Annotated in this window: 58 protein-coding genes, 3 pseudogenes and 3 riboswitches (1 of these 64 running past the window's edge); of the genes and pseudogenes, 22 read left to right on the forward strand and 39 right to left on the reverse strand. The window is 39.6% G+C overall.

The genetic code is table 11. The features are described 5' to 3' along the window. Nucleotides 1-250: 250 nt before the first annotated feature. From ACIFPW_RS19520 to ACIFPW_RS19540, 5 genes are all read right to left on the reverse strand, one after another. Nucleotides 251-1,570: a TrkH family potassium uptake protein gene (locus ACIFPW_RS19520; protein ID WP_430246665.1), complete on the reverse strand. Its 1,320-nt coding sequence runs from the start codon at nt 1,568-1,570 to the stop codon at nt 251-253. A 271-nt stretch (nt 1,571-1,841) separates the two neighbouring features. Next, complete coding sequence (locus ACIFPW_RS19525; protein ID WP_430246667.1) at nt 1,842-2,183, reverse strand: CHY zinc finger protein; 342 nt, start codon at nt 2,181-2,183, stop codon at nt 1,842-1,844. A gap of 73 nt (nt 2,184-2,256) precedes the next feature. Beyond that, nucleotides 2,257-2,562 carry a hypothetical protein gene (locus tag ACIFPW_RS19530; protein WP_194219967.1) on the reverse strand — a complete coding sequence of 102 codons (306 nt, stop codon included), beginning with the start codon at nt 2,560-2,562 and terminating at the stop codon, nt 2,257-2,259. 275 nt (nt 2,563-2,837) lie between these two features. Continuing rightward, nucleotides 2,838-3,341 (reverse strand): DoxX family protein, encoded by a 504-nt coding sequence (locus tag ACIFPW_RS19535; RefSeq protein WP_430246670.1) that lies wholly within the window; start codon nt 3,339-3,341, stop codon nt 2,838-2,840. A 161-nt stretch (nt 3,342-3,502) separates the two neighbouring features. Further along, a complete protein-coding gene (locus tag ACIFPW_RS19540; protein WP_430246672.1) occupies nt 3,503-4,675 on the reverse strand; it encodes an MFS transporter in 1,173 nt (390 codons plus the stop codon). A gap of 262 nt (nt 4,676-4,937) precedes the next feature. Here ACIFPW_RS19540 and ACIFPW_RS19545 point away from each other — a divergent pair, with 262 nt between their 5' ends. After that, complete coding sequence (locus ACIFPW_RS19545; protein WP_430246674.1) at nt 4,938-6,011, forward strand: ATP-binding protein; 1,074 nt, start codon at nt 4,938-4,940, stop codon at nt 6,009-6,011. A gap of 8 nt (nt 6,012-6,019) precedes the next feature. Here ACIFPW_RS19545 and ACIFPW_RS19550 read toward each other — a convergent pair whose 3' ends face one another. Next, nucleotides 6,020-6,901, reverse strand: coding sequence for an alpha/beta fold hydrolase (locus tag ACIFPW_RS19550; protein ID WP_430246676.1), 882 nt, complete (start codon nt 6,899-6,901; stop codon nt 6,020-6,022). Between the two features lie 111 nt (nt 6,902-7,012). On the opposite strand from ACIFPW_RS19550, the gene ACIFPW_RS19555 reads away from it, so the two are divergent. Further along, on the forward strand, nt 7,013-7,531 hold the full coding sequence (locus tag ACIFPW_RS19555; protein WP_430246678.1) for an N-acetyltransferase family protein: 519 nt from the start codon (nt 7,013-7,015) through the stop codon (nt 7,529-7,531). Between the two features lie 53 nt (nt 7,532-7,584). Here ACIFPW_RS19555 and ACIFPW_RS19560 read toward each other — a convergent pair whose 3' ends face one another. From ACIFPW_RS19560 to ACIFPW_RS19580, 5 genes are all read right to left on the reverse strand, one after another. Further along, complete coding sequence (locus ACIFPW_RS19560; protein WP_194219961.1) at nt 7,585-8,118, reverse strand: acireductone dioxygenase; 534 nt, start codon at nt 8,116-8,118, stop codon at nt 7,585-7,587. A 51-nt stretch (nt 8,119-8,169) separates the two neighbouring features. Further along, on the reverse strand, nt 8,170-8,793 hold the full coding sequence (locus ACIFPW_RS19565) for a methylthioribulose 1-phosphate dehydratase (protein WP_430246680.1): 624 nt from the start codon (nt 8,791-8,793) through the stop codon (nt 8,170-8,172). Further along, nucleotides 8,739-9,455, reverse strand: coding sequence for a 2-hydroxy-3-keto-5-methylthiopentenyl-1-phosphate phosphatase (locus tag ACIFPW_RS19570; RefSeq protein ID WP_430246682.1), 717 nt, complete (start codon nt 9,453-9,455; stop codon nt 8,739-8,741). Before ACIFPW_RS19570 ends, ACIFPW_RS19565 begins: the two co-directional genes overlap by 55 nt. Then, nucleotides 9,452-10,651, reverse strand: coding sequence for a 2,3-diketo-5-methylthiopentyl-1-phosphate enolase (locus ACIFPW_RS19575; protein WP_430246684.1), 1,200 nt, complete (start codon nt 10,649-10,651; stop codon nt 9,452-9,454). The genes ACIFPW_RS19570 and ACIFPW_RS19575 overlap by 4 nt, the downstream gene beginning before the upstream one ends. 94 nt (nt 10,652-10,745) lie before the next feature. Then, nucleotides 10,746-10,855, reverse strand: a riboswitch (SAM riboswitch). A gap of 83 nt (nt 10,856-10,938) precedes the next feature. Beyond that, nucleotides 10,939-12,111 carry a pyridoxal phosphate-dependent aminotransferase gene (locus ACIFPW_RS19580; protein WP_430246686.1) on the reverse strand — a complete coding sequence of 391 codons (1,173 nt, stop codon included), beginning with the start codon at nt 12,109-12,111 and terminating at the stop codon, nt 10,939-10,941. A 108-nt stretch (nt 12,112-12,219) separates the two neighbouring features. Between ACIFPW_RS19580 and ACIFPW_RS19585 the strand changes: the two are divergent. From ACIFPW_RS19585 to ACIFPW_RS19615, 7 genes and pseudogenes are all read left to right on the forward strand, one after another. Next, nucleotides 12,220-13,000, forward strand: a pseudogene (locus ACIFPW_RS19585) (carbon-nitrogen family hydrolase). 86 nt (nt 13,001-13,086) lie between these two features. Next, a riboswitch (SAM riboswitch) is annotated at nt 13,087-13,223 on the forward strand. 114 nt (nt 13,224-13,337) lie between these two features. Continuing rightward, complete coding sequence (mtnK, locus tag ACIFPW_RS19590; RefSeq protein WP_430246688.1) at nt 13,338-14,549, forward strand: S-methyl-5-thioribose kinase; 1,212 nt, start codon at nt 13,338-13,340, stop codon at nt 14,547-14,549. Then, complete coding sequence (gene mtnA / locus ACIFPW_RS19595; protein ID WP_430246690.1) at nt 14,550-15,614, forward strand: S-methyl-5-thioribose-1-phosphate isomerase; 1,065 nt, start codon at nt 14,550-14,552, stop codon at nt 15,612-15,614. Then, a complete protein-coding gene (locus ACIFPW_RS19600) occupies nt 15,611-16,744 on the forward strand; it encodes a sugar ABC transporter substrate-binding protein (RefSeq protein ID WP_430246692.1) in 1,134 nt (377 codons plus the stop codon). Before mtnA ends, ACIFPW_RS19600 begins: the two co-directional genes overlap by 4 nt. Continuing rightward, nucleotides 16,741-17,037 (forward strand): ATP-binding cassette domain-containing protein, encoded by a 297-nt coding sequence (locus tag ACIFPW_RS19605; RefSeq protein ID WP_430246694.1) that lies wholly within the window; start codon nt 16,741-16,743, stop codon nt 17,035-17,037. The genes ACIFPW_RS19600 and ACIFPW_RS19605 overlap by 4 nt, the downstream gene beginning before the upstream one ends. After that, entirely contained in the window at nt 16,985-18,250 is a 1,266-nt protein-coding gene (locus tag ACIFPW_RS19610) for a sugar ABC transporter ATP-binding protein (protein ID WP_430246696.1), read from the forward strand. The genes ACIFPW_RS19605 and ACIFPW_RS19610 overlap by 53 nt, the downstream gene beginning before the upstream one ends. A 55-nt stretch (nt 18,251-18,305) precedes the next feature. Next, nucleotides 18,306-19,280: an ABC transporter permease gene (locus tag ACIFPW_RS19615; RefSeq protein WP_430246913.1), complete on the forward strand. Its 975-nt coding sequence runs from the start codon at nt 18,306-18,308 to the stop codon at nt 19,278-19,280. 97 nt (nt 19,281-19,377) lie between these two features. Here ACIFPW_RS19615 and ACIFPW_RS19620 read toward each other — a convergent pair whose 3' ends face one another. Then, entirely contained in the window at nt 19,378-19,713 is a 336-nt protein-coding gene (locus ACIFPW_RS19620) for a YmaF family protein (protein ID WP_430246698.1), read from the reverse strand. Between the two features lie 175 nt (nt 19,714-19,888). Between ACIFPW_RS19620 and ACIFPW_RS19625 the strand changes: the two genes are divergently transcribed. Beyond that, entirely contained in the window at nt 19,889-20,614 is a 726-nt protein-coding gene (locus ACIFPW_RS19625) for a glycerophosphodiester phosphodiesterase (RefSeq protein WP_430246700.1), read from the forward strand. A gap of 96 nt (nt 20,615-20,710) precedes the next feature. Then, complete coding sequence (locus ACIFPW_RS19630; protein WP_136948306.1) at nt 20,711-20,794, forward strand: YjcZ family sporulation protein; 84 nt, start codon at nt 20,711-20,713, stop codon at nt 20,792-20,794. A 90-nt stretch (nt 20,795-20,884) separates the two neighbouring features. On the opposite strand, the gene ACIFPW_RS19635 is transcribed toward ACIFPW_RS19630, so the two are convergent. Next, nucleotides 20,885-21,394: a YtxH domain-containing protein gene (locus tag ACIFPW_RS19635; RefSeq protein ID WP_194219949.1), complete on the reverse strand. Its 510-nt coding sequence runs from the start codon at nt 21,392-21,394 to the stop codon at nt 20,885-20,887. A gap of 192 nt (nt 21,395-21,586) precedes the next feature. Here ACIFPW_RS19635 and queF point away from each other — a divergent pair, with 192 nt between their 5' ends. After that, on the forward strand, nt 21,587-22,003 hold the full coding sequence (gene queF / locus ACIFPW_RS19640) for a preQ(1) synthase (RefSeq protein WP_226615987.1): 417 nt from the start codon (nt 21,587-21,589) through the stop codon (nt 22,001-22,003). A gap of 1 nt (nt 22,004) precedes the next feature. After that, nucleotides 22,005-22,658, forward strand: a complete 654-nt coding sequence (locus ACIFPW_RS19645; protein ID WP_430246703.1) for a queuosine precursor transporter — start codon at nt 22,005-22,007, stop codon at nt 22,656-22,658. A 20-nt stretch (nt 22,659-22,678) separates the two neighbouring features. Here the strand turns inward: ACIFPW_RS19645 and ACIFPW_RS19650 are convergent, their stop codons facing one another. From ACIFPW_RS19650 to ACIFPW_RS19670, 5 genes are all read right to left on the reverse strand, one after another. Next, nucleotides 22,679-23,893: a S1C family serine protease gene (locus ACIFPW_RS19650; RefSeq protein WP_430246705.1), complete on the reverse strand. Its 1,215-nt coding sequence runs from the start codon at nt 23,891-23,893 to the stop codon at nt 22,679-22,681. Between the two features lie 124 nt (nt 23,894-24,017). Next, nucleotides 24,018-25,325 carry an ATP-binding protein gene (locus ACIFPW_RS19655; RefSeq protein ID WP_430246707.1) on the reverse strand — a complete coding sequence of 436 codons (1,308 nt, stop codon included), beginning with the start codon at nt 25,323-25,325 and terminating at the stop codon, nt 24,018-24,020. A gap of 181 nt (nt 25,326-25,506) precedes the next feature. Beyond that, nucleotides 25,507-26,016, reverse strand: coding sequence for a GNAT family N-acetyltransferase (locus tag ACIFPW_RS19660; RefSeq protein ID WP_430246709.1), 510 nt, complete (start codon nt 26,014-26,016; stop codon nt 25,507-25,509). A 202-nt stretch (nt 26,017-26,218) separates the two neighbouring features. Beyond that, nucleotides 26,219-27,823 (reverse strand): cation:proton antiporter, encoded by a 1,605-nt coding sequence (locus ACIFPW_RS19665; protein WP_303532891.1) that lies wholly within the window; start codon nt 27,821-27,823, stop codon nt 26,219-26,221. A gap of 266 nt (nt 27,824-28,089) precedes the next feature. Further along, complete coding sequence (locus tag ACIFPW_RS19670; RefSeq protein WP_430246712.1) at nt 28,090-29,724, reverse strand: M4 family metallopeptidase; 1,635 nt, start codon at nt 29,722-29,724, stop codon at nt 28,090-28,092. An 814-nt stretch (nt 29,725-30,538) separates the two neighbouring features. On the opposite strand from ACIFPW_RS19670, the gene ACIFPW_RS19675 reads away from it, so the two are divergent. Beyond that, complete coding sequence (locus tag ACIFPW_RS19675) at nt 30,539-31,111, forward strand: YitT family protein (RefSeq protein ID WP_430246714.1); 573 nt, start codon at nt 30,539-30,541, stop codon at nt 31,109-31,111. Between the two features lie 33 nt (nt 31,112-31,144). Here ACIFPW_RS19675 and spoIIP read toward each other — a convergent pair whose 3' ends face one another. Further along, entirely contained in the window at nt 31,145-32,209 is a 1,065-nt protein-coding gene (spoIIP, locus tag ACIFPW_RS19680) for a stage II sporulation protein P (RefSeq protein WP_430246716.1), read from the reverse strand. Between the two features lie 340 nt (nt 32,210-32,549). Between spoIIP and ACIFPW_RS19685 the strand changes: the two genes are divergently transcribed. From ACIFPW_RS19685 to ACIFPW_RS19695, 3 genes are all read left to right on the forward strand, one after another. Beyond that, nucleotides 32,550-32,876 (forward strand): c-type cytochrome, encoded by a 327-nt coding sequence (locus ACIFPW_RS19685; protein WP_430246915.1) that lies wholly within the window; start codon nt 32,550-32,552, stop codon nt 32,874-32,876. A gap of 169 nt (nt 32,877-33,045) precedes the next feature. After that, nucleotides 33,046-33,183, forward strand: a riboswitch (FMN riboswitch). A gap of 144 nt (nt 33,184-33,327) precedes the next feature. Continuing rightward, on the forward strand, nt 33,328-33,909 hold the full coding sequence (locus tag ACIFPW_RS19690) for an ECF transporter S component (protein ID WP_242057313.1): 582 nt from the start codon (nt 33,328-33,330) through the stop codon (nt 33,907-33,909). A 141-nt stretch (nt 33,910-34,050) separates the two neighbouring features. Continuing rightward, complete coding sequence (locus ACIFPW_RS19695) at nt 34,051-35,526, forward strand: amidase family protein (RefSeq protein ID WP_430246719.1); 1,476 nt, start codon at nt 34,051-34,053, stop codon at nt 35,524-35,526. 86 nt (nt 35,527-35,612) lie between these two features. Here ACIFPW_RS19695 and ACIFPW_RS19700 read toward each other — a convergent pair whose 3' ends face one another. Then, the gene (locus ACIFPW_RS19700) at nt 35,613-37,313 is read right to left on the reverse strand and encodes a peptide ABC transporter substrate-binding protein (RefSeq protein WP_194219938.1); all 1,701 of its coding nucleotides are present in this window, start codon (nt 37,311-37,313) and stop codon (nt 35,613-35,615) included. 394 nt (nt 37,314-37,707) lie between these two features. On the opposite strand from ACIFPW_RS19700, the gene ACIFPW_RS19705 reads away from it, so the two are divergent. After that, nucleotides 37,708-39,126: a PLP-dependent aminotransferase family protein gene (locus ACIFPW_RS19705; RefSeq protein WP_430246721.1), complete on the forward strand. Its 1,419-nt coding sequence runs from the start codon at nt 37,708-37,710 to the stop codon at nt 39,124-39,126. Between the two features lie 120 nt (nt 39,127-39,246). On the opposite strand, the gene ACIFPW_RS19710 is transcribed toward ACIFPW_RS19705, so the two are convergent. From ACIFPW_RS19710 to ACIFPW_RS19735, 6 genes are all read right to left on the reverse strand, one after another. After that, nucleotides 39,247-39,369, reverse strand: a complete 123-nt coding sequence (locus tag ACIFPW_RS19710) for a YuzL family protein (RefSeq protein ID WP_430246723.1) — start codon at nt 39,367-39,369, stop codon at nt 39,247-39,249. Between the two features lie 63 nt (nt 39,370-39,432). Next, nucleotides 39,433-39,930 (reverse strand): DinB family protein, encoded by a 498-nt coding sequence (locus tag ACIFPW_RS19715; protein WP_430246725.1) that lies wholly within the window; start codon nt 39,928-39,930, stop codon nt 39,433-39,435. 29 nt (nt 39,931-39,959) lie between these two features. Then, a complete protein-coding gene (gene rsgA, locus ACIFPW_RS19720; protein ID WP_430246917.1) occupies nt 39,960-40,958 on the reverse strand; it encodes a ribosome small subunit-dependent GTPase A in 999 nt (332 codons plus the stop codon). Nucleotides 40,959-41,324: 366 nt separating this feature from the next. Next, a complete protein-coding gene (locus tag ACIFPW_RS19725) occupies nt 41,325-42,503 on the reverse strand; it encodes an acetyl-CoA C-acetyltransferase (protein WP_430246727.1) in 1,179 nt (392 codons plus the stop codon). Nucleotides 42,504-42,924: 421 nt separating this feature from the next. Beyond that, nucleotides 42,925-43,371, reverse strand: coding sequence for a GNAT family N-acetyltransferase (locus ACIFPW_RS19730; RefSeq protein WP_430246729.1), 447 nt, complete (start codon nt 43,369-43,371; stop codon nt 42,925-42,927). A 126-nt stretch (nt 43,372-43,497) separates the two neighbouring features. Then, nucleotides 43,498-43,737 (reverse strand): hypothetical protein, encoded by a 240-nt coding sequence (locus ACIFPW_RS19735; protein ID WP_194219929.1) that lies wholly within the window; start codon nt 43,735-43,737, stop codon nt 43,498-43,500. Nucleotides 43,738-43,873: 136 nt separating this feature from the next. On the opposite strand from ACIFPW_RS19735, the gene ACIFPW_RS19740 reads away from it, so the two are divergent. After that, the gene (locus ACIFPW_RS19740; protein ID WP_430246731.1) at nt 43,874-44,236 is read left to right on the forward strand and encodes a hypothetical protein; all 363 of its coding nucleotides are present in this window, start codon (nt 43,874-43,876) and stop codon (nt 44,234-44,236) included. 45 nt (nt 44,237-44,281) lie between these two features. On the opposite strand, the gene ACIFPW_RS19745 is transcribed toward ACIFPW_RS19740, so the two are convergent. The 4 genes and pseudogenes from ACIFPW_RS19745 to ACIFPW_RS19760 all read right to left on the reverse strand — a co-directional run bounded on the left by ACIFPW_RS19745 (nt 44,282) and on the right by ACIFPW_RS19760 (nt 46,991). Further along, the gene (locus ACIFPW_RS19745) at nt 44,282-44,707 is read right to left on the reverse strand and encodes a hypothetical protein (protein ID WP_430246733.1); all 426 of its coding nucleotides are present in this window, start codon (nt 44,705-44,707) and stop codon (nt 44,282-44,284) included. After that, entirely contained in the window at nt 44,704-44,913 is a 210-nt protein-coding gene (locus ACIFPW_RS19750; protein WP_430246735.1) for a helix-turn-helix transcriptional regulator, read from the reverse strand. The genes ACIFPW_RS19745 and ACIFPW_RS19750 overlap by 4 nt, the downstream gene beginning before the upstream one ends. Before the next feature lie 126 nt (nt 44,914-45,039). Further along, nucleotides 45,040-45,531 (reverse strand): universal stress protein, encoded by a 492-nt coding sequence (locus ACIFPW_RS19755; protein WP_430246737.1) that lies wholly within the window; start codon nt 45,529-45,531, stop codon nt 45,040-45,042. 111 nt (nt 45,532-45,642) lie between these two features. Further along, nucleotides 45,643-46,991 (reverse strand): annotated as a pseudogene (locus ACIFPW_RS19760) (TrkH family potassium uptake protein). Between the two features lie 138 nt (nt 46,992-47,129). On the opposite strand from ACIFPW_RS19760, the gene ACIFPW_RS19765 reads away from it, so the two are divergent. From ACIFPW_RS19765 to ACIFPW_RS19775, 3 genes and pseudogenes are all read left to right on the forward strand, one after another. Beyond that, entirely contained in the window at nt 47,130-48,722 is a 1,593-nt protein-coding gene (locus ACIFPW_RS19765; protein ID WP_430246739.1) for a GAF domain-containing sensor histidine kinase, read from the forward strand. 12 nt (nt 48,723-48,734) lie between these two features. Next, nucleotides 48,735-49,381: pseudogene (locus tag ACIFPW_RS19770) on the forward strand (response regulator). Nucleotides 49,382-49,516: 135 nt separating this feature from the next. Then, nucleotides 49,517-50,065 (forward strand): NADPH-dependent FMN reductase, encoded by a 549-nt coding sequence (locus tag ACIFPW_RS19775; protein WP_194220170.1) that lies wholly within the window; start codon nt 49,517-49,519, stop codon nt 50,063-50,065. A 40-nt stretch (nt 50,066-50,105) separates the two neighbouring features. Here ACIFPW_RS19775 and ACIFPW_RS19780 read toward each other — a convergent pair whose 3' ends face one another. The 9 genes from ACIFPW_RS19780 to ACIFPW_RS19820 all read right to left on the reverse strand — a co-directional run. Continuing rightward, nucleotides 50,106-51,188: a Ger(x)C family spore germination protein gene (locus ACIFPW_RS19780; RefSeq protein WP_430246741.1), complete on the reverse strand. Its 1,083-nt coding sequence runs from the start codon at nt 51,186-51,188 to the stop codon at nt 50,106-50,108. Next, nucleotides 51,185-52,279: a GerAB/ArcD/ProY family transporter gene (locus tag ACIFPW_RS19785; RefSeq protein WP_430246743.1), complete on the reverse strand. Its 1,095-nt coding sequence runs from the start codon at nt 52,277-52,279 to the stop codon at nt 51,185-51,187. The genes ACIFPW_RS19780 and ACIFPW_RS19785 overlap by 4 nt, the downstream gene beginning before the upstream one ends. A 23-nt stretch (nt 52,280-52,302) precedes the next feature. Next, entirely contained in the window at nt 52,303-53,754 is a 1,452-nt protein-coding gene (locus ACIFPW_RS19790) for a spore germination protein (protein WP_430246919.1), read from the reverse strand. Between the two features lie 168 nt (nt 53,755-53,922). Beyond that, complete coding sequence (locus tag ACIFPW_RS19795) at nt 53,923-55,365, reverse strand: NADP-dependent isocitrate dehydrogenase (protein ID WP_430246745.1); 1,443 nt, start codon at nt 55,363-55,365, stop codon at nt 53,923-53,925. Between the two features lie 267 nt (nt 55,366-55,632). Next, entirely contained in the window at nt 55,633-56,205 is a 573-nt protein-coding gene (locus ACIFPW_RS19800; protein ID WP_430246747.1) for an SCO family protein, read from the reverse strand. Nucleotides 56,206-56,398: 193 nt separating this feature from the next. Then, on the reverse strand, nt 56,399-56,716 hold the full coding sequence (locus ACIFPW_RS19805) for an ArsR/SmtB family transcription factor (RefSeq protein ID WP_194220176.1): 318 nt from the start codon (nt 56,714-56,716) through the stop codon (nt 56,399-56,401). Between the two features lie 92 nt (nt 56,717-56,808). Continuing rightward, entirely contained in the window at nt 56,809-57,258 is a 450-nt protein-coding gene (locus ACIFPW_RS19810; protein ID WP_430246749.1) for an NUDIX hydrolase, read from the reverse strand. 144 nt (nt 57,259-57,402) lie between these two features. After that, a complete protein-coding gene (locus ACIFPW_RS19815) occupies nt 57,403-57,543 on the reverse strand; it encodes a hypothetical protein (protein ID WP_430246751.1) in 141 nt (46 codons plus the stop codon). Between the two features lie 26 nt (nt 57,544-57,569). Then, nucleotides 57,570-57,671 carry the 3' portion of a hypothetical protein gene (locus ACIFPW_RS19820; RefSeq protein ID WP_276511829.1) on the reverse strand. Its footprint extends 21 nt past the window's final position, so only the last 102 of its 123 coding nucleotides appear in the window; its start codon lies beyond the right edge, outside the window; it ends in the stop codon at nt 57,570-57,572.

The following is a 57,671-nucleotide window of genomic DNA, read 5'->3' on the forward strand; positions in this document are numbered from 1 at the left end:
CAGTTTTCAAAGATCGATTTAATTCTATTAATCTCGGTGTTATTCTCCCGAGTGATAACTTCTATCTTACCAGCAACATTCATATAAGTCAATGTCTTTTTTTAAAACATTTTTGTATGTAATTTGTATGTAAGATGTTGTTTGTTTTTCGAAGTGACAAGAAACATCTTACCATGTGATAACAATGGCGTCAACCATTTATGGGAATTAATTTTCATCCCCCCTTCCTCATCAATGGAAGGGGGCAGTTTTATCCTGTAAGTACTTCTTCTTCAGGGTATCTTATTTTAGAAGTCTTCTTAGAAGCAAAGATGAAGGCAAGCGTCAGGGGACCAAGTTTACCAACCATCATGATGACAATAATTGTTACTTTTCCTATTCCATCTAGGCTGCCTGTTAATCCCATTGAAAGTCCTACTGTTCCAAATGCGGATACAACTTCAAATAAATTAACTAAAAAAGGAGATTCCTGCGTTAGTTCAAGAATAAAAACTCCGAGTATAACAACCCCTGTTGAAATCACAGTTATTGCAAGAGCTTTAATAATGATAGAGAAAGCGAGCGTTTTATGAAAAATGGTTACTTCGTTTTTACCTTTTAAAAAGGTATTAACTGAAAGGAGCATAGCGATGAAGGTAGTAAGCTTAATTCCACCTCCAGTAGAAGCACTTCCAGCCCCTATGAACATAAGACATATAATAAAAAAGAGAGAAGCTTCTTCCATACTACCGATATCTACCGTATTAAAACCTGCTGTTCGAGGAGTTACAGCCTGAAATAATGCAGCCCATCCTTTTCCTGGACCATTTAGTTGCCCAATTGTAGAAGTGTTATTCCACTCGAGCGTGATAATCACGATAAAAGCAAGTGCATTTATGATGATACTCCCTATTACCATCAATTTCGTATGAAGGGCCCATTCACGAAAATGCTTCTTATTCTTAAGATCGATTAAAACCGTGAAGCCAATTCCACCTAAGATAAACAAGAGAGTAATAACAATATTGATAACGGGATCTCCAACATATGAAGAAAGACTGTCTGACCAAATCGAGAAGCCAGCATTATTATAAGCTGAAATAGAATGGAAAATTGCTGCGTAAATTCCGCTTCCTACTCCGTATTCAGGTATCCACCTCGCCGAAAGAATAATGGCTCCAATCATTTCTATTATGATCGAAAATAAAAGTAGACTTCGAACGAGCTTAACAATGCCTCCCATTCCTTTTTGATTTAATGCCTGAGTAATTAAGAGCCTTTGAGAAACCCCGATTTTTTTCCCTATTAACAGAAAGATCACAACTGCAAATGACATAATGCCAAGCCCACCAATTTGAATGAGTAACATGATAACAAGCTGACCAAAAATAGTATACACACTGCCCGTATCCACTACTACTAGACCAGTAACAGTGATAGCAGATATTGCCGTAAACCAGGCATCTAGCCAGCTAATTGACGTTGTGGTTGCCTGTGGTAGCTTTAGAAGAAACGTTCCGATCGTACTAACAAATAGAAATAGAAGCAACAAAGCTCTAGGCGGATGAAGTAAAACCTTTTTGTATTTCAAGACATACCCCTCTTTCTTCTTTAAGAACAGCCACGCAAACCCCTCGAAATATACTTTCCACATCAAAAGCGTTAAAACGATTCATTTATATAGAAGTAAACAAAAAGAAAAAACACAGGAAATCTGTGTTTGACACGAAGATATAACCCATTAAAGTTCTTTTTATACCAAAGCCTGATGTTATTTTTATCCCTATGCTTTCGACACAATAAAGGATTTCTCAATAGGATTGAAATAATAATACATCCAGACTACCCACAAGTAAAGAAAATCATTTAGCGTCGATCTGCTCAAAGTAAAGATGTTGGTGAAGCTTACAACCATCATTAAAGAGAGACTGACAGTATGGACAAATTGAGTTTGAAGAAATGTACTGTTGTATCGTTAGTTCTGACTTGCAATTCCCACAAAGTACAGCTTTTTCATCAAATTCGTGTTTGGGCCACTTTATAACAGAATGATCCGTTGTTTCTTCATGACAATAGATACATGGATAATATGTACCACAACATTTGAATTTAATCGCAATAATGTCCCGTTTACTATAGTAATGTTGGCATCTAGTTTCATCATCTACAACTTTTCCTTTTATAACAACCTCTTCAGAACCCATTTTATATCCCTCTCTAATTCCATCTTCTATTACGTATCATTCTATCATTATCTTCCATTGTCTAGAAAAATGATTAATTAACTGATAGATCATTTTTAATCACATGGTCGGTCATGCAAATTTTGCAAAAAGAAAAACCTTTTTTGTCTCTGACATTCGCAGTCATTTGTATAAGTTCATCAAGATTACTTGAACAAATCTTTTCAACTTTCGTTCGCACACCCGCGTCTTTTTGTCGCCATAACGTTCGACATGTGGCGATATGAATTTTATTATAATCAGGATCGCTCCCTTTAAAATGATTAAATACATATCCTTCCGGATTAGCACGATACCAGTTTAAATAACGTTCTTCATTTTCTTTGAAAATACCGATCATAGTCTAGCCTCCCACTTATTTATCACTAGACCATTTTCTTCGTGACACTCGCTCCCCCTCTTTACAATTTATTACAGATACCAGTCATTTTTTAACTAAATGTAATTTATTTTCTGAAGAAGGCTTTTTACTAATCGGGTAACAAATAAAGATCGTAATATTCGACATACCAAGAGTGAGATTAGTATCAATTTTTCATCTAACCTTCTTAATAATAGTTTGATTCGTACTTATAGAAATTTAAAAGGCTCCGCTTTTATGCGGAACCTTTCGCTTTAGTTATGGAATATGGGCTTACTTTGGTGTGTTTTAATATTCTTCTTTAAATAAGGAACAATCCAACGATCAAGCCCGAACTTAGCTGCATTGTAACCAGCAATGAGCAATAATATTCCAAGGATGACCATCATTGGATTTGTACTGGTTGTGCCACTAAACAGGAAGGCAAAATTCATGATTACTCCCATAAGAGCGGCAAGTGTTGTAAATGTTCCAAGTAGTAATCCGAGACCAACAAAGAATTCGCCCCAAGGAATTAAAACATTAAAGAAATCGACATTTGGAATTGCTGCGCCTTCTAAGAATGTAGCCCACCACCCTTGAACTGCAGGATGCTCACCACTAGCGTTGGCTACTGCCCCCTGTAAGAAGCCATTTGCATCAAAACCATTAGTGATTTTTGTCCAACCAGATGTCACCCATTGATAACCAAGATATATCCGAATAAAAAAGAGTATACCAGCTGCTGCTTTATTTTCTCTTAGAAAATGAACAAACATCTCTCTCACTCCCCACTATTTATTCTTAACACACCTTTATTGTAAGGGAGCTTCTAAAAACATTATGTGAATTACATCTCTATTAATCTAACTGTTTTATATAGTTACGATTCGGGTATGAAATAACTGGATAATTCAAATAGGACAGAATCTCTTCTATCCTATGCATAACTTTCGTCTCTTTTGGATTTTCTCTTATCGATTACACGATAGAAAAGTAATGCAAGACAACCAATTAAGGTCACGTACCCCATCACACTGTACAAAGTAGCACCAGAAGTTTCTTCAAAAATCATTCCTCCAAGCAATGAACCTAGTATGCCAGACAAACCAAAAAACACCGAAATAAATAACAAATGGCCTGTCGCCTGTAAATGCTCTGGAACTAATTTGGTCACGTATTGAAAGGCCGCAACGTAAAATACACCAAACGTTACGCCGTGAAAAACTTGAAGAAGTATCGCTGCTTGAGGTCCTCCAACGTAAGCTAACCCTATCCATCTGACAGCATAGATCATACCTGCTATTAAGATAAAGACCACTTCATTAAAACGCCTAAACCAAAAATGACTTGTCGCAAATATGAGAGCTTCACTAGCAACTGCAACGAACCAGGCTAGTCCTATTTGAGATTCATTTCCACCAAGATCCGTGATATAAATCCCTATGAAACTGTCATTTGCTCGATGCGGAATGGTTAAAAACATGATCGTAATCAAAAAGAGTAGGAAGCGAGGATTCTTTCCAATCCGTATGGCATCCCATACAGTAACAGGTTTATTATGTGTTTCGACATCTGATACTCTCATAGCTGTAAAAAAAGCAAGCAAAATCATGAGCATAAAAGGAACCAAAATAAAAGCTATACCAAAAAAAGCAAAAAACTGACCAACTACTAAAGTTGAAACTGCAAAACCAATTGAGCCCCAGGTTCGAATACTTCCAAAGTTTCTATTCACGCTAGCTGCTGTTTTAACAGCTAGACTATCACCAAGAGCCCCTGTTGGGGACATAAAAACATAGAACGCCGCAGCGGAGATGAGAATAAACACATAGTTATGGTTCGTTAGAAGAAAAATGCTAATGATGGCAACGCCAACTAACGTTACGAGTAGAACCTTTTTAATTGTTCCGAATTTATCGCTTATGTAACCCCAAAACGGTTGAGCCATTATGGCTGCAAGTGGTCCGATCGCTAGGATAGATCCAATTTTACTCTCAGACATACCACTTTGTTGAAAATATACTGGCATATAGCTAATGATGATTGTATTTGCTCCATGAAAAAAGAACAAGAACAGACTAAGGAAAAAGACAGAGTCTCTTTTGGTCATCTTTTAAGCCGTCCTCCCTTGCTAAATGTGATGCGCTCAAAATACTTCTTCTAACTCTATAGTAAGTACAATTGAATTGCAATGCGCTTTCATTGGGATTGGTTCCATTATTATTACTATATTCTCCTACCTTATCAACCACTTCGAACGCCAAAAATTTCCAATCTATTACAAATATCGATCATAATTTGAAGGGGATACGCATATCTTGTAGAAATATCCAATTAGTACTAAGTTAAAATGCTGATTATGGGGGATTTCTATGAAAAATGGAAGCGAGCTACAAGAGGCGAATTTAGATATTATTTTTCACCATATTTCAGATCTTATTTTCCAAATTCGTGTGATCGATGTTCACCATTATGAAATCGAAGCTGTAAATGAAGCTTATCTAGCAAGTTATGAGACTTCCAAAGAAGCCATATCTGGGCGGAGAATCGAAGACTTTCTAGGGGTTGACCAAGGAATACAAGCGATTAAAAGATTCCAAGAAGCCATGATTCGTAAGAAAACCATTCAATTTGAAGAAGGTTATTCTTTCCCAAAACAGGGCTACAAGCTATTTGATATTACACTAGTGCCACTTGTAGAAGAGGGGAATGTTTCGAGGATCATTGGAATTGCGAAAGATATTACCGAGAAAAGAATGAATGAAGAGCACCTTGCTCAATCCGAAAAGCTATCGATTGTTGGACAACTTGCAGCTGGGATCGCACACGAGCTTCGAAACCCACTCACTTCTTTAAAGGGTTTCTTAAAATTAATACAGTTCAAAAACTCTGATCAAGACATTGATCGCTATGCCCAGGTGATGGATTCAGAATTTCATCGGATCGAACAGATTATCGATGAATTTCTTATTCTTGCAAAACCAACAAAAATTAATTTTAACTATAATCGAATCGATCTCATATTAGATGAAGTCATCGAATTGCTAAGTGGCCAGGCTAATATGAAAGCAATCATTCTAACAAAAGAGTACCACTCTTCTCTCCCAGAGATTTATTGTGAAAGTAATCAATTAAAACAAGTTTTTATTAATTTGATAAAAAATGCGATGGATGCTATCGGTGAAGAGGGAGAAATTACAATCTCAGCCCGAGAATGTAACGATAAATTACAAATTAGAATCATTGATAATGGTAGCGGAATCCCAGATGAAGAGCTTGAGAAACTCGGCTCTCCGTTTTTCACTACCAAAAAGAACGGGACTGGACTTGGGCTTACGATATGCAAACGTATAGTAAAAAAACATAAAGGGAACTTAACTATCGAAAGTAATAAGGGGAAGGGCACGATCATTACGCTCACTTTTCCAAAGGGGGTTGGCAATTAACCCCCTTGTTATTCAGGGCCTTGCGTATGGCCCTTTTGCTTTGTTTGCTCCTTTAACCATCTCTCTACCATATATAAAGCTTCTTTAGGTTTTTGCCAATGTAGAACATGACCTGTCTGTGGAATAGCGTCAATTCTACATTCACCTTTCACTTCATTCCGCATCACGTTTGCTGCATGCTTTCTATTAGTTTCATCTGCTACAGGAAGTGTTGCCCTTAGGAGATAGATAGGAACATTTACCATATGAAAAATTTCTTTGCATGGTTCTTGATAGAGGGACTTCATAATCGCTCTTACTGTACTACCACTAGCCCTTAAGGCTACGCCATTTTTCCTTTCCTCCATATCCCTATGTACCATTTGCTCCAAATACTTGCTCCACCTTCCGATTTCCATTTTCTTCTTTTGTTCATATTCTTCCAATTTTCTGTAATGATTTTCTACCACCCATTGAGACATTTGTTCAAGAAGTTCTTCAAGCGTTAGTGACGGATCATCAGAAGAATGAAGATAACCGCCATCAATCATCACGATACCTTTTACCATTTTAGAGAATTGACTACTATAATGAAGTGCCAGGGCAGCTCCCCACGAATGCCCAATGAGCCAGACTGGTACGTCACTTAATGATGTACAAACCTTATGAAGCCACTCTGTTAGAAGTTCAAAAGAATAACTCTTATCTTCATTAAATGGAGGCGTCTCACCATGGCCTGGTAGATCAATCGAGATTAAATGAAAGTAATCCTTAAGACCTTCTGCCATCTCACTAAAACCAAGTGCATTGTTCGTTAAACCGTGAAGAAGAATGACAGTTGGCTGACTCCTATCTCCCCATTCAAAACCATGAACATAACTGCCATCTATTTCTATTATGATTTTTTTCATTTCACTTTTCCTTTAAACTATGACTTACTTCATATATTCGACTAGCAGGATTCATTCCCTCTCTCTCGAAATGAGTCTGATAGGAAAATCAAATTGAGATGGAGGTAATCAATGGAAATCAGAAAAGCGGTCGTAGATGATGCTTTAGCGATAGCAAATGTTCATGTAAACAGCTGGAGAACGACTTACCGTGCGCTTATCTCAGAAGACTATTTGAATTCATTAGACGTTCAAATACGCGAGGCTCGTTGGCGGAAAGGAATTGAAAATGGAAGTATTATCCTTGTGGCAGTCGAAGAAGGGGAAATAATAGGATTTGCGAATGGCGGAAAAAACAGATCAGCTGCTTACAAATTCGATGGAGAACTTTATGCGATATACCTTCTTGAAGAAGCACAGGGAAAGGGAGTTGGCAAACAACTTCTGTGCTCGGTAGCTAAACATCTTAGAAGCGAATCTTATCAGTCTATGCTTGTTTGGGTACTGAATGGAAACCCAGCTTCTCAATTCTACGAAAGTTTTCATCCACTTCAAATTGCCGTGGAAGAAACAGAAATTGCAGGTAAGACATTTAAAGAAACCGGCTTTGGTTGGAACGACCTGAATGAATTAATTGGATTTTGTAGCTAAAGGGATTGAAGCAAAATCAAAAATGATGGCCGTGACTGCTCACGGCCCTTTTTTCACTTCACACTTTCTTTTTCTTCATATGGATGGGCTACCCATCCTGATGGATCGATGAAAAGGCGTACGGCTACAACTTGCCGATCATCCATTAATGTAAAGAAGTGTGGTGTATCAACCGGTACAGAAATCACGTCACCCGGATCGAGCTCAACATCAAAATACCCCACGCTACCTTTAATGATAAAAATCCCATGTCCCGCCGTTATCGCTCTTACTTCGTCCTCAGTATGCACATGAACCTGTTCAAATTTTTTCAGAATCTTATCAAGATCAGGCGTTTGTTCAGAAAGTGCCACCACATCCCAGTTTCCATATCCATTTCGCTGAGCTAGAGAACGAATGTCATCATCAAATACACTCAGAATTTCATTTTTCTGTTCCTCTGTAACATGACAATTCCCCTTAAGAGACGTCGGTAGCTTCTCAACATCCCAGTGTTCATATAACACTCCTTCATTCTGAAGAAATGCCCCTACTCGATCTTGACCTTCAATAACTTCATTTGTATTTCGTATTTTAATTACTGCCATTAATGCTTCCTCCTCTTTTTGTTAAGCTAATGAAACTTTGTTGATTACTGATTAACTTACAATTGCTTGAAAGCTTCGTAATTTAAGATGATATTCAAAAAGGAATTCAAATGCTTCCAGATATTTTTTTGCTTCAAAACCATTACGCCCCCATACTGTAATCCCATGATTTCGCATCAAAATGGCTTTCGTGTCATTCTTAAGCACGTGCACCACATCATGAGCTAGTAGAGAAAGATCAGCTGAATTCTCGATAATCGGTACTGTCACTTTGTCATTCTGTCCCCATAAACCAAAAGCTTTAACTAACTCCAGTCCTTGAAACGTAACTTCTCCTTCTCCCGCAAAAAGTTCAGATATAACATTATTTTCAACTGTATGCACGTGTAAGCAACAGCCTGCATCTGTCTTTGAATAGATCGCCTGATGAATCATGGTCTCTGCTGATGGTTTCAATAGAGTCTCTTCAATTGGCTGCCCTTGTCTATCCACTAGAATGAAATCTTCTTTTGTTCGTTTTCTTTTATCCTTTCCACTAGCCGTTACTAAAAATTGAAGCGGCGAATCACTTACCTTAATTGAAAGATTTCCACTTGTTCCACGGAACCAATCTCTTGCTGCTAATTCATCTTTAATATCAGCAAGTTCGTTCCATCGATTCTCCACTTGGCACATGATTCTTCCCCCCTTTCTTCAGTTAACTTTTCGACGATATCATCAAACGTTTCAAATAAAACGGCTGGAATGCCAAGTTCTTGACACTTCTCCGCTAAAAAATCTCTAGCAAACACAAAATCTGCTTGCTTTGAAGCTTCTAAATCGGTAATAGAATCTCCAATCACAATTTTTCGGTTAGCCTTTTTATCAAAACGATTTAATATACCTGGCTTGCGACAACCGCAATCTTTCGTACAATCGTCTCCACAGGCATACGGCCAAGTTATTGAGATGGTATCAGTAGTAAAATCACTGCCATTACAGAAGATATTTTCTTCTGGAATACCGTATGGCTTAAGAAGAGGGTAAATAAAGAAATCGATCCCTCCACTGACGATATAGAGCTCGATCCCTTCTTGCCTCGTGTAGTCTACGAATTCGCTAAAACCCTGTCTGATTTCAGTTGTAGCTACTAAATAATCGAGTAATTCCTGTTTCAATTTGGAAGGGATTAAGTGAAACATCCTTCCGACCCCTTCACGAATGGAAATATTTTGAGCGAGCACATCATCTTTTATTTGCTCCCACTCTTTCGGAGCAAACCGTTTCATCAAAGAAACGATATTATCAATTTTCGTAATGGTGCCATCAAAATCGCAAAAAATAATCGGCTGCTTCATCGCACTACCTCCCCGCTCCCCCACTTTGTAAGAGCCTGATGAAGTTCCTCACTATTTTGAGAGGCCTGTTCAAGAGGTTGCTCTGTTAAAACAGCTTGAATGGCATCTCGGAAAGCTTTTCCGCCTGCAGCTGCTCCATCGGGATGCCCGTGCACGCCACCTCCCGCATTAATCACACTGTCTATACCGAAATCTTTTATAAGAAGCGGTACTAGTCCAGGATGAATGCCCGCTGAAGGAACAGGGAATGTTCTTTTCAGCTTATTATTTCTCGTTAAGGCTTCTGCTGTTGCGAGCGCCTCTCTTCGATCAAGCGCTACACTCCCATAAGGCGAAGGGAAAAGGGAAAAGTCTGCCCCAGCAGTTCGAAGCAACTTTCCAAGTAATAGGGAGTAACTTACCCCATGTGTGCTTGAGGCAGCCATTGCACCAGAGAATGCAGGGTGTGCCATGATTGGAACCGGAATATCCGAGTCCTCTGAAAGTGATTGCAATGCATCTAGTCCATATGTAAAAACATTAAACAGAAGCGCATCTGCTCCTAATTCCACAGCAAGCTTTGCTCGATCACTGAGGTTTGCCGTTCTTCCTGTTAAATTCACTGCGTAACGCGTTCGCTTTCCTGTCAATTCAGCCGTTTCATCCAGCATTTTTCGTAAGGCGGGTACTCGCTTTTCAAGAGGGGTTAACTCATTTTCAAAAAGAATTTCATCGTCCTTCACAAAATCGACTCGACCAAGCGCCTGCTGTTTCATTTGTTCCTGCAATTCGCCTAACGATTTTCCAATAACTCCTTTGAAAATACTCATAACGAGCGGTCGATCGTATACTTCTGTAAGATTCCGAATACCATCTATTCCATATGCTGGACCTGGGAATTGATTAAGTAACCCTGCAGAGAACTCTAAATCAATCAGCTTAATTTCACCATCAAGTGAAAGCTTACCGATGACTGTTGTTAAAATCGCAGGTAGATCCGCACTGAAATTGATGGTGGGGTAAGCAATCGCGATGATGCCCTTTTCCCCTTTTTCCTCTACGTGAACGACTTCACCCTTATGCTTCTTTAACTGCTTTTTTTCTAATAACGGTAGATTGGTCCAAGTCCCAATCGTTAATCCAAGGGCGATCGCTTCAGCGCGCTTAGATAATTGTTGGTCATTCTTAACAAGGTAAGTTGCCACAAGATGACTCATCATGCTCATTCCTTTCCATCGCGCTAGTCCTCAATCTTTGATCATACAAAAAAGACCCCTTCACGAGGAAGAGGTCGTTATCACCATGCTCTTCCTCTTATCTTCCAGCTTTTGCTGCGAGAATTAGCACCGTGTCTTCAAGTAACCTTGAAAATCGGTTGCCGGGCTTCAAAGGGCTCGTCCCTCCACCTCTCTGGATAAGAGTATGCAACTATTCGTTTAAGTAATTGATTCGAATTATGCCAGACGTAGGAAATCCTGTCAATCTATTTTTTTACTTTTCTGAATCAAAAGAGATTAAGAGAATTAATTCGTTCAACTGCCTCACTGAGTTTCTCTTCGGAAGTTAATAAGCCTACTCTCACATAGCCTTCCCCATACTCTCCAAAGCCGTTCCCAGGCGCAACTACAATTTGAACATTCTCAAGCAAGTAGTCCGCAAATCCCTCTGAAGTAAATGATTCAGGTACTTTTAACCAGGCAAAAAATGACCCCGCAGGAGAGGTTACATCCCAGCCAATATCGTGAAGCCCCTGTATCAATACATTCCGTCTAGATTCGTACGTTTGGCGAAGGTTCTCAACACATTCCTGTGAACCTAGTAAAGCTTCTGCAGCTGCTTCTTGCACTGCACTAAACAAACTAACGTAGAAATGATCCTGAAGCAGGTTGATGCTTTCCACTACAGATGGGTTTCCGACAGCAAACCCAACACGCCATCCTGCCATATTATACGTTTTGGAAAGAGTATAAATCTCAATTCCCACATCTTTAGCACCTTCTGTTTCCAAAAAGCTTTTAGGACGTTCTCCATCGAATCCGATCGCTCCATAAGCAAAATCATGAACGACACAGATGTCATTGGCATCCGCAAACCTAACCGTTTCATCAAAAAAGCTTTTCGTTGCTACAGCAGCGGTAGGATTGTTTGGATAATTTAAAAACATGAGCTTTGCTTTTGCAAGAGCACTCTCTGGGATCGCGCTATAATCAGGCAGAAAATCATTTTGTTCAAGTAACGGCATCATTTGCATATCCGCTTCAGCCATCGCAACACCAGACCAATAATCAGGATAGCCAGGATCTGGCACGAGCGCCACGTCACTTTTATTTAACAAACATTGACTGACTTCTACAAGGCCAGCTTTTCCACCAAAAAGGACGGCTACCTCTTTCTCCGGATCAAGCTCAACACCAAACTCTCGCTTATAGAAGTCAGCCGCGGCTTGTTTCAGAAAAGGTTGTCCCTTAAATGGCGGATACTTGTGGTATGCAGGGTTTTCAGCTGCCTGCTGCAAAGACTCGATAATATGCGCAGGCGTCGGCTGGTCAGGATTTCCTTGGCCAAGGTTAATAATGTCATATCCCGCCTCTACATAACGGTTCACTTTTCCAGCAAGCTTCGCAAAAAATTGTTCTGGTAAACGTTTAAGTGCATCTGAAGTTTGAAATTGTTTCAAATGGAATCACATCCTGTTAAAATTTTCGAGAAATTCTAATAAGTTATGTTATCTTGGATACACAACCATGTAAAGGTCAATTTCTAAACATGTAAGGAGGACAAATCAATGAAAAACCTTGCCCTGTTGCAATTTGATATTGCTTTTGGCAATCCAGAAAAGAATTTCTCTAAAGTTGAAGAGCTTGTTTCTAAGGCGGTGAGTGACAAACCAGATATCATCGTTTTACCAGAATTGTGGTCCACAGGTTATGATTTATCTCGTCTTGATGAAATTGGAGATACTGATGCAGAAAAGTCGATTGCTTTTCTATCTCGCCTCGCAAAAAAACGACGTAAATATTGTCGGGGGCTCCATCGCTAAGCATCATAACGGCGAAGTAACGAACACCATGCTTGTGTTCAATCGAGATGGGCAGCTCGTTCATGAGTATAGCAAAGCGCACCTGTTTCGTTTGATGAATGAAGAGAAATTCCTCGTTTCTGGAAATGAAAAAAGTCATTTCACACTTGAAGAACTCCCATGTGCCGGGTTCATTTGTTATGATATTCGCTTTCCTGAGTGGCTTCGCCTTCATGCAGTTGAAGGTGCCCAAGTATTGTTCGTACCAGCAGAATGGCCAAAGCAACGCACCGATCATTGGCGAGCATTACTTATCAGTCGCGCGATTGAAAATCAGTGCTACGTGATTGCTTGTAATCGTGTCGGGGCAGATCCTGATAATACGTTTGGAGGACACTCATTGATCATTGATCCGTGGGGAACAATTATCGCAGAAGCAGGAGAAGAAGAAGTTATTTTAACAGGTTCTATTGACGAAGAGGAAATGTCATCAATCCGGAGTCGCATTCCTATCTTTGAAGATCGACGTCCAGATATTTATAAATAATATTCAAAATATTATTGACAAACATGTTCCTTTCTCTGTAACATACATTTCAAGCGAAAAAATTGTAAAATAATTTCATAAACTTTCTCTTATCAAGAGCAGGCTGAGGGATTTGGCCCTATGACGCCCAGCAACCGACCTATTTTTAAGTCCAGATGAATCCATGACTTAAATGGCACGGTGCTACTTCCAACAGGATGATATTCATTCTGGAAGATAAGAGGTGTGAAGTATCTCTGTCTTCAAGCCTCTTTCTTCGGAAAGAGGCTTTTTTTATGCCGAAATTCCGATCTTCATGCAATACAACAACCATAAATAGTTGAAAGGGGAATTTTACATGGGTATTCAGATCACTTCAGGGTACACACCGTTTACAAGCGAAACAGTTGTGCAATTTTTAGAGCATCACGAGCTTTTGGATCGCACCGCTCCCGTTCATGTAAAGGAAATTGGCGATGGCAATTTAAATTATGTCTTTCATGTTCAACACAAGAAAACAGGACAATCCTGGATCGTCAAACAAGCCTTGCCTTATGCCAAAGTAGTTGGCGAATCCTGGCCGCTTACACTTGATCGGTCCAGAATTGAAAGCGAGGCGCTCAAGCAAGCTCACTCGCTCGTTCCTGACTTTTCTCCAATCGTTTATTTGCATGACGCTGAAAAAGCCGCAACGGTTATGGAAGATTTATCAACGCACACTATTTTACGCAAAGGACTTATTGAAGGACGTATATATCCTGAACTTGCAAGAAACGTCGGTACCTACCTCGCTCATACGCTCTTTTTCACTTCTGACTACGGTCTTGGTTCGGCAAATAAGAAAGAGCTTGCCAAACGGTTTAGTAATCCAGACTTATGTGGCATAACAGAAACCCTCGTATTTTCAGATCCTTTCTACAATGCCGAAAGCAATGCCTTTACAGAAGAGCTTCGAGCAGATGTTGAATCGCTGTGGGAAGATGACGATTTCCTCACTGAAGTGGCCTCCCTCAAACACTCTTTTTTAACAAAAGGAGAAGCTTTGATACATGGGGACTTACATACAGGTAGCCTGTTTGTTACGGAAAGCTCAACCAAAATAATCGATCCAGAATTTGCTTTCTATGGGCCAGCTGGTTTTGATGTCGGTGCTTTTATCGCCAATATTGCGCTTAGTATCCTGTCGCAGGAGGCCCATAGATCAGAAGAAGAGAAAGAAGGATACCTCGCTTATTTATTTGGCGTCACTACCGAGGTTTGGAACGTATTTGAATCTACTTTCCGATCATTATGGGACGACCATCTCTCAGAAGATAATCGTTATTCGAGAGGATACCTAGACGCTCTTCTACAATCTATTTTTGTCGATAGCATTGGATTTTCCGGCTGTAAAATCATCCGAAGAACGATTGGACTTGCTCATGTAGAAGAGATCGAGACGATCAGTGATCCAAGAGTAAAACTCGCTGTGGAAAAAAAGGCGCTTACCCTTGGAAAAAAACTTATTTTAGACCGAAAAAGCATCACTTCGATTGAACAATACATTAAAGCAATCAAGGAGGTCATTTAAATGACTGTTATCTCATCACTCCAGTGGAAAGGTGATCATCTCTTACTCCTCGATCAACGGCATCTTCCACAACAAGAGATCTACCTTAAGCAAACGGCAATCGAGGATGTCTGGAATAGCATTTCTGCCCTTGTGGTCCGCGGAGCACCAGCCATTGGAATCGCCGCAGCGTATGGTCTTGTTCTTTGGAGTCAGCATGTTCAAACAAACGAAGCAATAGCGTTCAAAACAGCGCTAGTCAACCAAGGAAAATATCTTGCCTCCTCTCGTCCCACTGCAGTTAATCTCTCTTGGGCGATCGATCGCATCATCCGAGCTAGCTTTTCCTTACCAACAGTTCAAAAAATGAAAGAAGCTATTCTGCACGAAGCACTTACTATCCATAAAGAGGATGAACTTGTCTGTCAGCGTATCGGAGAACATGGTCTGAAGCTATTAAATAATGGGGATACCATCCTCACACACTGCAATGCAGGTGGGATCGCAACAGCAAAATACGGGACTGCTCTTGCGCCTCTCCATCTGGCAAAGGAAAACGGTCTCTCCATCTCTGCAATTGCAACAGAAACCAGACCAGTTCTACAGGGTGCTCGATTAACCGCATGGGAGCTTGAGCGTGCAGGTATTGACGTTACGCTTATTACAGACAGTATGGTAGCTCACGTATTAAAAACAAAGAAAATCGCTGCAGTAATTGTTGGTGCTGATCGGATTGCTGCAAATGGTGATACAGCTAATAAGATTGGTACGCTCGGCCTCGCCCATATCGCAAAAGCATACAACGTTCCTTTTTATGTTGCTGCCCCCATCTCAACAATTGACTACTCGATCCCTGACGGAGAAGCGATTCCGATTGAGGAGCGAGACCCGAAAGAAGTCACGCACTATAAAGGTGAACGTGTTGCAGCTGAAAACATTGGTGTATTTAATCCTGCTTTTGATGTGACGCCAAATGAATTACTTAACGGAATCATTACGGAGCACGGTATCGTTCGAACACCGTACGCTGAAAACCTTGCTCATCTTGCTTTCCCACACGCTAAAAACACGGAGGTACATTCATGAAACGCTTAGGACTTATTTTATCCATTCTTCTTCTCGTCGTGCTTGCAGCTTGTACGAGTGAGCAAGATGCCGTAAGTGCACCAGAAGCAAGCAATACGGAATCAAGTGAGGCAACTGCGAACACAGGTAAAGAAACGTCTAAAGTTTCTTCAGACATTCCAAAAGAAGTTCAAAAACCTATCAAATTAGCAGCGATTATGCAAGCATCCCTCGGTACATTTTCTTCCCAGTACGTAAAAGGAGTTGAAGATCAGGTTGAAAAATTTGGCGGAAGCGTTCAAGTTTATAATGCTGATAATGACCTTTCCAAAATGGCTACACACCTTGATACAGCCATCAACCAAAAAGTCGATGCGATCTTAATTGATCATGGCCGAGCAGATGCACTCGAAGCTGGAGTGAAAAAAGCTGTTGATAAAGGCATACCTGTCGTTGTGTTTGATAGCGATATTAACGTGCCAGGTGTAACGGTTATTGATCAAGATGATTATAGTCTTGCATGGAATACATTAAAAACGCTTGCTCAAGATTTAAATGGCGAAGGAAATATTGTCTATGTATGGGTGGGAGGATTCGCGCCCATGGAGCGACGAAATGCAATTTATGAGGCCTTCCAGGAACGCTATCCAGAAATCAATGAAATCGCTAAGTTCGGGACCGCGAGTGCTAATACAGCACTTGACACCCAAACCCAAATGGAAACTATTCTAAAGCAATATCCAAACAAAGGTGATATTGATGCTGTATTTGCCCCATGGGATGAATTTGCGAAAGGCGCTACTCGTGCCATTGAGCAAGCTGGTCGAGAAGAAATCAAAGTTTACGGCATCGACATGAGTGACGAAGATCTCCAAATGATGCAAAAGGATAATAGCCCATGGCTTTCATCTGCCGCTACTGATCCGGCGGAAGTAGGACGTGTTCAAGTACGTTTTGCTTATCAGAAAATTGCTGGAGAAGAAACGCCAGAGATTTTCTCACTTGATCCGCATCTAGTAAAACAATCTGATTTACCAGAAGAAACCATTTCAATGAGTGAATTAGGCAATTACGTCGATGACTGGGGCTCTTCTGACGCAGCTATTTCTCCGTGGATGGAGAAATTAACGCAACAGGATGATAGCAAATGAGTGAGTTATCCATTCAAAACATTTCTAAATCATTCGGAAATATCCCTGTATTAAAAAACGTCTCCCTAACGATTCGTTCAGGCGAAGTGCACGCCCTGCTCGGTAAGAATGGAGCTGGTAAAAGCACGCTTATGAAAATGGTTTGTGGAGACTATGAACGAGACAGCGGTTCTATTTTACTTAACGGAGAACCTCTACCGATTCATACACCTTCCGATGCAAAAAAAAGCTGGCATCGGAATGGTTGTACAAGAAGTCGATACGGCTTTGTTTCCTACCCTATCCGTTTCTGAAAATATTTGGGCTGACTCAATGAATAAATCTCCTTTCAAACGCTATTCTTCTAACAAAGAACGGCAACGAACAAGAGATTTACTTAACTCTCTTGGTATTACTTTAACACCTGATAAACTGGCTTGCGAATGCTCGCTGTCAGAGAAACAAATGATCTTAATTGCTCGAGCAATGGCACAGGAGACGCAATATTTGATCCTGGATGAACCAACTGCTCCACTTAGTGTAGAGGAAACAAAGCTATTATTTCATCTTATTAACAAACTGAAGAAGAAAGGCGTGGGGATGATTTACATTTCTCACCGCATGCCAGAAATAGAAGAAATAAGCGACCGTTTTACGATTTTACGAGACGGCAAAGTTCATCTTTCCGCTGAAACAAAAACTGTTTCAGCGGATGAGATCATTTCCAGTATGGTTGGATCAACCCTTAGAAAAAAAGAACCCCGTCAAACAAAGAGCACGAGTCATGCTTTAATGCGGGCTGAGAATCTCTTTATACCCGAGACTGGAAAAACAGTGAATTTCTTATTGAATCATGGAGAAATCATTGGCGTTGCAGGACTTGTAGGTGCAGGAAAATCGGAAACAGCATTAACCCTCTTTGGAGCAACAAAGCATACAAGAGGATGTGTTCACATTAACAACCAAACATACCGCTTTCGCTCTCCAGCTGACGCGATTAAAGCCGGGATTTGTCTTGTACCAGAAGAGCGAAGAAAATCGGGTATTCTACTCGATTTCTCATTATCAGAAAACCTAACGCTCCCTTCTCTACGGCGTCATTCGCTCAGAGGATTCCTTAATCGAAAAAAAGAGGAAAATTATTCATCCAGGCAAATAACGCAGCTCGGCATTAAAGCAGCTTCACCTAAAGAACCGATCCATCATCTCAGTGGGGGAAATCAACAGAAAGCAGCTATCGGAAAATGGTTATACGATGATCAGAAAGTATTTCTCTTTGATGAACCAACAAAAGGCATTGATGTGAAAGCCAAAGCCGAAGTGATAGCTCTAATAAAAGAGCTTGCCGATCAAGGGAAAGGGGTTTTATATTTTTCCAGCGAAATCGAAGAGCTTCTTGATCTATCAGATAGAATCCTTGTCATGTACGATGGCGAAATTACCGCCACGCTCACAGGTGAAGAGATGACAGAGGAAGCCATTATGCAAGCAGCTACAGGAGGTAGGAAGATTGAAATCAGCAGCTGAACTCGTACAAACACAAAACCCAAGAGGGATCGCCTCACCATTCAAGGATAAAGTGATCAGCTTTTTCGTCAAATATGGTACGTTACTCGTCATCGTTGGACTTATTCTCATCTTCACTATTCTTAACGATCGCTTTCTTACTTACAGTAACTTTGCGGATATCCTTCGCTCCATTTCAATTGTGACACTCGTTGCACTCGGTGTTACCTTTACATTAATTGTTGGAGGTTTTGACTTATCTGTTGGCTCAACCGTTAGTCTCGCTACTGTTGCGAGCGCATCTGCATTAGTCTGGTATCGGCAAGAACTTCTCGTCGCTCTACTCATTCCTATTGTGATCGGGATAGTGATTGGCTTAATAAATGCCTTCATTACAATTAAAATCAGAATCCCTGATCTTCTTGCAACGCTAGCCGTTATGTATATCGTGAATGGGATTCAACTAACTTATACGAAAGGTTTTTCCATTTACAACAATATGCCTATGAGTGACGGGACAACCGCCCCAGGCAAATTCATTCCATCTTTTCTTTTTATTGGCCAGGGCGAAATTGCGGGTATTCCTTTTCCCGCGATTTTCATGATTGTTTGCGTCATTCTCGTTCACCTTTTTCTCACTTATACACGAGCGGGAAGATTACTCTACATGACAGGCAGTAATCGAGAAGCTGCAAGATTATCAGGTGTTGCGGTTCAACGATTTCGTATGCTCGCCTACGTACTTAGCGGACTGTTTGCCGGAATTGCTGGAATTGTTCTTGCTTCAAGAATTGGAACTGGTCAGGTTTCTGCCGGTGCACCTTTACTTATGGACGGCGTTGCCGCAGCATTGATTGGTTATTCTGTACTTGGTTCGGGAAAACCAAATGCATTCGGTACGTTCATTGGAGCTGTCTTAATTGGAATTCTCTTAAATGGGCTAACAATGTTGAATGTTCCTTATTATGCTCAAGATATTATTAAAGGCACGATTCTGATTGGTGCCCTAGCATTCACGTTTTATCAAAACAAACGAGAAATTAAAATGTAAAAAAAAGCGATGCCATGTGCATCGCCTTTTTTTAATAACTGCCAATCATGAGGCTTAGGTTTCAATTCATTGAAGGAAAACACCCCATTTAACTGATCTACCAATCCGCGGGAGGATTTCCTATAGGAGGACTCGTTTGACCAGAGAAATAATGCTCATGTTTTTCTTTTGATATCGTTTCACCGCTAAACGTATGATAATGACCACCACCAGGTAATGTAATCGGCGGACTAGATCGAACGCTATAACGGTGTTGGTGACCCTGATCCATTACCGTAATCCCTTCAATACGGTGAACATGTTGATCAAACGAAGTCCCATTTACAGGCAAACTAAAACCTATCATACTTAAATGGTGATGATTGTATCGCTTTTCGATGCTCCCACGAAAATAATGAGAGTGAGCTTCAGGTAAAGCAACTCCTTTAGACACACTATTCTCTCCCTTCCTTATAACAGGCATAACACACCTTTATCATAATCCATTCAAATTGATTCAAACTCTCCTTTAGCATGAACTTGATATATGAAATCAAAGGAAAAATGAATCCATGAGCGAATACATTACATAGATGGATTTCTAAATCCAAATCAGAAAGAGGTGACCTATGGCTTCTTCATTTCAAATTTATGGACACCGCGGTTCATCAGGTACGCACCCTGAGAATACACTCCTTTCATTCCAGGCTGCTCATAGAGCTGGTGCTCACGGAATCGAACTCGACGTTCAATTAACTAAAGATCTTGTCCCTGTTGTTATTCATGATGAACGAGTTGAGCGAACAACGAATGGCATCGGTTTTGTAAAAGACTTTCTTTACGAAGATCTTATCCGATTAGACGCTGGCCAAACATTCTCCAACCGCTTTCAGGGAACGTCGATCCCTTCATTAAAAGACGTGTTGGAATGGGTGTCTTCCACTTCTTTACTCTTAAACATTGAACTGAAGAATGGCGTTTTTCCGTATAATAGTCTAGAAGATCGCGTCCTGGATCTTCTTACTTACTATAAGCTTTGCGACCGAACCATTCTGTCATCCTTCAATCATTATAGTATTCAGAAACTCGCACAAAAAAACGATAAAATTGAAACAGCTGTTCTTTTAATGGAAAAAATCATTGATCCATGGGACTACCTTCAACGCGTTGGAGCTCAAAGTCTTCACATAGAATGGCAGGCAGTGGATGAACATTTAATGAAAAACACCCAGAAGCGCGGAATTCCTGTGCGAGTTTTCACAGTAAATGATCCTCTACAAGTATCCAACCTCCAAAAACTCGGTTGTTCAGCGATATTTACGGACTACCCTGCTTCTGCTATCCAAACGATATAGCCTGCCCACCCAAAAAGGGCTAATGCCTACGTCCACATTTCCACCTCCCAACATACGTTAGTAAAGAAGCGACACATATTGACGGGAGGAACAATCATGAGTGGTTACGGTCAAGGTTTTGCGTTAATCGTTGTTTTGTTTATTCTTTTAATAATCATTGGTGCATCTTACATTTCGTAACTAAATTAAAAAGAAGGCTTCCGCTCTTTATAAGCGGAAGCCTTCTTTGTTAATCCTTCATTAATCTTTTATATGGTGATGTTCGTTCAATTACAAGCTCGTATTCGGATTGGAAGATGTATTTCCAGGTGTACGCGTTTCGCTTCCTGGAATATTTGTTGGCTCATATTGATTTTCACTAGAATCAGATACTTCCTGACCTGCTTCTTTTACTTTACTTCCAATTTCATGCAGGTCTTCTCCAGCTTCTTTCGCTGTTGAAATCACTTCTGTTGAATCTTCTTTTACCTGATTCACCTGATCAACCACTTCATCATTTACTTTTTCATAAAGTGATTGTGCATCATTCATTGCTTCCTTTAGTACTGAAGATGCTGATTGAATACGATCCATCCAGTCGTCCTTCACTTCGCCAGGGTTTTCCTTCACACGCGTATAGAAACCTCTTGAAGAATCTTTTACGTTTCCTGCTGTTGAGCGTACTTTGTTTCGAGTTGTTGAATCAAGCATAGCTACAGCGCCACCTACAATCGCGCCTACCAAAATACCTTTAACAAGCTTTCCGTTCTTTTCTTCGTTTACTGTCGTTGTCGTTTGCATGACGATTCCTCCTATTGTCTTTCTTAGTTTACTTAGCTAGTTTTTTCTTTCCCTTTATGTTAAAAGCTAAACTAAAAAATTTGACATGAACTTCTTTCTTCGCATCAGAATGCTGCTCTGTTATAATAGACAACGTTGTATGACAGCAGTTCGTAACCTTCCTGCTTCATCAAAACTAAAGGAGGAATTAGAATGAATAGCATGGATAAAGCATGGCTACCTTCTTCCGGACCAATGCCTCGCCCGGAAAGCGTAGAACAAGCACGAGAAGTAATAAAAAACGAAGCATTTGATGCACCGAACGTTCAGGAAATCACGTTTAATGCACTCGAATTCACAGCAGTTTGTCCCAAAACAGGACAGCCTGATTTTGGACGAGTTGAAATTTCATATGTACCCGATGAAAAATGCATCGAGTCAAAATCACTGAAATTTTACCTCTGGTCTTACCGTGACGAAGGAAGCTTCTGCGAGACACTAGCTGCCCGCATCGCAGATGATGTTGTCTACGCAATCGACCCTTTGAAAGTTACAATTACAGTTTATCAATCAGCACGAGGCGGTATCGAGCTAAAAACAACAGCTGTTCGTGAGAAAGCAGCATCATAATATGACGAATCAATACATCGACCGTCAACTTGTCCTGTTTAACGTGTTATTTGCGACTTCCATTGTGATCGCAAACGTACTAGCAGGAAAAGTGGTGATGATCGGAAGTTTCGTGATTCCCGCGGCCGTTGTGATGTACGCCTTTTCGTTTCTATTCACAGATATCATTCACGAGAACTACGGGAAAGAAGAAGCAAAACGAACCGTTCAGTATGGATTTATTGCGCAAATTTTTGCTAGTATTATGATTTATCTTGGTATGCTTTTACCTGTAGCACCTTTTGCAACTGATACGCAGGCGGCATACGAAATTCTCCTAGGTCAGAATTATCGATTTGTTCTTGCCAGCCTTGCAGCCTATCTCGTTTCGCAACACGTAGACGTTTATATTTTCTCTGCGATTAAGAAACGTACAGCTGACCGTCATAAGTGGCTTCGGAATAACGTGAGTACACTGACATCTCAGCTACTTGATACAACCATTTTCATCACAATTGCGTTTATCGGAACTGTCCCTAACATATGGATCATGATTCTTTCACAATTTGTGATTAAAATGGCGCTTGCTCTTTTAGATACGCCTGTCTTCTATTTTCTCACAAAAATCAATGGTGCTAAAAAGCCCATTCATAACGAAAACCCTCTGGATGCATGATCCAGAGGGTTTATTGATATTTAAAGTCCATTCTGATTAGCTAGAGTCATTGAAACAGTCTGTTGTTTTCCGTCACGATAGAACGTTACATCCATTTTATCTCCAACTTTTTTATTGGAATACAAGTACTTACGAAGTGCGGCTGAATCCTTTACTTCCGTATCATCAAGCTTAACGACGACATCTCTTTCTTTCAACCCTGCGTCTGAAGCTGGAGAATTAGGAGCAATGCCCATTAGAACTACTCCACTCTCTACACCTTCAGGTAAATTAAGCGTACCAGTCCAATATTGCGTTGGAACTTCAGCTAACGAGGCAGGTGTAACTCCCATTACTGGACGCTTTACTTCACCTGTCATTTCAAGCTGCTCAATGATCGGTTGCGCATCGTCAATCGGAATCGCAAATCCGATGCCTTCGACTGTTTCTTCTGCAATTTTGGATGAGTTAATACCAATTAATTGACCTTTAATATTAATTAATGCACCACCACTGTTACCGGGATTAATCGATGCATCAGTTTGAATAACATCCGCCTCATAATCAGGCTGTCCATTCTGGTCAAGATCAACAGGAATCGTACGACTTGGGTTACTAATAATTCCCTGCGTCACAGATCCTTGAAGGAAGCCTAATGGATTCCCAACCGCAATAGCAGGTTCCCCTGTTTGTAGACTAGAAGAAGAACCAAGTTCGGCAACTGCTTCAACATCCTTCGCATCAATTTCTAACACAGCTAAGTCCATTAACGCATCCGTACCAAGTACCTTCGCCTCTGCTTTTTTCCCATTGCTTAACGTTACATCTACTGAAGACGCACCTTCAACTACGTGGTTATTCGTCACTACATAGGCTTTTCCGCCCTCATTCTTGTAAATAACACCAGACCCTGATGCAGCAGCCTGTCCCGATTGACCGGATGGATCTTCTAAAGAAAATCCACTCCCCTGGTTTTGATAGCTTGTAATACTTACGACAGCGTCCTGTGCTTTTTGAACAGCCGTTGTTATATCAGATGAGACATTGTATGCTACATTGGAAGTTTCAACATCCCCACTTGCAATAGTGGTTACCGCCGCTTGATTTGTTGAAGACTGTTCTACATTCGAGACGAGCGGCGCCGCAACAAGCATAACGGATGCTCCGACAATTGCGCCGAACGTACTCGGTAAAAACCAATTCATTCCTCTTTTTGTCTGTTTCGCTCTTGATTGATTATCGTCATAGTAACCCATTCCCCGGTCACCCTTTCTCCCTTTTGATTTGTATATAGTTCTATTGTAACGAGAGATGACGGTCGTTTCCTAAATATGTGATATTTTTGATATTGTTTGATATTTAACGTCATTTCATTTTTTTCTACAGGGTATGTCCGTTATCCCCCTGGTATGACGCCAAATTAACTACTGTGTTATCTAAGGAATGTGACAGTATGGGAAAGCTAATTGAAAAAGTTGTCCCGTGATTCACTTCACTATGTACGTCAATTTTACCATGGTGATCCTCTACAATTTTATAGCTGACCATTAAACCAAGCCCAGTCCCATTTTCTTTCGTTGTATAAAAAGCTTGATCTAAATGCGGAATGTCTTCTTCGGCAATTCCAACTCCTCTATCCATAATATGAATAGTTGTCCAATCACGATCATTAACAAGCTTCAAGCGAATTTCTCCTCCATCAGGCATCGCTTCCATTGCATTTTTCACCAAGTTAAGTATAACTTGTTTCAACCTAACGTCTTCCCCCATGATCTGAACTTGCTCTTCTGGAAAGTTAGTATAAATCGTGATTTGCTTATGTTCTGCTTCCTGCTGCAATAAACTAACAACGTATTCGAGACAGTCCGTTAAGTTAATCGGTTTCAAATTAATTGATTGTGGCTTGCCAATCACCATTAAATCATTAACGATTATCGTTAATCGTTCTAACTCCTGTAGCATAATTTTAGAATATTTCGGGTTGTAGGTTTGCTCCGATTCTTGCAGCTGTACAAATCCTTTAAGAGAAGTTAAAGGGTTCTTAATTTCGTGAGTGACTCCAGTCGCAATCCTTCCAATAAAAGCTAACTTCTCATTATGCGCAGCTTGCTCATACGATTTCACAATTGTATTTAAATAGGATTGGAATCGATTTAAAATAATAAACGTAATTCCCGAGAATAAAAGAAGTATAAGAATCGGAAATACAACGACTGGCGACATTGTAAGAAAGCCCATAATGGCATACTTCCCTGTTATTCCAGCCACAACAGTAATATAAAATCGTTTGTTCACGAACAAAGGAGAAAACAAAACAAAGAATAGCTCAACTGGGCTTCCGCTAGCATACATCTCGTCTGTTCCAATGTAGCGAAAAATCTCTGTAATGAGAGCAGTCGCCATGAATACTACAAAAAAGAGATATTTTGTAGCAAAAGGCTGGTCCCTATTTGAAAACCACTTGGAAATAGGAATTAATGAAAATTCGATGGCATAGATCATCATTAGTGGAATGAGTTCTTTCGATTCATTTAGCAAGATCATAGTCGTATCGGGATCGATTAAAGGACTAATAATAAACCGATACACATCATATAAAATAACGGATACAAAAAACAGAAAGATAAATAACTTATTTGCCCGTCTTTCTTCCTCAATCTTGATTTCATTACGTATAGCTGAAGGCATATTAGCTCCTTACCCCGCTCATGCAGTTACATATTTTTCAAAGCAATGATGATTATACCATAAAATATTCGACAAAAATCTCCAAATTCCTCTATTTTTGTCAGTATCACTGAAGGTATGGATTCTAATGATTGTCACGCGAAATTCACATAAAAAAACCCTACAGTTTTTTTGTAGGGTTTTACATATATTCATTTTCCTTCATGAATTTTTCTTCATCTATTTTGTTTTTAACAACAGGTGGTTCAACCGTTAGTTTTGATAATCCAATTCGTTCCATGACGATGTTTACTTCTTCTGAAGATACTTTACTGTTCACTTTTTCGTCTGGAAATGCCCAGTGAACGAGGGCGCTGGCCATTTCAATGGCGTAACCCTTGTTACGATACTCAGGTATCAGATGATACCCAACTTCAAGATTACTTGACGCTTCCATATTTTTATATCCCATCGTGCCGATTACTTTTTCATCAGAAGTATGAATCAATATGCCTTCCCACTTGTGACTCACTCTTGAAATAGCAGAGTCATTTAGATGAAAAGGTAGGAATTCTTCAAACTGCACATTTTTAAACTCTTCAGGTACTTCAACATGTAACAGCTTCTCTAATTCTTTCTTATCAGTCATAGCTTTAATTAAATCAAATGAGAAAGGAATAATGGTCAGACGATCGGTCTGAAGATAAGGCATTTTCTCTCAAAAGTCCTCCTTGTGAGTTATTTTCTTGTGGTTGAAAATGACTTTTTACACTATACCTTATTGCTTTACTTACTGTAAACAATACCCCGATCATTTAATAATAAACGGAATATTCCCATCATTTCACGTGCTTTGTCCCTTTCTTTACTAGGATATGCAAGCCAAAGGAAAAAGCTGCTACAAATGTAGCAACTTAATGTTTTCTTTTCGAATCTTTCACAACTTCTTCTTCTTCAAAATCCGCCAGGCCATTATTTAATAGTTCTTTATACTTTCCAGCTATTTCACCTGAAATGATTTCTTCTTGTTCTAGCTCGTTAATTTTATCGTACTGGGCATATAGTGAGTGCTTTCGTAACGTAATTAACTGACTTTTTTTAAGATCAGGGTATTGATCTAATAAAGCATCAAGTTCACGATGACTGCTGTCAATTTCATTCTGGTAACTTGTCAACAATTCAGAAAAAACTGGTTCGGGAACGAATAGCTGTGTCTTCAGTTTTTTTATTTCTGCAACCCCAGCTTCATGACGATGCAAATTCGCGACGATGTCTTCATACTCTTTCGACCCGCTATGCTTCGCTCTTAAACCGAAGTAGCTAATTAGTGGTTTAATCGTTAGACCTTGAACGACTAATGAAAATAAAACAATACTAAATGTAAGGATCAAGACGGTGTCTCGTCCTGCAAAATCTCCCGGAAGACTAAGGACTAGCGCTATGGATAACGACCCTTTTAAACCGCCCCAATTAAGGACATGTCTCCATGACCACGGAAGCCCTTTAACAAATAACGTACTTCCATAGACTGCAATACTTCTACCTATTAGAACAATTAAGAGCGCAAGTCCTATCGTGCCCCACTGATCAGCGAAATTAATTCGAGTAATTTCAAGACCAACCATTAAGAAAACAATGGAATTTGCTAATAAAGCGGCAACATCCCAAAAGTTGTTAATGTTTAATCTTGTTGTTGGACTCATTCCAACTTTCGAACCAAAATTACCAAACGTTAAAGCTGCTACAACTACTGCAATAACCCCGGAAACATGGATACTTTCTGCAGTTAAATAGGAACCATAGAAAAGGAGGATACTAAAAATAATTTCAAGTGGATAATCATCAAAGTACTTTGTAAGGATTGAAATCGCATATCCTAATCCTCCACCGACAAGCAATCCACCAGCAACAACTTTTATGAATTCAAACGCACCGCTCGTTAAGCCTCCCCAGCCCATATCAAGATAAGCCAAAAGTGAGAAAGCTGATATTTTAAATAAAACAACTGCAAGCCCGTCATTAAATAGGCTCTCTCCCTCAATTACTGTAGAGAGTTTGTGGTTTACCCCCATACTTTTAAAAATCGATAATACACTAACAGGGTCTGTTGCACTCATTAATGCAGCAAAGACGAACGACACTGGAATTGATAATCCAAGAAGAAAGTGTGTTGAGAACCCAATCACTAGAAAGGAAAGGAAGGTTCCCCCAAAAGCCAGGGCGATGATCGGCTTTTTGTTTTGATTTAAATGGGAGAAAGGCAATTTTAGCGCAGCTTCCCCTAGAAGCGCAGGAAGGAAAATCGTTAAAATAACAAAATTAAAAACGTCACCCTCCGTAATGAACATTTTAAGCGGTTCAAGTACGGGAATGTTAAACAAGCCGATTAATGTGCCAATAATCACAAGGGCAATCGGATAAGGCTGCTTCAGTTTCTTAGCTATCGCTGTAATACCCGCTGCAATCATAGTAAGGATAAGTCCAAGTTCAAAAATATGATGCATATCTAAATGTTCCATATAGAGCCTCCGATCGTAAGTATCTTCTCAATTATAACCAATATCCCACAGTATTGGAAAATTCCTTTTACTTCTGTTTCATAAACATGCGGTGATCAAAACAATGCAAAAGCATACCTGATCTCTACCTTCTTTACTATCTCCTCCACTTTATGAATCATGCTCGAAAATTCACTGTTGCCTACAAAAAGCTGTGCTCATGTTCGTTGGCTTGAACGAAACAAAAAAAGGAAGAGTTCAATGTTTGAACTCTTCCTTCTCTAACTTTAATTTACGCCAACTTGATTCCAGGCGCTTGCAACAGCATTGTATGTTGTACCTGTACCATATAGATCTGATGTCGCTTGAAGTAGCGCTGAACGGGCTGAACTAAAGTTGCTTGTAGGCGTTAAATAGACACTTAGTGCGCGATAGTAAACTTTCTCAGCCTTGGCTTTGCCAATGCTTTGAATTGTTAAGTATGCAGCTTTGTTAGGAATTCCACTGTTCGTATGAACTCCTCCATTATCAGAAGACGTATAATAATAGTCATCCATATGAGATGGTTGTCCATACGCGTCAGGGTTAGATAAGCTTCTTAACGCATCTCCTGCCTTGTTAGGTGTGTAGACATCTTCGCCCATTAGGAAGTCTTCTGGCTCAACAAAGTAGCCAAATACGTCCGACATCGATTCATTAAGAGCCCCAGATTGGTTCTGATATTGAAGTCCTGCTGTTCTTTCCGTAACGGCATGAGTAATTTCATGAGCCACTATATCAAGTGCGCCTGATAACGGAGCGAATACTGATCCATCTCCATCACCGTAAACCATTTGTGAGCCATTCCAGAACGCATTGTTGTAATTTGATCCATAGTGAACAGTTGAACGAATCGTGGCTCCATTGTTATTAAAGCTATTGCGGTTATGTGTATTCTTGTAGTAGTCATATACAACACCAGCATTATAATGAGCATCCACTTCTGCACCTTGAGAACTAGACGTAAACGCATTGTTGCTATCTACCGCATAGCTTCCTGGAAGAGATGTCCCGTTATTAGCTGTTCTTGTTTCAATCACACCGCTCATTGCCTTCGTCGTGTCATAAAGGTAGTATGTGCCATTTGAATAATACGTGTTGAGGGACTTATAGTTACCAAGAACGCCATACCCGTATCCTGTTTCTGCTCCATCAGCCACTGCATTATACGCGTCTACGATCGATCCATCGCGAGCATCCACATAAACTTGCCAGTTTGCAGGATATGGGTCGATGAATTGAAGCTGTACTTTATAAGTTAGGTAGTACTTGTTATCTTTCTCATATACAACTTTCTCACTTTTTTCTACCATATCAAAAGCATCAGATTTTCTTACAAAGCTTGGTTCATCACTCACAACGTTCTGTGGCTTTACATCAATGTGATCCCATGCTTTTTTAAGTGCTTCTTTATCAGAGAGCTTTACATCTGAACTTCCTTTATAATTCTTAGATGCTTCTGGATGAAGGTCTCCATTTACTGCTGTAACTTCGCCTTTTTCATCCGTATGTACGATGAATTTTGCTCCGTCGATCTGAACACCCTTTACTGTTTGAACATATTCATAGTGTGTCATTCCAAGCTCATCTGTCGTTTCATTCACTAGTTTCAAATCTTTCGTTTTCACTTTGAAGAGAGATTCGTTTGACTTAAGATATGATTTCACGGCTTTCTCTGTTTTCACATTCTTTTCTGATAGTTTACCAGAAAGGAATGAAGGAACCTTACGATCATTTTCCCAATCCTGTTTTACAATTTCCATTTTTTCTAAGGCTTGTTTCTGCTCCGCATTTAAGTTGTTAGAAGAAGCAGCAGAAGCAGACGGGAGAGCAGAACCAAACGCAAGACCTGTCGCAAGTACAACGGCAATTCCTTTTTTCATTTCATTTCCTCCGTTTCAGAATAGTGAGAATTTTTGGTACATTTGTAGATTATCACAGAATTCTTAATGTTTGTATTGGGAAATATAGAGGAAAACATGAGTTTATACGTTGTTATTTCACTTTGAATTTCCCAATAACAACTTCGTAATCTACGTGGTATAATTTTCTTGTGCTCATTACGAATTGTAAATATATTACATAAATGGGTTGTGAAATGAAAATAAGACAGACCAATGGCCTGTCTAGCAAGTGATGATTTATTATTTATCTACCAATGGTACTACATTTGATTAAAACAGCATTTCTCCGATGTTAGCATTTCTACCCTACTTTTTGTACTTAATTCTATCTACTTGTAAAAAATTTCGAACTAGTTTCCACCTTTATGAATGTAGAAAAGAAAAAACTTACTTAATTTAACTTTTTATATACTCTTCTCCCCCTCCACCGAGAGAGGTTTAAATAGTCATACCTTTATACTTCATAACAATTTAAATCCTGCAAAGTACGTAGCTGCGCTTCCGTTTCTACCACTTGAGCAAATGCTTCTAGTCACAGATAGTGAGCCATTGAAATAATTGTTGTCATAATAGCAAGGTTCCCTTAGTACTTCTTAATGCCACGAATAATTAGACCAGGATTAATCGGAAGCTTATTCAATTTCTCGATCTTTACCTTTTCATAAAATCCTCCAACTTTCATCTATGTCTCTCCGAAGAAACAAGTTTTCATATCATTTAAGAGAAATCCGTTATGAAGTCATTCATTCATACATAAATATGGTACAACCACATCCAAGCAGGTGAGTATGATATGTATCAAAAAATCGCCGCAGTAATATCTGGAAGCATCCTAGTTGGTGCAGGCATTAACGCCTTTCTTGTACCGAACCATCTCATCGATGGAGGAATGATCGGAATTGGCCTCATTATCAAGTACATTTGGGGCTATCAAACAGGATTTACCATTATTTGTTTAAGTGTACCTCTCTATATTATTGCGTTTCTATACTTTCGGCCTTACTTCTACAATAGCCTTCACGGTTTATTACTTTCTTCCTTTTTTATTGATATTCTCTCTCCCCTTCGATATACGTTTACATTTCCTATCCTTACTAGCGCTGTCCTTGGCGGCTTTTTTGTTGGATTAGGCATTGGTATTATGTTGAGATATGATACAAGCACCGGTGGAACAGATCTGCTTGCTCAATTCATCTCCCGTGTCCTGTCATTGAATATTGGTATCATTATCTTTCTCATCGATGGGATTGTTATTATTATCGGTTCAAAGACGATTGGATGGAATGCTACGCTTTATTCAGCTATCACTATATTTGCAGTTGGAATTGCGACGAGCATATTAACACTAAACAAAGAGACCGTGTAAAGAGCGCTGGGAATGTTCCCAGCGCTCTTCTTTTTAATTATTTACTTTTTGGGTATTCCAGTAGTGTTCACTAACGACATCCGCAATCGCTTTAACTGTTCGACTCAGCTGTTCGAGGTTATTATCTACGCCTCCTATTTCAATTAACATAGCGTTAGGAGATATGTCCTGGTTGTAGATACCGTCTACCCCCTGGCCTTTTTTACCAATAACTCCCCTGCTAAGCCCAGGATATTTGACCTTTAACTCTTCATGTAAGTCTTTTGCAAGTGCTAAATTTTTCTCGTAATTTGGATTCTCTTCTCCAATAACAAAGACCGTCCGAGCATATTCCTCATTGTTAATTGTCACTGTCGTATCTTTTTCTCTTAAGGAGTCTCGATGAATATCAATAAACAAATTAAAATCATCATTTCCTGCCACAGCCGATTGTACGATTGTTCTGGACACATCATATGCTTTACCGTGTTCCCAACCTTTTTCATTTAAAAGCACGCCTATATTTGAGTCATCTACTTTTGCTCCAATCCCTCTCTCAGCCAGTTCTTCTCCAAGCATCTTACCTACTAACGTAATGTTCGTTTTGCCATCATTTGCAAGATTAGCATTTTTGTTACCTTCAAGTCCTAGTAATGGCAGGTATGATTCATAACTATGAGAGTGATAAATAAAAGCTACTTTTCGACCATTTGTTGTTTGAAGAGGAGGTGTTACTTGATCCTTGGAATCATTTATCTGTAATTTTTCAGTTGGAACTTCACGTTCTTTTAGCAATTCATCTAATGCAGGAGTTGATTCAATAGGGAGATTAGTGAAATTCGTCCCTTCACCAGCTACGTGGATTTTAGCATCATATAAAGCAAACCCAGGTAGCTCCCCACCCAAAAGACTACGTATATCCCCGGGTTTCACACTCGTAATAAACTGAAAGGCAACTAAGGACAGCGCTGGCGGCTCACTTTCCTCTGGTAGTACTTGAGTCAAGTAATGGTTTTCCGTCCCCATTCCATAAACGAGAGCTTCAGTCGAGAAACTTGTAATCCAATCATGTAACACAGAAGAGGAGAGTTGATACTTCGTTTCTGATGAGGAAATCATTCCTGCTACAATAAACAGGAGAATAAGTCCTACAATTGAAAAGAAAGAAACAAACCTAATTTATCTACTGCTTGTATCACTAAACAGCATGCGTGAGCTGCTCTTCATTTCCTGTCCCCCCGCTCCTTAAACGTCATACTCTATGTCTATGAATCCGCACCCCAAAATAGAAGATTTTTTCACTAGTGATCATAGAAACGCATACATAATTCAGGAAGAAATAAGCAAAATATATTTGATAATTGAATGTTTGAAAAGTATGATAAAGATGAGGATACAGGAGGTGAACAGAATGGGAAAATCATCCGCATATATTACTGCAATAATTTTGTTCCTAGTTATGGTTGTAGGCTTTACATACTGGCTTTCCACAACCGAAGAACATGCTGGTGGAAATGAAGCCGGCCATAGTGAACAGTCTGAAGAAGGCGGTGGAGATTCAGCTGGAGGAGAAGCCGAGAAAATCTTCTCTCAAAACTGCGCGTCATGTCATGGTGAAAACCTTGGAGGCGGTGCTGGTCCTGCTCTTGAAGCAGTAGGTGGCAAGTATTCAAAAGATGAAATTCTAGAAATAATTAAGAATGGTAAAGGCGGCGGTATGCCTGCTGGTGTCATCCAAGGTGGAGACGCTGAAAAGGTCGCAACGTGGCTCTCTGAGAAAAAATAATAGCGCTTTATTTTAAGCTCTCCCTCTTCAAAGATGGAGAGCTTTTAAGTTTATGTCTCTGCTAGCCCCCCTAAAAAGAAAGCGTTATCATAAAATAGCATATGTTCAAGATGTTTTCATTGAGATATCGCTACTTCCGCTGTATAATGAACTTGTAAATATTATAACGAACTATCTTCGGGGCAGGGTGTAATTCCCGACCGGCGGTGAAGGATAAGTAATTCCTCAAGCCCGCGAGCCTGTAATTTGGGCAGGATCTGGTGTGATTCCAGAGCCGACAGTATAGTCTGGATGGGAGAAGATGGTGGAGTAGTAAGCTTTCTTTGAATTATAACAGAAGCTTGCTTATTTCCCCATGCCGTAACCATGAGCCCCATACTCATGGTTTTTTGTGTGCACTGGGGCCACATCTCCTTTTTCGGTGGTTCGAAAAAAAGGGAGCAATGTCAAAATGAAAAGTGTTTCAAAAACGCAACGTATGATTGTCGTTGCGATGTTCAGCAGTATTTCTTACTTGTTAATGCTTTTAGATTTTCCACTGCCTGGATTTCCTGTTTTTCTACAAATAGACTTCAGTGAAATTCCAGCACTATTTGTTGCCATTCTGTATGGTCCAGTTGCTGGGATCCTTGTAGAAGCGATTAAGAATTTCATTCACTTTGGAATTCAAGGAAGCTTCACCGGAGTACCAATTGGTCAAATATCAAACTTCATTGCAGGAGTTTTCTTGATCGTACCAACTTCTTTAATCTTCCGTAAATTTAATCAAACTCAGAAAGGGTTAGCACTGGGATTGACACTCGGAACGATTCTAATGTCGGCAGTGATGGGACTGTTGAACTATTTAATTATTCTTCCAGCATATACGTGGTTTATGGGCTTTGAAGAAATGTCTTCATCAGCTCGTCAGGCTCTCGTATTAACAGGAATTACACCATTCAACCTTGTAAAAGGCGCTATTATAGCAAGTATATTCGTTGCCTTCTTTATAAAATTAAAACCTTGGTTTGCTCGTCAAACGAGAGTTGCTTAAATATCAAAACCCGAATCTTACAAAGAGATTCGGGTTTTTTATGTGAATTGAAAACGAACGCTTAAGAACCGACTATTGCAAAAGGATTTTACCAATTTTTGTTGAAATAGTTACAAAAAGGATTCTCATGGGGGATACTATATGCTGTCATTAGAATGGTTAGAAAAATCAACGATCCTTGATCTTCAGCAAGCAATGTTAGAAGACAACCTTACTTCTCTCCAGCTCGTACAGTACTATCTTGAACAAATCGCAAATTATAATCCACGACTAAACGCTATACTAGAAATCAATCCTGACGCCCTTTTTATTGCAGAATCTCTTGATCGTGAACGCAAACAAAATGGACCCAGAAGTCCATTACACGGAATCCCAATCCTGCTCAAAGATAACATCAACACCGATGACCACATGCATACAAGTGCAGGTTCTATGGCATTAGCTTCTTCTTATGGCAAAAATGACGCTTTTCTAGTAAAAAATCTTCGCCACGCTGGTGCTGTGATTCTCGGTAAAACCAATATGACCGAATGGGCTAATTTCATGAGTGAAACAATGCCTAATGGATTTAGTTCAAGAGGCGGTCAAGTCTTTAATCCCTATGGGCCTGGAACACTTGACGTCGGAGGATCGAGCTCTGGTTCTGCTGTAGCTGTTGCCTGTCATTTCGCTACGGCTGCTGTAGGAACAGAAACAAATGGCTCTATTCTTAGCCCATCAAGCTCTAATGCTGGTGTTGGTATAAAACCAACCGTGGGATCTATTAGCCGGACTGGAATTATTCCTATTTCTTATTCACAGGATACCGCTGGCCCAATGACACGCAATGTCACTGATGCTGCAATCCTTCTCGGTGTGTTATCAGGAAAGGATTCACAAGATCAAGCGACGCATTTTGTACCTGAGTACCATGATTATACGCCATATCTCTTCCCTACATTACTTGAGAATTTAAGAATAGGTGTCGTTAAAAAAGGCTATTATGATGCGATGCATCAGGAAGAACAAGAACAATTGGCTAAAGCCATGGAAGATCTTAAAACGATAGGTTGCTCTATTGTAGAAGTGAAAGAAATAAGTCCATATCAGGAAGCGTTAGAGAGAGACTACCTGGTCCTTCTCCACGAATTCAAATCAGGGGTGAACAGCTACCTTGCTAAGGAAACAACCTCTTCTGTTCCACTAGATCTATCAACAATTATTGATTACTATAACCAAAATCGGTCGACTTCTCTGCCATTTGGTCAATCGCTTCTTATCGATTCAAACCAAACGCAAGGAACATTATCTGATCCATCCTATCTTAAAAGTCGACTCCAAGATTTGAAATACGCAAAGGATGAAGGTATTGATCAACTTATGGAAAGAGAAGATCTAGATTTATTACTATTCGCAGGCTCTTACGGTTCAACACTTCCCGCAAAAGCAGGTTACCCTTCTATAACCGTACCAGCTGGTTTCACTTCTAATAACAAACCTTTTGGCATCACTCTGACTGGTAAAGCATTTAGTGAACCACAGCTTATTAAACTTGCTTACGTCTTCGAACAACATACACATCATCGAAGATTGCCGCATTTGTTTATCAATAACCAGACGACACATGAGACAAGATGACTATCATTTATTAAAGAGCCATGATCAAACTTTTCCTTTTCACACCAAATAAAAAGCGTGAGCCTCTCGGCTCGCGCTTTTTAGGATTACTTCTCGATTGTTACCCATTTAAGAGAAGAATCAGCACCAAACTTGTGGATGTGGTAGTTTTTCACGTAGTCTTTCATGATAATAGCGGAACCACCTTGATAAGTTGGTAAGATCGCTGTATCTTCTTCGATTAGAATACGCTCAGCTTCTTGCATCATTTCCCAGCGCTTCTGCTCATCCGTTTCAGTTTTTGCATCTGAAACTAGCTTGTCATACTCTTCGTTAGAATAATCCATGCGGTTATAAGCGCCGTCTGTTTCAAACATGTAAATGTAAGTCATTGGATCTGGATAGTCTGGTCCCCAACCACCAGTTGAGATATCAAAGTCTCCTGCATCTTCAAGATCAAGGAACTGCTTCCAAGGCTGTTTGTTAATTGTAATTGTAAGACCGTCTAGCTTAGACTCAAACTGATCTTTCGCATACTCTGCAATTTTGGATGCAAGGTCACTATCAGTTGTAAGGAATTCAAGTTCAACTTTATCTGTACCAAGAGCTTCTAGACCCTTCTTCCAGTACTCAGCAGCATCGTCTGCTGTTTGATCTGCAAGATAGCCGTCTGGAGCTGGTGCACGGAAATCTTCATCGTTAAAGAATAGGAATTCTTTTGGTACAAGATAGCGAGCAGCTACTGAACCATTGTTAAGCAATACATTTACTAGACCGTCGCGATCATAAGAAAGGTATAGCGCTTTACGAATGTCATTGTTCGCAAGTGCTTCGTTCTTCTGGTTCATACGAAGGAAGTAAATAGTTGTATCAAGAATTGTTGTGAAATCTTCGCGATCTTTAAACTGATCAACGAAATCCGCACTAAGACCAGCACGATCAATTTTTCCAGTTTCATAAAGGTTAACTCGAGTTGCTTCGTCTTTTACGATCTTGTAATTCGCTTCTTTAAGTTGTACTGTATCTGCATCCCAGTACCCATCATTTTTAGCAAGCTTCCAACCGTCGCCATGATTCCATTCAGCTAGTGTAAATGGACCGTTGTAAAGCATTGTATCAGATTCAAGAGAATAGTTTTCGCCTTGCTCTTCAGCAAAGTCTTTTGGCTGTGGATAGAAAGATGCAAATGTTAAAAGGTCGAAGAAGTAAGGAACCTCTTGAGTCACTACTACTTCAAGTGTTTTCTCATCTACTGCTTTAACACCAAGCTCTTCTACCTTACCGTATAAAGGATCGCCTTCAGTGATAATTTCGTTACCATTCTTAATTCCTGCAGCACCCATCATTGATGCATATCCGCCCATAGTATCTGGGTGAATAATTTTGTGCCATGCATATACGAAATCATCTGCTTTAACTGGAGTACCATCAGACCAATTCGCATCATCACGAATCTTGAAAGTATAAACAGTTTCTCCGTCTTTTTCTTCAACTTGTGGCTCTTCAGCTGCCATACCTAGAACTGGCTTATTGTCTTTATCTAGACGATACAGCCCTTCAAATACCTGGTTCATTGCGTTAAATGCTACTGTATCTGTAGCCTGTGTTGAATCCATAGTCGGTATATCCTGTGTATCCGTTAAATTTAGCACCTGTTCAGCTGATCCCTCAGAGCTATCGCTGTCTCCGCTGGTTGCTTCTCCCTCACTGTTCGAGTTACTAGACGTGTTTGAGTTACCAGAACACGCTGCAAGGAAAAGGCTTAACAACAAGATGACCGAAAGCAGAAGCGAAAACTTTTTCTTCATTGTGTTACCCCCTATTTGTTTGTACCATTCAGTTGAAGATCTAGCACAATGTAGGCTCTTCACAGTTAATCATTCAAACGAATACATTCGACGGAAAACGTTGTGAGATCTATAACAGGGAGGTCATATCACTCAACCTATGTAAACCAATGCCGACTATTCGTTTGAATATTAACAATTAACTGAATGATTAAATTTATTTTAAATTTCAAAAAACTTTCTGTAACCATCCAATTTAGCCAAAAGTATACCATCCAATTTGTCTTTTCCTACAAAAATATCCGTCAAATGGCTTAAAACCTGTGTTTATAGAGAATATTTAATTGTTAATTTTTTTGAAAATTTTATACAATTTTATCTAAAATTCACTATAATAAGAGTGAGGTGGTGGACAATGGCGAGATTTATACTCAATCCAGAGAGCAGCAAACCGTTGTACAAACAAATCGTTGATTACTATGAGAATTCGATTATAAATGGATCTCTTCAAACTGGTAATGCCCTTCCAGCTGAGCGTGACCTGGCTGTCCAACTAGGTGTGAATCGGAGCACCGTTACGACAGCATACGCCGAATTACGTGCAAATGGCTATGTAACATCCAGACAAGGAAGTGGCACACGCGTAAGTTCTGAGGCTGCAGATTTAATTCCTGATCATTCAATGACATGGAATAAACTACGAAATCAACATTTAGCTGAAGACTCTTCTTTGTATGGAAAACATTACGAGTATTTAAAAGACCCATCATTAATAAATCTAATATCAGGATCAATAGCGGAAGATTTATGCCTGGCAAAATCTGCTCATGAATTAACACCTTTTACAACTAAGCTTGATAATGCTCCACCAACGAAAGAGCGCGTCACTCACTCGATCTGTCGGTTTATGAAACAATCATCTCTAAGTGAACACATGGTCCTCACATCAAGCCTTGAACAAGCGATGCTCTTATCAGTTAAATGTTTTCTAAACCCTGGGGATGCGATAGCTATGGAAGAACCTGTGAATTACTCACACTTAAATATCCTAATTGTCTCAGGGATCCGAGTTATTAAGTATTCAACAGACAAGCCATTAACACAAACCATGTTTCAAAAAGAAAGCATTAAACTTGTAATTGCCAACTCCAACAACATTTACGATCATTCCTTAAGTCATTCAACTATTTTACAACAAAGAAAAAAACTGCTTTCTCAATGTGAGAAAGTAGGCATTCCTATTCTCGAAATTGTTGAAACATCTTTACTTACTAATTCTGTAGGAAACGTTCTCCCTTCTTTTTTTGAATTAGGATCGAATCGTGAATTTGTTGTTCAGATTGGCCACGTCACAGGCATAGCCCCCGGCCTAAGTTTAGGATGGGTTCTTGGGCCAGAGCATGTAGTAAACCGAATACAAGAGGTACAAATGCAACTTTGCATGACTCCTCCTCCGGTATTGCTCGAAATCGTTGATAACATTTTAAATTCTGATGAACTTCATGATCATATTGATACGATCCAAGACCAACTGTATGTACGAAAGCAGAAAGTCCTGCATAAGCTTAATACTCTTAAAGATCACATAACGATACTTCAAATAGAAGACCCTACCTCTATTTGGTTTGATTTCAAGCCATCACTTAATCGCCAGGAATTATTTGATACGCTACTAGAATCAAACGTCCTGCTTGTGCCACATAAGCAAGAGCATGCTGTAAGAATGAGACTACCGCTTTCTTATGTAACAAAAGAGCAGCTCTTAGAAGGGACAAGTCGCCTAATCAGTGTCTTGAATACATTACACGTGAGACAATTCGCAGCAATTTACTAATAGTTGGCGATAATGATTTCCATTCAAACACCGATCCTCCCGGGGAACAATTCTTCGTTGGACAGATAAAGACAAATAATCACAAAAAAACGCTACCTCGTGCGAGGCAGCGTTTTTTGGTTACTTCTTTTTCTTTTTTCTTTGAGAATCACGGGCTGTTCCAACTTCAATACCAGTTCCTTGTCCTTCTGGCTGAGATGAAGCAAGTCTATTTGTAGTGGGGGTTGCTTTATGTTTTGCCATTTTTCTCACCTCCACCTTTTAGACTCTCCCGTGCCTCTTTTTATTATCCGATACCATTGACAACTATGTTAAGAAAAGAGAGTGAGGTATTCCCTGTTCATTCATAAAAACTTCTATTTGAAGTTTGTGATGCTCATCGTGTTCAATTAATCCTTTAATATAACTTGTTAGACAGAGAGGATACTTATCAATATAAAACGTGTTTTCCCATTCGAATGGGCGCCATTCTAGAAGTCTCTCGACTACTCGTTTTCTTGATTTTATCGTTTCCTTCACTAATTCCTTTTGGGTAACCCCAGATCTAGCAAATTTGGCTGCACGATTGTTCACTGCTTCTACCTTTTCAAGCTTTGGCAAAATCGCTTCACTCTTCATGTATGGAATTCGCTCTTCTAATAGATAATCATCCCATTTCATGATGTGAGAGAGAATTTCAGCTGGAGACCATTTACCTGATTTAATAGGCTTAAAAAACACTTCCTCACTCATCTCCATCGCCGTCGTTTCTAACCAGTTCGTCAATGAAGCATATTCGTTTAAAATTGAACGCTCATCCGTCATCTCATCTACTCCTTCCTAAATTAAAGAGCCTAGCGATGCTTTCTAGTTCGATCTCCAGCGATTTTTTTCCACTTTTTCTTTTCCTCGAGCTGAGCCTTCTTATTCGTTTGACGTTCAAGAAAAGCAAGCTCTCGGTTGAACTTTATATAATTCTCAAACCTTCTTTCTTCTAGCGTTCCATCAGAAATAGCATTTCTTACAGCACATTTTGGTTCACCTTCGTGCTTGCAATCCCTGAAATAACATTGTTCCGCAAGGCTTTCTATATCAGGAAAACTCTGAGACAGGTTATTCGTTTCCCACAATTGAAGTTCTCTCATACCTGGCGTATCAATCAGTACGCCTCCGGTATGAAGAGAAATCAGTTCTCGACTTGTCGTCGTATGTTTACCCTTACCGTCTTCTTCACGAATGTCTTGGACAACTTGAATATCTTGTCCGTATAACTTATTTATAAGCGTGGACTTTCCTGCTCCTGACGAACCAAGAAGAGCGGTTGTCGTTCCCTCAATTAAATAAGGAGTTAATTCATCAATCCCAATCTCAGTCGCTGAACTAACCACATGAATTGGTACTCCAACTGCGACCCCAGTTAATGCATTCACTTTCTCCATGACGTTATCGCAAAGATCTGCTTTACTTAGAACAATAACGGGGTTTGCCCCGCTTTCCCATGCCATCAAAAGGTATCGCTCAATTCGACTTGGATTAAAATCCTGATTTAATGCGTTTACAAGAAAAACCGTATCGACATTCGCTACGATAATTTGCTCTTCTGTCGTCGTTCCAGCAATTTTTCGAGAGAACTTACTTTTTCTTGGGAGCAACTGATGAATGATCGCTTTATTCTCTGATTTTGGAGTAATCAGTACCCAGTCACCAACCGCTGGCAAAGCATCACGTTGTGTTACTTCAAATCGGAACTTACCTGAAAGTTCTGCTGCATAAGAACTTTCTCCTGTTGAAACGCTGTAACCTCCACGATGTTCCATTTTAACTCGAGCTGGTATAAGTCCATCTTCTGTCATAGCTTGATAATTTTCTTCAAAGTATGAATTCCATCCTAATTTTATTCGTTTCAATTGAAAGCCTCCTGATTAATAAGTGTAAATATGACAAAAAGCCGTACAATGATGTCGGCTTTTATCATACAATCAGCGTAAGTAATTAGCTGATAAAGTATAAAAAACCATAGACACAGTCGCACAGCCCATGGTTTTTGATCTTATTAATCAGAAGTAAGAAAAGGTTCCTACCCTACCAATGGGACTGTGCACAATATGCAATTAACGATGAATTCTTTTTGTTATTTACCATAATGCACAGCCCCTTTCCGTTAGTTAATACTTTTAGTATACGCAACATCGTGTGAATTGGCAATCTTTTCTGACAAATTAACTAATTTCGATTACTACGGCAATACCTTGTCCTCCGCCAATACACAGGGAGGCAACACCATATCTTCCATTTCTGCGCTTTAATTCTTTTATGAGAGTATAAAGAACACGTGTCCCACTTGCTCCAACTGGGTGTCCTAACGCGATGGCACCCCCGTTTACATTCACTCGTGAGCGATCAAGCTCTAGCTCCTTTTCAACAGCCAGATACTGAGCTGCGAAAGCTTCATTTACTTCAATCAAGTCCATATCTTGCAATGTCATACCTGCTTTATCTAGTGCCTGTCGAATGGCAGGAACAGGACCAATCCCCATGATTGAAGGATCTACTCCCGCTATTCCCCAAGAAACGATTCGAGCAAGAGGCTTGAGATTTTTAGACGTAACGTAATCTGTTCCTGCTAATACGACCGAAGCTGCCCCATCATTAATTCCACTTGCATTTCCACCAGTGACAGTTCCATCTTTTTTGAAAGCTGGCTTTAAACTAGCTAGCTTATCTTCTGTAGTACCTTCTCGAATATGCTCATCAATCGCAAAGCTTTCAACCCCCTTCTTCCCTTTTATCTCAACAGGGGCGATTTCCTCCACAAAAATGCCTTTCTCTCTTGCTTCGGCTGCTTTTTGCTGACTTCGGGTTGCATACTCATCTTGATCTTCTCTAGAAATCCCATACTTTACTGCAAGATTCTCTCCCGTTATCCCCATTCCTGTTCCAGTATACTCATCTGTTAACGTAGCCAACAGCATATCATCCATTTTAGGAGCACCCATTTTAGCTCCAAAACGATTTCCTCTTAACGTATAAGGCGATAAGCTCATATTCTCCGCTCCGCCGGCAAGGGCCGTTTGACCGTCTCCCATCATAATAGATTGAGCAGCTGATATGACGGCCTGCATTCCAGAACCGCATAAACGATTCACTGTTAGTGCAGGGCTCTCGATCGGTATTCCTGTTCCAAGAGCAATATGACGTGCGAGATAAGAAGTATTTGATGTTGAATGAATCACATTCCCAATAACAGAAAGATCAATTTCACTAGCCTCTATCCCGCTTTTTACTAGCGCTTCCTTGCTTGCCGTAATTCCTAAGTCAGTTGGACTAATATCTTTAAGTGAACCTCCAAACGTTCCAAATGGCGTTCTGGCACCCTCCAAAATAAAAACATCTTTCATGTTCTCCCCTCCATTCTTCTCTATTTTACAAACAAAAGGAAAGCGTTTACAAGTTTTTTTAGAGAGAAAAGATTTAACTCTCTTTCACTAATTGAATCCATTATTGTGCCGTGTATCCTCCATCAATGACCACTGCCTGACCTGTAATTCCTTTTGCCTTGTCGCAAAAAACTAGTTATCTTCTTGTAAATAAACCTTTGCTTTACCTCAGTAAAAGAGACTACCCTTGTGAGACAGTGTTTTAAGATATTTTTGTTTTTTGCTTCTGATAGCCTTTCTAGTTGTTCGCTATAATCACTTGTTATCTCAACTCCTCCGGAACAAACATCTGCCCATTGATTTAAAGTCATTCTTCTATTTAAGTGACGAGAAAACTTACAGAAAACTCCATTTACTTCGATTAGACAATGGAAAAGTCAATTTATATTTTGCTATAGCTTAACCGAATCATATCCCGACAAGGAACACCGTTTTCTATAATCGTTTCAGGATAGCTATCAAAAAAACCTTCAATAACATCTGTTATTCGAAAGTGACATTTTTGATAGAGAGCTAATTGATCCAGACTTGAATTACCCGTGCCAATCTCTATCGTAGTCGCTCCAAGCGCCTCTGATCTTTGGATAGCATCGTTAATAAGCTTTTTTCCTATTCCCTTTCCCCTTCTATCCTCCCTTACTGCTATATTCATGATCTCCATTATTTCCTTTTCTTTTTTTACTAGAACATAGACTCCCATCACTTCTTGCTCTTCAACCGCAACATAACAGCTCCCAACTTTTAAATAACGTTCAATATGATCGAGAGATGGATCAGCATTAAGTAGAAGATCATAAGGAAAACCCTTTTTTATTTGCATTATCTTCATCAAAAAACCTCCTTACTCAGTCATTTTCATCCTACCTTTGTTCTTTTTCACAAGTTAATCATTCTATTCTTTTATGAACAATGCCTTCAAACACCATAAAAATAAAAAATCGTGCCTCGGCACGATTTAAGAAGGTTTGACTTTAGATGTAATGATAACACTGATCACTAGCGACAAAATCAAACTTATAAGATCAATAGGATTATATAGAAGGCCAAACGTAACGGTGCCTGTCACCTGTTGCCCCTTAGCCCAGGCCATCAACCAATCTGGTTGAAATATAGCATTAACAATCGAACCAATGATTAAATTCAAAATGAAATAGAAACTAATAAGACTGATCGTAAAAATAACGTATTTCTTCAAAACACCATGCTCCTTCTCCAAACGTCTTCTGAATTATTGTAACCTGTTGTAATCAAATTTCACAAATTAAAGAAAGATGCACCCCTTTTTTTATAAAACCATAGGGTAATAGCATCACATATTCAGGAGGCCTATGATGTCATTTAAACATTACAGATACAACGAATGGCCTAATCCGTATTCACCTTGTTATCCCTCTTATTATCGCCCTTTCCCTCCAATTGAAGTGACTCGTTTCCAAAAATCAGCCGAGACGTGTTCGAAGCTAATGACAGATGGAGAGAAGCTGCTTAATAAAGTGGAAAACGACGCTCAATTTGCTCATGAATTAAAAGACGCCGCTCAGAAAAATGATCATTCCCATGTTCATATGCTGATTCAACGTGCTGGCGTGACTTCTCCCTTTCACATAGCTTATACGCCAGACGCCATTCGCGTAGATCTCACAGCAGGAAATCAAGATAATTGCAGTGAATTAACGCTAAAGCTCTGCTGGTAACCGTTACTTTAACTTCCTTCGAAGAGAAAAATAAAAAACACTAACCTAAACGAACGGCAGTAGTAGCAATATTAGAATCGGATAGGCTGAGAAATAATGAGATATAAACGGTTGAAAAGTCATTGCAGCAATTAAAAAAGGCGTGACAAACATCATCGCAATATAAGCATTGCGACACGCATGGGCGGTTAAAGCTTTTTCCCGTTCATCATCTTCACACAGTTCGGAAGGAAGCAAAAGCGCTTCTTTCCAACCCTTATTCTTTCTTCTCTTACTACGAGTGAATATAAAGCCAATAATACCCGTAATCAAAATAGTCATAAGAATAGGGAGTAGGTTAATCGTAACTTCACTTCCGTCTCCACTTATTATAGTTTGAAATTGCGAAGCTGCATCGAAATAAGTAACCATTGCCCAACCAAACAGACCAAGTATAACCAAGTTCATTAAATAAACGAAAGATAATTTCACTCCGATTCCCCCTGTAGTTGAAATACTTCCTCCACCGACATGTCAAATTCTCTACAAATATTCATAGCTAGTAATAATGACGGAACATACTCACCCTTTTCCACAGCTGCGATCGTTTGTCTCGTTACCCCTACTTTTGAAGCAAGCTGCTGCTGCGTTAACTGAAAACGAGCTCTTAGTTCTCTAATTCGATTTTGTAATGTCACCTGAACCCCTCTCTCACATTTCCTTTATATGTATTCTACACCAAACAAAATGTTAAGTAAACCTAACTTAAAGTTAATAATAATTAACTTTTTGACCAAAGAAAAAAGCCTGGTTTCCCAGGCTTTCTATTTTACAATTAGGACAGGACATGGCGATTGTTGAGCAACCTTCTCACTTACGCTTCCAAGCATCCATTTTTTAATCCCACTCAACCCTCGACTCCCGATAACGATTAAATCTGCTTCTGTCATAACGGCTAGATCCACGATTTCTTTCGCCGGATCGCCACTTCTTACATCAGAATGAACATTCACACCCATATGATGCAGCGTTTCTTTCACTTCTCGAAGCATTGCTTCTCCATCACTTCGTTCGACCGTTACGCCACTTTGCTCTTCAGGAATCGGTGTGGGGACACCAGCATGTCCTTCATTACCGATACTTCCAGTGCCATAAGGAATTCTCGTCGCTGGTTGAGCTGAAAGTTTATGTGATTCTTTCGCAACATGCACTAAATGAATAGAAGCTTTGCTTAGTTCTGCTAATTTAACTGCCTGGTGGAGCGCTTTTTCACTATCCTCAGAACGATCATAAGCTACTACAATTTTCGAATACATGATACCTTCCTCCTCAGTATTTGAAGTAGTATGGATATACCCCTACTGAGAGGAAAATAACGCCATTATTGAAAACGTATTCATATAGATATATTTGTTACACTAGCCTCATTATCCGGTAATAATAGGTTCTTTTGGGTAATGGTAACGTTCGAGAGGAGCGTTTCCTCGCATCATCAGAAGAAACGATATAATCCCAATTCTTCCAACAAACATGAGAAAGATAATAACCCATTTACCCGCAGTACTTAGTTCAGGAGTGATGCCAAGGGATAAACCCGTTGTACCAAAGGCTGAGGTCACTTCAAATACAATGGCAGTTAATGAGAATGGTTCTGTTGCTGAAAGAATAACGACTGCCAAACCACAAAGACCAGTCGCTGTAAAAATGACGATGAACGATTTGATAATATCATCATGTAAAAGCTCTCTCCCAAAAACTTTGACACTTTTTCGACCTCTTGCGAAGTGAACGACTGTTAATACAGCAACAGCAAAAGTAGTCGTTCGAATCCCTCCGCCAACACTGCTTGGAGATGCGCCAATAAACATAAGTAAACTTAACACTAACTGCGTAGACAGAGTGAATTCACTCACGTCCATAGTTGCGAGACCACCATTTCTCGTTGTAACAGATTGAAACAATGAATAGAATAGCGATTGATCCCATGACTTATCAGCCAAGAAATTTCCTGCTTCTAAAATCCAGATAAGGGCGGTACCGATTAAGATTAGAGCAAAGAAAGTAACCGTCGTAACCTTTGTAAACAACGTAAAGCGGTACGCTACCGTTTCTTTCTTTTGGAATAAGTATTCTTTCAGTTCGATAAGAACAGGGAACCCTATTGCACCTAATATAAGCAGAATCATGTTAATGGATTGCACAAAATAATCATTTGCATATGGGATAAGTGAGCTCCCAGTAATATCAAATCCTGCATTTGTTGTAGCACTTACTGACGCAAAAAAACCTTGCAAAAAAGCATCTTGCCACGCATCATAATACTTTAACAAATAGATCCCAAGAATAATTGTCCCTATCGCTTCAAATAAGAGAATAAGCCCGAGGATTTGTCTCATTAGACTTACAAGACCAGTAACGTACCACGATTTTGATCTGTACTAATAAGCTGACGTTCTTTCATCCCGATTTTCTTCCCCATTAACAACCAAACAAAAGTTCCAAGGGTCATAATCCCAATTCCACCGAATTGAAGTACGAAAGCAAGGATGTATGTTCCGGTTGTACTAAACGTATCAGCAGTAGAAACGACTGTTAATCCTGTAACACTAATTGCACTTACAGCTGTAAATAAAGCATCTATAAAGCTCCATTCAACACTAGCTTGGTGGGCAACCGGAAGACTTAAGAGAACCGTCGATAATGCTACAGCCGCAAAATAGAAAAGAACAATCAGCTGGACGGAAGAAAGTTCTGTTGCTTTTTCTTTGATTTTCATCTTATTCCTCCTCAGCCTTTCTGATCTATGACTGGATTATTTCTGACATCGTGTTCTTGTAAATCTCACTGTTTAGATAATAACCCTGTTAATAGTATAATAAAAAATGTCAATTGTTTAAATATTGGGGGAACTACTGTGGATGATCAACGATACGAGCGTGAATTACTCACCATGAAAACCATTGCCGAAACATTAAATCGTTCAACCGACCTGAAAACAATGCTTCAATCTGTTCTTGAAGAGCTTTTGAACGTCACCGGGCTGAAAACAGGATGGATTTTCTTATCAAACTATAAGAAGCAGTTTACTTGTACAGCCGATGCAAGACTTCCTGAAGCTCTTGCATTAAGAAGAAAGGAACCAATGTGTAAAGGAACTTGCTGGTGCTTAAATAAATTTTGGGATGGACGACTGACCGAAGCAGTTAACATCATTGAATGCAAACGAATTGAAGATGCCATTCATCACAAAACCGGTGACACAGAAGGGTTGACTCATCATGCGACCGTTCCATTAACAGCCGCCGGGGAATCATTTGGTATTTTAAATGTTGGTTCACCTGGTAAAGAAAAGTTTTCTGAGGAAGAACTTACTCTACTTGAATCGGTTGCTTTTCAAATTGGAACAGCTATTAAACGAGTACGATTATATCAGGATGAGCAAAAACGTGCAGAAAACTATTCGAAACTTGAATCACTTACAAGAGAATTATGGAAGTGCGAACATACTGAGGAGATCATTAACGGGATTGTACGGCAAACCGCTCAATCTTTTAACTGGCCTATCGTCGGTTATTTTCATAATAGCGGTCACCAGCATCTTCTCCACTCTTTGTACGATCAAAACAAATTAAACGTACTGAACATGCCTTATTCTGATGATACACTAAAAGAACTTATAGAAGCAGTGGATAAAGAAATTCCAGTTACACCTCACACGTTTCATCTTCCAATTGATGCGGAAATCACTGAAATTCATGCCCGAGCGGTTACGATTCGAAATGATCAAATAGGTATTCTATTTGCTCTTAGTCACAACGATGTAAGGCTCTCAAAAATAGATGAAGAAATTTTACAAGCTGTTGCTGATCACACGGCTCTTGCGATTGAGCAATCACGGGTAAATGAAAAGAGACAGGAGCTCATCCTCTCTGAAGAACGAAACAGACTTGCAAGAGACTTGCATGATTCCGTTAGCCAAAAACTGTTCTCATTATCAATGACAGCACGTGGTGCACAGAGTATCCAAGACAATCCTCTAGTTCTTAATGAGGCATTAGTCGATATTCAACAGCTATCTCAGAAAGCAATGCAAGAAATGAAAACATTAATCTGGCAGCTTCGACCTGTGGGAATTGAAGCCGGCGTGATGACGTCCCTTAAAAATTATGCACTAGGACTAGGTCTTCAAGCCTTTTGTGACGTTTCAGGTCTTAAACTCCTCCCTAGACCAATAGAAGAGGCGCTCTTCCGGATTGGTCAAGAAGCGCTCAACAATATACATAAGCATGCTGCTGTAAATGAAGTATCACTTCAGCTGGCATTTTCTGAAACCGATGCTAGCTTAACAATTGTGGATCACGGTGTTGGCTTTGATCAAACGACTGTTGGGGATTGCACCCTTGGTCTTAGAGGAATGAAGGAACGTGCGGCCATACTAGGTGGCCATTTATCCATCACAAGTACAAGAAACTTTGGAACAACAGTACAAGTTATACTGCCGATATGAGAGGAGGATATGATGAAAATTAAATTACTTCTTGCTGATGACCATCTTATGGTCCGAAAAGGACTTCGCTTATTCTTACAAACACAGGAGGATATTGACATTATTGGGGAAGCAGTAAATGGAGTTGAAGCCGTGAAGCTTGCTTATGAGCTTAGTCCTGACGTTATTTTAATGGATCTAGTTATGCCCGAAATGGATGGAATTGAAGCAACTAAACAGTTGAAAAAAACGCACCACACATCAAAATTATTATCTTAACAAGTTTTTCAGATCAGGATCATGTTCTTCCAGCCATTAGCGCTGGTGCTGAAGGGTATCAATTAAAAGACATTGACCCTGATGAGTTAGTTTATACAATACGCGCAGCATTTAGCGGTAAACGCCACCTTCATCCACTCGCTACAAATCAGCTGATGTCTCATATGACTAAGAAAGATCAAGTCGATGATGAACGCAGAATCACAAACCTTACACCAAGGGAGAAAGAGGTATTAAGAGAAATCACTCTTGGGAAGAGCAACAAAGAGGTTGCTGCCGCTTTATATATTACTGAAAAAACAGTAAAAACTCATGTAAGTAGTATTCTTTCCAAATTAAATTTCCACGATCGGACACAGGCTGCTCTCTTCGCGACAAAGCAGAACTGGTTTGAAAATTAAATCTACAACTAAAGGCTGAGACTGAATTCCTTCTTCCCTCCGATGCCCGATACAAGAATTTAAAATACACTTAGATTGAAATACTCACATTTGAGGTAATAAAAGAATATAGAGGTATGAGAAAGGAGCTTTCCTATGAAAGTAATGGTGATGAACGGTAGTCCAAGAGACAAATCTATGACGAGGAATTTAACAAATACAGTTACCGATCAATTAGATGAAAAGGGAATTGAAGTGCTCACATTCGACGCAGGATTCCATGACCTCCCTTTATTTAAAGGAAGAAAAGAAGATCTTGATCATCCAGAGGTGCAGCGCCTCATAAACCATGCAACAAAAGCTGATGCATTTGTTATTTGCTCTCCTGAATACCACAATGGCATGAGCGGAGCTTTAAAAAACGCACTCGATTTTTTAGGTGGTTCTCATTTCAAACATAAGCCAACTGTTCTTGCTTCTGTTGGCGGTGGTGGAAAAGGCGGTATTAACGCATTGAACAATATGAGAACAGTTATGAGAGGGTTATATGCTCTCGTCCTCCCTGATCAATTCTGCGCAGATCCTACATGCTTTGATGAGAAAGGTTACATGGTGGAAACAAAAGCGAAAGAACGTCTGACAATCGTTATAGATGAACTAGTTTCCCTATCCCAAACGATAGAAAATAAAATAGAAGTACAGTAAGAAAGAGCCCGATAGCGTTTCTCTATCGGGCTCTTTTCGCCTATTCTATGACTCCCGACTCTGTTACTTTCACATCCATATGAAATTCGATATCCATATCAGGATAACGGTCCATCCAATCCTCGTGACTGAAATCACCTCGAGTCACACTACGAGTCGCATTCCCAAGTCCAAGAGGATCGATCTTTAGCCGTTGGAATTCTTGAATCATCTCATTTCCTCTGTTCTCAATTTCCTTCTCCATCGTTTTCTCAATTTCTTTAAGCTTCTGAGGGGTTAGCTGCTTTCCTGAGTACTCCTTGATTACTCCTAAAACCTCACCATGAGCTTGAACCTTATTGCTTCTAACCTTTTTTAAGTTAAGGTTTCTTTTAGAAGCAATATTATAAATAGCAGCATGCTCTTCATCATTCAGTTTCACAGTAAATGAATCGTTACTAGAAAATTTCTCATACAGAATTTTGAATGTAAACAAACTTTGTGAGTCAATGGTAGTAACCATTTTATCTCCATTGAATAATGCAAGCCCAATAATCTTCACCTTATCTCCATCTTGTTCAACCAACGGAAGGATCGGATCATTTCCTTCTGAGTAGTAATGGTACAGAAAGTTATGCAAACTCGTTTGTGGCAGCATGCCGTGCTTAGTATTATGACTTAAAGTATCATGGATAAATGTACCAGTATCCACGTTCCCATAATTGGTACTTAATAATGTTTCCATGTCACTGTTAGAAATGCCCAAGAACACTCTTGAACCAATTGACGGATCTCTTTGGAGCGTATCAACCAATTCAATAATACCTTCTGATTCTGCCATTTCCCTGCTAAAGAGAGCAACCTCCAGTTTTCCACTTACAAATGATTTTGATGACTCGGAATTATATTGACTGCGAATTTCTTTACTAAGTTCAGCTGTTTGAATAAAGATGCTATTATCAACCCTACCATTAGCTTGGTATTGGGGAGCTACTGCAATTCCTTTAATAAAACTTTCTTCATTGTCATCTTCAGGGAGATCATAACCGATAATCGTCACCATTTGAATATCATCTAGAATACTGCTTTCCACACACCCTGTAAGTAGGACACTACATATTACGAATACCAGGATCAGTCTCATTCTGACCTCCCCACCTTACTTTTGATATACTGAACTACAAATAAGAATGGTACATAGAGATAAACAAAGTAGAACCCCATTTGACTCGTATACTGATTTAGTAAATCAATGCTCTCTCTCCTAGCAAAGGCACTGCTAGCCAATAAAATGACAAAAAGAAGAGGGATCGTCACATTTCGTTGACTGATATTTGATAACCTCCTAATTGCTCTACCTCCAGCCCATATCGTAATGCAGAGATTTGGAAGAATCACAAGTGCCCACGAGGTAATACCAATGTACTCAAAACGCTGAACAAAAGGCATTTCTGCAATTTTCCATGTTGTTAGCGTCGCCCAAATGGTCTTTTGTAACTGTTCGGTACTAAAGAAGGCGATCGTTGTGATCATGACTGTTGTATAAATAAAAACCGTAAATAAGTTCCCTGCCTGCGCCCATCGATGAGATTTTTCGGGGTCTTTCACAAATGGGAGGTACATAAAAAGCGTTGTAAAACCTAAATAAGATAAGGAAGCCCCCTTAACTCCCTCATACATTTCAATTATAGAGTGGTTGAATATCGGCAGAAGGTCTCGGAAATGTCCATAAAACATCGGAAAGATCATCGTTAAAATAAGATAAAATGGCAATACGACACCAAAGAAAGCTATACCGGCAACTACCCTAAACCCGCCAGATAAACAGTAATAGACTAAAAGTAGAAACACAGAACCGAAGATCCATTTATTTAAGTCTGGAAACATCCATACTTGAACTACTTCGATATATGTACGTAGAATAGTCACACTCATCGCAATGAAATAAACAATAGCAATCCAGCTTAATAATCCTCCTAACCATTTCCCAAAAAGATTTTGATGTAACGAAATGAGATCCCCTTTTTCCTTTAGCATGATTTTATATATCAAAAAAATAATCACATTTAGACTAAGGCCAGCAACTAGTACCGAAATCCAAGCATCATTTCCTGCATACTTTGCGCTGATTCTTTGAAACCCCATAACTCCTACCCCAACTTGAACGGAATGAACAAGGTAAAACACTAGAAATGGAGATACTTTATACTCATCTTTCACTTCTGGTCCAGCCATATAAAAGCATCTCCTTTCTACGTTTACTCATGGAAATCATTTTTCTCTTTCTTCGTTACTGGATTAAAACGTACTGTATCCTCTGTTTGTAATTGAATAGGTCGCTTATTTTGAAACTTCAACGGAAGCCTAATAAGAGCATCCTTTAAATCCTGAACACGTAATGGGTAGATTGGCTCTAGGAATGGTCTACCTAACGATTTTAATTTAAGAAGGTGGGCTATTAAAAAGCTAAAGCAGATCGTTACACCAAGAAGGCCCCACAGATGAGCAAAAAACAGGAAAGGAAACCTCGTTAAGCGAATGGTATTGCTCATTCGATAGACAGGAGTTGTAAAAGAGGCAAGAGCAGAAAGTGCCACAATGATTAATAGGACGTTGCTTGTTAACCCTGCCTCAACCGAAGCAGTTCCAATAACGATACCGCCTACGATACCGATCGTTTGACCGACTTTTGTCGGCAATCGTGCTCCAGCTTCTCTTAGCAACTCAATGGCTAACTCCAAAAATATGGCTTCAAGAATGGGAGGTAGCGGTATACGTTGCCTGGAGCTAACGAGGGTGCCGAGTAGATCTTTCGGTATCAGTTCATAATGATAGGTTAATGTTGCTACATAAACGGGTGTCACAAGTATTGAAAATAAAATCGCAAAAATACGGATCAAGCGAGCACTTGAGGCGACGATCCAATTCACAAAATAGTCTTCAAATGCTGAAAAGAATTCGACAAGCGTCGTTGGCCCAATCAAAGCCTGAGGTGATCCATCTGAAAGAATCACTACTTTCCCTTCGCATAACACAGATGTTGCCCGGTCAGGTCTTTCGGTATCAATCAGTTGCGGAAAAGGAGAATTTCTATTATCGGAGATCAGTTGCATAAGAACTGAACTATCGACAACCTGATCTACTTTAAGGTCTTTAAGACGCTGTTTAACAGTGTTTACATTTTCTTCGTTCGCGATTCCCTCCAGGTAGAGAATAACTACTTTCGTTTTTGTCAGCTTACCGATCGTTAACTCATATGCTTTTAATTCATGCACAGGTAATCTTTTTCGGATTAAATGGATATTGGTATCTAGCGCTTCTACAAATGCTTCCTTTGAGCCGACAACTGTAAACTCGACTTCAGGTTGTGTGATCGCTCGGGCTTTTTTGACCTGGCAAGGTATCATGGCACATTTCGTTGCAGACTCACTCAAGCGAATGATAATAAAACCCATCATCACTTTTTCACAAATCACCTTAAGGTCTTCTGAAATGATGACGCCTGGCACGGGCACCCTTTTCTTCACCTCATCAAGTGACTTCAATGGTTCTCTCACGAGATAGGGTAAAATGTGGTCGTTGAATTCATTCTCATGAATAAGCGTTTTAAAATAATATAAGAAGAAAGAGCTGTTATCCTGCTTATTTTCAAAATGCAAAAAATCATCGGAGTCTTTTAAGCTTTTAATTAGCTCAGGCAAGTTTTTCACCTTATCGGGAGATCGACTTTTTTTAAACCATCGAAGCACTTTCAGTCACCACACATTCTCATGTTCTCCTTGTAGTTTCTACAAGTCACATCAATTTATCCACCTCCAGGCTTCATCAATGAAATCAAACCAAATAAAAAAGCGTGTCATTACGACACGCTTTTCCCTTTATTGTCCTTGTGCTAGTGAGTATGCAATCTTACCGTCAAAACGATATAAGTTCTCGATCTTAATCCAATCTAACTCTTCGGATTCAATTTTTGTTAGTAGATCACGGATAGCTCCCTGAGTTTCTTTTTTACCTTCAACTGGCTGGAATCTGCAGCGCCAATGATCAGATAAGAAGGTTTCAGAGAATCCATTGGGATATACTTTCACACCACGATTTGTCATCATCACAAATTCATGATTGCTTTCTGCCGCTGCACGCGTTAGCTTCTCTGCAATTTCATCAATTGTTAGGGTGTTGTTAAATAAGAATACATCTGTTCCGTCAAGCTCGCGTTCAGGAACATAATTGGGACGATTCGTTTCTTCTTTCTCTTCCAATACTTCTTTACGATATACAACCGGTTCGAGTACTGAAGGAGATTGACCAAGACGTTCAACTACTGCATGAGAGAATTCTTTCGTTCCAACAGCATTTTTTCCTTTTGCAATATCGCCTGTTAGCACGCCATCCTCAATTGTTTTCAACCATGCATTGTGAATTTTCTCTGCAGCTTCAGGCTGACCAATATGAACAAGCATCATAATCGCACCGTGCAGAAGACCTGATGGGTTCGCAATACCTTTACCTGCAATATCAGGAGCGCTTCCGTGAATAGCTTCAAACATCGCAATTTGATCACCGATATTGGCAGATCCCGCCAAACCTACACTTCCAGCAATTTGAGCGGCAATATCAGAAGCGATATCACCGTATAAATTCAATGTTACGATCACATCAAATTCTTCAGGCGAATCAGCTAAGCGCGCCATACCAATGTCAACAATATAACTATTAGATTCAATTTCAGGATATTCAGCCGCAATCTCTTTGAAAACCTGATGGAAAAGACCATCACTTAATTTCATGATGTTATCTTTCACGAGGCATGTTACTTTCTTACGATTGTTTTTACGAGCATATTCAAATGCATGACGAATGATACGCTCAGATCCCGGTCGTGAAATAAGCTTCAAGCTTTGTACAACGTCCGGTGTTTGCTGATGCTCAATTCCTGAATAGAGGTCTTCTTCATTTTCTCGAACAATGACAAGATCCATGTCAGGATGCTTATTTTCTACAACAGGGTTATAAGAAACGCAAGGGCGAACGTTTGCATATAGACCCATAGCGGTACGAATGGTTACATTTAAGCTCTTGTATCCTCCACCCTGTGGTGTTGTAATAGGTGCTTTGAGAAGTACTTTAGTTCGACGCAACGAATCCCATGCTTCCTGAGGAATTCCCGTTGAATTTCCAGAAAGGTATACTTTCTCTCCAACGTCAATAAATTCAGGCTCAATTTCAGCCCCAGCTTGTTCTAAGATGTGCAAGGTTGCTTCCATAATTTCTGGACCAATGCCGTCTCCTGTTGCTACCGTAATTGGGCGCTTTTCTGCCATGATCTTCTCTCCTTCTCTCTGGTCTATCAATACACATTGAAAAACCCGGTAGGCTCAATTAGAGAACACCGGATCTTCCAGATACAGTGAAATATCCATTTCTCAAGATCGTTCAACTCTGGACTTGAATCATGGAATAAACCAACATTTTGTTATCGCTTTCCAAGGTTATTATAGAAATCATGTGCTTTTTTGTCAATTTTACAGAGTTTCTGTCATCGCCGCTTCAAAAAAACCAGCCTCTAAAGGAAGAGGACTGGTTGATCATTATTGAAGCGCTTTGACGTCGTCCACGATCTCTTCAAATGGAACGTTAGAATAGCCAGAATACTTCTTAACGGCAATCCCTTTTTTATTCACAAGGTAGAAATTAGTACCATGAATGAATTGATCTGAACTTGGGTCAGCATCTACAGCCGTTTTAAAACTACTTTCCGCAAAACCTTTTATTTCGTCTTCCGTGTATCCAGTCAAGAAGTGCCAGTTAGATAGATCAGCATCAAATTTTTCAGAGAATGTCACAAGCTGTTCAGGAGTATCCCGTTCAGGATCTACTGAAAATGAAACGAGTTCTACATCTACATCCGCTTCACTTAGCTTATCCTGAAGCTGTGACATATTCGCTGTCATTGGGGGACACACCGTCTCACAATTTGTAAAAATAAAATCAGCTATCCACACTTTTCCTTCTAAATCATTTAATCCAAACTCACTGTTTGTATGGTCTGTATATGTAAAATCTTGTACTTCCCAATCGAGATCGTCAGGAACATCTTTTCCACATGCAGCTAGTACGACAAGAAGAGTTATTACTGTTACTAATAACAGTCGATTCTTCATTAGGGTAACCTCCAATAAAAATAAAATTAAGCGCTCTCTTTACCTTATCTCAAAATAAGGAAAGATGCTATACGACGTAAATATCGGTTTTAAGAATTTCATGAACAAAATAATGTATCAATCAAAAAAAGTCTCTTTTTATGTTCAAAAGTTTAAACTTTAGAACTATAAGTATTTAAAAAGAGTAGAAGGACTAATAACAGGTCTCTTCTACTTTTGCTAACAGCATTTTTAACGTCGTGACACCATCCTCTAATTGAAGAGAATAGAATCTCGTTGTGCCTTTCTGCTCAACAGAAACAAGCCCAACTTCACGCAAAATTTTCAGATGATGAGAAATAGCAGGACGTGATAAAGTCGATCGCTCCGTAATCTCATTCACACTTAATGGATCGTGTTCACTAAGTAGCATAATAATATCCTGTCTATAGGGATCACCAAGCGCCTGGAAGATTGGTGTGCTTTTGCGAAAAAGTTGGATCGCTTCCTGATGGTCATTTTTCTGATTCATAGCAGAAAGCCTCCTATTTGTTTAAGTGTTTAAACATATAACCTGATTTCAGCATATAGTAATCCTTCTATCCTGTCAATAAACGGTTTCTGTTATGAATAACCTAACTTTTTCAAGACTAACTGATGATTTGGGTTCATTTCTTTAGGTAACTCGTTTAGTGGAAAATATTTCACTTCTGACACTTCATTTCCATCTAGTTTAAAGGCTTCGCTTTCACATTGTCCCTTATAAACAGCAATAACACTATAAACCTCATCTCCATTTGGATATCGGTAATGTAACTCTTCACCAGAGAAAAGAGAAACAAACGTTAACTCCTTAATACCTACTCCTACTTCCTCAAACGTTTCACGTACAGCCGTCTCTTCAAAAGATTCTCCAGGCTCCATAAATCCACCTGTTAATCCCCATAGCTTATTATCTGTTCTCTTCTGTAACAGTAGCCTGCTCTTCGTATGATCAAATAATAAAATCGCAACACCAGGTAGAATTAATGGCCGACTCCCAACTAACGCTCTTATTTGTTGAATATAGTCCATAGTACCTCCTAAAGAATTGAAATCAAACAAAAAGCCTCTCGATCTCTCGAAAAGGCTTTTTATGCGGTGGCAAACGCCCAAACCCAGAAGGCTACACCCCAGATAGCACAAAGAACTAATAAAATAATAAGAAGGCGAATATTTTTATTTCTCATGGTTGTCCATCTCCCCATGTTCTACCGTTTTTTCTTTTCTCTTTAACATATACAAGAAAAACCCAAATAAACCAAATACTACAAAAAATAGCCCTGTTGACATATAAACTAGAATCGACCCTATTTCCATATTTTGTCCACCTTTCTAATTCCGTACTACCCGCTGTATGATAAATAGATGGATAATACTCCAATGACCATCATCGTTATAAAAGGCAGAACAAAGGCCAGGAAAATAACAGCGGATTCTGTTTTATG

Origin of the sequence: Pseudalkalibacillus sp. NRS-1564 (assembly GCF_050467905.1) — a bacterium.
Classification (GTDB): Bacteria; Bacillota; Bacilli; order Bacillales; family Guptibacillaceae; genus Guptibacillus; species Guptibacillus hwajinpoensis_B.

Coding starts and splice junctions, on each gene's coding strand:
- ACIFPW_RS19525 (WP_430246667.1), bottom strand. CDS start 2,183: ATGGGTTCTGAAGAGGTTGTTATAAAAGGAAAAGTTGTAGATGATGAA.
- ACIFPW_RS19530 (WP_194219967.1), bottom strand. CDS start 2,562: ATGATCGGTATTTTCAAAGAAAATGAAGAACGTTATTTAAACTGGTAT.
- ACIFPW_RS19535 (WP_430246670.1), bottom strand. CDS start 3,341: ATGTTTGTTCATTTTCTAAGAGAAAATAAAGCAGCAGCTGGTATACTC.
- ACIFPW_RS19540 (WP_430246672.1), bottom strand. CDS start 4,675: ATGACCAAAAGAGACTCTGTCTTTTTCCTTAGTCTGTTCTTGTTCTTT.
- ACIFPW_RS19545 (WP_430246674.1), top strand. CDS start 4,938: ATGAAAAATGGAAGCGAGCTACAAGAGGCGAATTTAGATATTATTTTT.
- ACIFPW_RS19550 (WP_430246676.1), bottom strand. CDS start 6,901: ATGAAAAAAATCATAATAGAAATAGATGGCAGTTATGTTCATGGTTTT.
- ACIFPW_RS19555 (WP_430246678.1), top strand. CDS start 7,013: ATGGAAATCAGAAAAGCGGTCGTAGATGATGCTTTAGCGATAGCAAAT.
- ACIFPW_RS19560 (WP_194219961.1), bottom strand. CDS start 8,118: ATGGCAGTAATTAAAATACGAAATACAAATGAAGTTATTGAAGGTCAA.
- ACIFPW_RS19565 (WP_430246680.1), bottom strand. CDS start 8,793: ATGTGCCAAGTGGAGAATCGATGGAACGAACTTGCTGATATTAAAGAT.
- ACIFPW_RS19570 (WP_430246682.1), bottom strand. CDS start 9,455: ATGAAGCAGCCGATTATTTTTTGCGATTTTGATGGCACCATTACGAAA.
- ACIFPW_RS19575 (WP_430246684.1), bottom strand. CDS start 10,651: ATGAGTCATCTTGTGGCAACTTACCTTGTTAAGAATGACCAACAATTA.
- mtnK (WP_430246688.1), top strand. CDS start 13,338: ATGGGTATTCAGATCACTTCAGGGTACACACCGTTTACAAGCGAAACA.
- mtnA (WP_430246690.1), top strand. CDS start 14,550: ATGACTGTTATCTCATCACTCCAGTGGAAAGGTGATCATCTCTTACTC.
- ACIFPW_RS19600 (WP_430246692.1), top strand. CDS start 15,611: ATGAAACGCTTAGGACTTATTTTATCCATTCTTCTTCTCGTCGTGCTT.
- ACIFPW_RS19605 (WP_430246694.1), top strand. CDS start 16,741: ATGAGTGAGTTATCCATTCAAAACATTTCTAAATCATTCGGAAATATC.
- ACIFPW_RS19610 (WP_430246696.1), top strand. CDS start 16,985: ATGGTTGTACAAGAAGTCGATACGGCTTTGTTTCCTACCCTATCCGTT.
- ACIFPW_RS19625 (WP_430246700.1), top strand. CDS start 19,889: ATGGCTTCTTCATTTCAAATTTATGGACACCGCGGTTCATCAGGTACG.
- ACIFPW_RS19630 (WP_136948306.1), top strand. CDS start 20,711: ATGAGTGGTTACGGTCAAGGTTTTGCGTTAATCGTTGTTTTGTTTATT.
- ACIFPW_RS19635 (WP_194219949.1), bottom strand. CDS start 21,394: ATGCAAACGACAACGACAGTAAACGAAGAAAAGAACGGAAAGCTTGTT.
- queF (WP_226615987.1), top strand. CDS start 21,587: ATGAATAGCATGGATAAAGCATGGCTACCTTCTTCCGGACCAATGCCT.
- ACIFPW_RS19645 (WP_430246703.1), top strand. CDS start 22,005: ATGACGAATCAATACATCGACCGTCAACTTGTCCTGTTTAACGTGTTA.
- ACIFPW_RS19650 (WP_430246705.1), bottom strand. CDS start 23,893: ATGGGTTACTATGACGATAATCAATCAAGAGCGAAACAGACAAAAAGA.
- ACIFPW_RS19655 (WP_430246707.1), bottom strand. CDS start 25,325: ATGCCTTCAGCTATACGTAATGAAATCAAGATTGAGGAAGAAAGACGG.
- ACIFPW_RS19660 (WP_430246709.1), bottom strand. CDS start 26,016: ATGCCTTATCTTCAGACCGATCGTCTGACCATTATTCCTTTCTCATTT.
- ACIFPW_RS19665 (WP_303532891.1), bottom strand. CDS start 27,823: ATGGAACATTTAGATATGCATCATATTTTTGAACTTGGACTTATCCTT.
- ACIFPW_RS19670 (WP_430246712.1), bottom strand. CDS start 29,724: ATGAAAAAAGGAATTGCCGTTGTACTTGCGACAGGTCTTGCGTTTGGT.
- ACIFPW_RS19675 (WP_430246714.1), top strand. CDS start 30,539: ATGTATCAAAAAATCGCCGCAGTAATATCTGGAAGCATCCTAGTTGGT.
- spoIIP (WP_430246716.1), bottom strand. CDS start 32,209: ATGATTTCCTCATCAGAAACGAAGTATCAACTCTCCTCTTCTGTGTTA.
- ACIFPW_RS19685 (WP_430246915.1), top strand. CDS start 32,550: ATGGTTGTAGGCTTTACATACTGGCTTTCCACAACCGAAGAACATGCT.
- ACIFPW_RS19690 (WP_242057313.1), top strand. CDS start 33,328: ATGAAAAGTGTTTCAAAAACGCAACGTATGATTGTCGTTGCGATGTTC.
- ACIFPW_RS19695 (WP_430246719.1), top strand. CDS start 34,051: ATGCTGTCATTAGAATGGTTAGAAAAATCAACGATCCTTGATCTTCAG.
- ACIFPW_RS19700 (WP_194219938.1), bottom strand. CDS start 37,313: ATGAAGAAAAAGTTTTCGCTTCTGCTTTCGGTCATCTTGTTGTTAAGC.
- ACIFPW_RS19705 (WP_430246721.1), top strand. CDS start 37,708: ATGGCGAGATTTATACTCAATCCAGAGAGCAGCAAACCGTTGTACAAA.
- ACIFPW_RS19710 (WP_430246723.1), bottom strand. CDS start 39,369: ATGGCAAAACATAAAGCAACCCCCACTACAAATAGACTTGCTTCATCT.
- ACIFPW_RS19715 (WP_430246725.1), bottom strand. CDS start 39,930: ATGACGGATGAGCGTTCAATTTTAAACGAATATGCTTCATTGACGAAC.
- rsgA (WP_430246917.1), bottom strand. CDS start 40,958: ATGACAGAAGATGGACTTATACCAGCTCGAGTTAAAATGGAACATCGT.
- ACIFPW_RS19725 (WP_430246727.1), bottom strand. CDS start 42,503: ATGAAAGATGTTTTTATTTTGGAGGGTGCCAGAACGCCATTTGGAACG.
- ACIFPW_RS19730 (WP_430246729.1), bottom strand. CDS start 43,371: ATGAAGATAATGCAAATAAAAAAGGGTTTTCCTTATGATCTTCTACTT.
- ACIFPW_RS19740 (WP_430246731.1), top strand. CDS start 43,874: ATGTCATTTAAACATTACAGATACAACGAATGGCCTAATCCGTATTCA.
- ACIFPW_RS19755 (WP_430246737.1), bottom strand. CDS start 45,531: ATGTATTCGAAAATTGTAGTAGCTTATGATCGTTCTGAGGATAGTGAA.
- ACIFPW_RS19775 (WP_194220170.1), top strand. CDS start 49,517: ATGAAAGTAATGGTGATGAACGGTAGTCCAAGAGACAAATCTATGACG.
- ACIFPW_RS19780 (WP_430246741.1), bottom strand. CDS start 51,188: ATGAGACTGATCCTGGTATTCGTAATATGTAGTGTCCTACTTACAGGG.
- ACIFPW_RS19785 (WP_430246743.1), bottom strand. CDS start 52,279: ATGGCTGGACCAGAAGTGAAAGATGAGTATAAAGTATCTCCATTTCTA.
- ACIFPW_RS19795 (WP_430246745.1), bottom strand. CDS start 55,365: ATGGCAGAAAAGCGCCCAATTACGGTAGCAACAGGAGACGGCATTGGT.
- ACIFPW_RS19800 (WP_430246747.1), bottom strand. CDS start 56,205: ATGAAGAATCGACTGTTATTAGTAACAGTAATAACTCTTCTTGTCGTA.
- ACIFPW_RS19805 (WP_194220176.1), bottom strand. CDS start 56,716: ATGAATCAGAAAAATGACCATCAGGAAGCGATCCAACTTTTTCGCAAA.
- ACIFPW_RS19810 (WP_430246749.1), bottom strand. CDS start 57,258: ATGGACTATATTCAACAAATAAGAGCGTTAGTTGGGAGTCGGCCATTA.
- ACIFPW_RS19815 (WP_430246751.1), bottom strand. CDS start 57,543: ATGGAAATAGGGTCGATTCTAGTTTATATGTCAACAGGGCTATTTTTT.